Source organism: Azospirillum sp. UENF 111221 (assembly GCF_058780625.1).
The window spans coordinates 1466871-1519680 of sequence record NZ_JBSNCH010000005.1; the positions used below are offsets into that span (position 1 = coordinate 1466871).

Here is a 52810-nt window from a genome sequence, read left to right on the forward strand (position 1 = left end):
AGCCCTTTGTGCTTGCCGGTGGTCCAGACCTGCCGCTGGCGCAGGCGGTACTGGTTGGGGAAATCCATCGTGTAGACCCGCTTGACCTCCACGAGGTCGCCGAAGCGGGAGCGGATCGCCTTCACGGCATCATCGAACAGACCGGGCGGCACCGGGAATGACAGCGACTGACCCCCGATCAGCTGCACGTCGACCTTGCGGCTGTAGGGCAGCACGTTGCCGATGATGATCTCGGTGATGGTGGGGGACAGCGCCGCAGGGTTGAACTGTGCGGCGGGGACGAACCGGCCACCGGCGTCCCCGCGGGGCGATGAACTGTCCTTGATCCCGAAATAGAAGCCGTCCCGGTAGTGCGCCGTCTTGCCCGTGGCAGGGTTCAGCGGGGCGGAGGATCGGGGCGGCGAGCGGTTGATGAGGAACGACAGGGCGAAGGTGCAGACCGCGCCCATGATCGAGAACCGGTAGACGATCCGCCCGCCATCGGCTGGCCGAACTGCGGTCTCGGGCGCACCCTCGACCCCATCGACCCAGCGCCGATAGCGGCGGGTGGCCCGGCCGGCGGCGATCAGCCTGTCCCGCTCGGTGATGGCGATTTCCGCCAGCCGGCGGGATTGGGCCTCTGGAGAGAGCGCCCGATCCACGAAGACCCGGAGCCGGGCGTTGAAGGCTGCTGCTTTCGTCGCCATCGCTCACTCCGTCGTCGGCTTCTTGTTCGCCTCCTTCACCTTCTCCGCCCACCACTCGGCATAGACGCCGTCCATGGCGCGAAGCAGGCGGAGAAGGAGGGGGAGGTCGTGCCCGTGGTCGTCGGCATAGGCGCGGGCCACTGACCACGGGATGTTGCAGGGGCTGGGCGGCCCCATACCGCCGCCCCGCCATTGCCGGTCATCGGAGAGCGCGTGCCAGGCACGCCACGCCCACCGGCACCAGGGCAGGGGTTCGACCGCCTCGCCCTCGTCATCCAGGCGGGCGGCCACCATCTCGGCCGCGTCGGGGTCATCCTCCGCAAGGTCGGCCAGCAGATCGTTGCTGTCCGCCTTGCGGTTGAGATGGTCCCGTAGGGCCGCCGTCAGTTTCCCTCGGCTTCCTTTGCGTCGGCCTCGCGGTCGGCGGAGACCATGCCGGCGGCGGTGAAGGCCGCGGTGGCGAGTTCGGAGAAATCCGGATCGCGGATGGTGTCGCAGAACTCCTCGAAGGAGACCGGGTTGCCGTCGTCGTCCGTCATCTTGACGTCGAGCAGGCAATGTTTGATCAGGCATTCGATGTTGATCGAGCGCTTCATCGCCACCGGCAGCTTCTCCGTATCACCGCCGAAGCCCTTGGCGGCCTTGCGCTGCTTGGATGCCTGGGCGTCCTGATACTCGTCGGTGAAGCCGCGGGTGAGGATCTGCAGATCGAGATCGGGGTCGGGACGCTTCCAGGCGCCGGAGGTGAGGGCGGCGGTGGAGCGCTTCAGGGATGCGAGGTTTGCCACGGTCGAAAGTCCTTGATTGGTCGGTTGGTCGGAAATGCGCGATGGTTGGGCGGGCGCCGACCAAACGCCCGCCCGCGGCCCGCGCGTGCCGTCATGCCGCCGGCAGGGCCGGCAGCCTCTTTCCCGTGGTCGTCGGGGTCTCGTCAGATCAGCGGACGAACTCGAACCGGTTCACGATCAGCTGCGCCCCGGTCAGGCTGTCCTTCGAGCCGGACAGCTTCACCGGCAGCATGACGTCCGTGTTCTTGCCGCTGATGTTGGGGTCGCCTTCCTTCGGGGTCAGGCGCGGAGCCTCCCAGACCATCGCCTGGGTGCCCTTCTGGAGGCGGGCGTTGAGGCTGGTGGGCGTGCCGGCCAGCACCTTGGCGAGCAGGTCCGCGTTGCCGAAATGGGTGTCCAGATCGACCGACACATCGCAGGAGCCGTCCACCACATCGACCGGACCCATGGCGATGCTGTCGCCGTCAGCCGCCGCGTCGATGGTCCTCAGGTTGTTGTTGAGGGTGAACTTCACCCCCTTCGCCCAATTGGGCTTGCCGAGGGCCGCGCCGGCTTCACCGATCCGGCCGCAGTTGGCGCTGAACGCCATCACCGGATAGAGGTTGCTGTCCGGCTCGGCATCGGGCGTCGCGTCCAGACTGGTCGGGCTGACGATCCCCTTCATCCCGGTGAAGGAGATCGAACCGGTGGCCTTCTCCTTGGCCTGCCCGCCGAACTCCAGCGTGTTCACCCGCATACCGGTCTGGGCGATGTAGGATGGCGGCGTGTGATCCATGAAGCCGCGCTCCAGGGTCAGGCCGATCTGCTCCACGCCGTTGACCAGCACGTCCCCGAAAAACACCCGGATCGACTTCCCGGCACCGGTGTCTGCGCCCCATTGGCCCGGCAGGTTGTCCAGGGTCAGCTTGCGGGCAGCGATGCCGACCACGCGGGCAAAGCCGTTGGTGCCGGCGGTGGCGAAGCGGTTGCCGGCGGCGATGTCGCCGGGCTTCACCCACTGGCCGACCCGCAGGCCGAGCGTGGTGAAGTCCAGCCCACCGGCCTCGGAGGTCAGCCCGTCGGCCACGGCCTTGATGTCGTCGGCGGCGCCCTCGAACCCGACAACCTTCATGCGGGCGCCCGTGGCCGGGCTCGCCTCGTCCACCAGTCCGGCACCGACGAAGGCCGGGGCAGTCGCGCTGCCGGTCGTGACCTTGGCGAGCTTGTTGCGGTTGGCGGCGGGGCCGAACCCGCTGAAGTAGACCAGATGACCGGTGACGAAGGCGGCGGCATTCGCCACCGCAACAACCTGGGTCGAAGCGGTAACCGACTGGATCACGCTGCCGGCGGTGCCGTCGTTGTCACGGCTCGGAGTGTTGCTCCAGCGGCTGCCGAACGCCGACTCCATCTCGCTAGACAACAGGCAGCCGTCAGCCGGGTAGTGCCATTCGATGCCGAGTTGGCCGTCGTTGGTCTGGCCGACCAGCACCGAGTCGGAGTTCATCCGGTCGTCGCGGATGTCGTCGCTGTCGACGTAGACCGCCTTGTTCGACAGGCCGATGGACGTGACGCGCTGCTTGCGCATGCGCGGGGTGGTGGGGGTGGTGCCGTACGTCGTCTCGGCGACGCCGGTCAGGCGGACACGGTTGGAACTGGACATGGTGGCGGCTCCTTTCAGCCGGGCATGAAAAAAGCCGCTCGGGCGGTGCCGGCGGCGTGGTGATCGTCAGGGGTGGGGGGAGGTGGATCAGGCGGCGGGCGGCTCGGTCGCGTCGCCAGCGGGCGCCTTACCGCCCTTCTTCGCGGCGCTGGGCTCCGACTCCGCGGCGGCGGGCATGGCGATGTGGCCGAGGCGGACCCAATCGGCAAAGGTCAGCTGGCCGTCGATGTCGGCCTCGGTGACCGGCTGGCCGGCGGCGAATCGGCGGCTGAGGGTGGTGAAGGACTTGGCGACGATGGGGGTGGGGGTGGTCTCAGCCATGATGGCTATCCTCTCTTCCAGTCGATGACGATGTGCATGCCCCACCAGTTGCCGGTGTCGTCCTTGGCGCCGATGGGGTCGAAACGGATGTCCTGAAACTCGACGGTGCCGATGTCCTGCCCGCGGCACATTTCGGCGAAGGCGGTCAGCAACTCGCGGGTCAGCTCGGAGCCGGTGCCGACCGGCACGAAGACGAACAGCATCAGCGAGCCGGTTTCCTCCCACCGATCGGTGTCCGGGCTGCCAGTACCGATGCTGGCCTGCCCCCACAGGTCGCCGTCGATCAGCACCCGGCCCCAGGCGTTGACCACCGGCCTATTGGTGCTGGGGTCTATCGAGCCGTAGGGCTGCGGCGGCGTGATCGGCTCGTTGTCCCATTCCAGGGGGCAGTCGTGCGGCGCGACGTCCGGCCAATTGGCCTGGATGAAAGCGCGGATCGCGTTGAAGGCTTGGATCGTCGCCATGGGGTCAACCCTTCGCTTCCATCCACCAGCCGCCGATGCGCTCGCCGGGGGTGGAAACCGTCAACGTCTGACCGCCGCCGGTCCAGGCGCCGTTCGCGATGGTCGGCTTGATGATGACCAAATCGCCCTTCTGCGGCCCGCCGGCCGGGAAGGCGGTTTCCGCCAGGGCGTCGGCCGCGATGATGACCGAGAAGGTCCGTTGCGCGGCGCTGCCGTTCAGGGGGTCATTGCCGGTCTCCCGCCAGAACGCCTGGAGGATCACTTCGGTGAAGGCGGGTTGCAGGCGGCGCAGCACAACCGGCTTGCCACGCTTGCCGATCATGCGGGCTTCGCGGGAGCGGGCCATGGCCTCACCCCCCGGCGACATCGACAAAGCCGGCCGCATAGAGCGAGTCGAGCACATCAACCGGCAGGGCCGAACCGGAGGCCGCCATGCTGCCGACCCAATATTCCGTACGCCCGACGCCGTCGGTCTCTTCGGCCTTCACCGTGATATCCCGGCCCTTGGCCTCCCAGCGCAGCCGCACCAGCCGCTTCACGGCATCCTGCAGGACCGTTGGCATCTTATCGACCGCCCAGCCCGACACGATGGTGACGGCAATCTCTTCGCGCTCCCAGCAGCCAGCCCGGCCGCCCGAGACCAGCCGCGACAGCAGCCCGGATTTCGGCTGCCCTCGATAGAAAGCGCTGTCCAGGGCCTCCCCGCCGATGGCGACGGCGGTCACGCGGGCCGGGTAGCGCCAGGGAAGCTCCAGCACGTTCCCGTTCGGGGTTTCGTCAGCGCCGAAGGTGACAACCGCCACCTCCGCCACAAAGGTGGCCGGAGCATCGCCGGCATCGTCGCCAGCGATCCGGCATGCCTCCGCAACCCGGTCGGACGCGGACAGGGCTTCCGCCTCCAGCCAAGCGTCGGACAGGGTGTCGCCGGCATCGATGCCGAGTTCCGCCTTGAGGGCGTCAAGAGCGCACAGCCGACGGTCGGTTGCGGGGGAGGTGACGACGATGGTCGGCATAGATCACCCCTTGGTGGTGTAAGGAACGCCCCGCGACGTTGCCGCCGGCTTCGCCGGTCGCAGATCGCGCGTGATGCGCTGGGGCTGTTCGACGGGCGCCGGCTTCGCGACTTCGTCCCGCTCCGGTGCGCTCGCCATCACTGGGCGCTCTTGGCGACGCGGGGAGGGGTCACGGTGCGCCGCTGACCTTCAGTCACCTCGGGTTCGGGCTTCGCCTCAGCGGCGGGCTTATCGCCGGCGGGGGCGATACCGGAGGCCGCGTCCTCGCCGCCGGGCGCCGGGCCGATCGCCACCCCGGCGTCGGCGGCGCTCCGGTCGGCCGCCAGGATGCTCTCGGCGTGGAACACGAGATCGCCAATCGGCGTGGTCGGATCGACATCGATGCCGCGCTGCCGGAAGCCGGCCAGCAGGCTATCCAGCTGCTCCCCCAGGGTGGGCGGCCCGTCCTCGGCGCTGTCGAGCGGGGTGGAGGTGGCCGCCACAGCCACGCGCTTGGCGATGAATGAGGCCGCTTGAGCGGCGGGAAATGAGGCGGTTTCCCCTGCGAGATAGGGGGTGTGGTTCTTCAGGAAGCGCACGAGCATGGTGCATGGCGGGGCCTTTCGACCCCGCCCCTTCTGGTTCTGGTTGGGGACCGGATCAGACCAGCGTGCCGCTGACCGGGTTCTCGGTGGCGCCGGCCAGGATGTAGGTCACCCCGAACTCGCAGACGTCCGTGTTGGCCGCCGACAGGTTCGGCGTCACCTGAAGCCGGACATACCGGCCCGTGCCGCTCAGGTCGAAGTCCAGCTCCACCACACCGGTCACGGTTCCGCTGCCGCCCGGCCCGGTGCCAACCACGGTGGCCGGCAGCGCCGGGCCGTAATCGTCCGCACCGGTGCCGCTGCTGTCGCTGGCGTCCTGAAGGTTGGCGGCGAAGGTCAGCGTCGCGGCGGCGGCCAGCGTGGCGGTGTAGGTCACCACGGCCTTGAGCGACGCGAAGCCGCGGCGGTCGACCCAGGCGCAGTTGACCTCGATGTTGTCGCCGGCTCCACCGGCCGTCACGTCGACGCCGGCAACGCCGTGGCGGGCGGCGATCAGCGCCGCCGCATTCTGCATGGATGCGTGCATGGTGATATGCCTCCCGCTCGGGTTAGTAGCTGACGCCGGTGATGCAGGAGCCGGCTTCCGGCCGCTCCAGCTTGCAGTCGGCGTACAGCTCCATGTGGATGAGGATTTCGTTGGTCTGAGTCAGGAAGTAGCTCTTCCCGTCCGCGCCGATGTAGCCGCCCTCCAGCGACACGCGGACCTCAGCGTCCGAGCCATTGGCAACGATGATGCTCGGGCCGTTGAAGAACAGGATCTCCGTGTTGGCCCCGCCCAGGTTCACGGGAACCTGATTGGTCTCCATGATCGGATTGCGCAGCAGGGTGTTGTTGACGTCGATGCTCGGGTAGATCTTGTTCCCGTTCGGGTCGCGCAGGTCGGCCAGCTTCGCCACGGTGCGCGGCGCCATCACCCAATAGCCGCTGGTGACGATGATGTTCGCCTCCTTCGGCTTCGTCACCGCCTTGCGCAGGTCCGCCTCGATGGAGGCCGAGTCGGCTCCGCTGCTGGCGAACACATTTCCGGCGGCGATCTGCGAGCGCAGGCCGAGCGGCACATGCTCGGTCCCGCCGCCACGGAGGAAGCCGGAGTCCTCATTGACCGCCGTGCGCTCCTGCAACCGGCGAACGACATAGCTTTCGAGGTTGCGCACCGCCGCGCCGCCGTTGCGTGCCTGATCCAGCAACCGGCGGGAGATGACCGCCTCGATGGCAAGGCGCTTGGGGTCGAGGCGGATGTCGCCGAACTTGAACTCGCCCGGCGTCGGCGCGGTGTTTTCACCGGTCCACGAACCGTTCGGCGCCTGCGTCTCCTTGGGCAGGATCATGGTGCCCGGCACGTTCAGGACCTGGGGCGACATGCGGCGCACCACCGTCATGTTGTCCAGGCCACCGATGATCACCGAGGCAAAGTCCGGGAGGGACAGCGCGCCGCCGGCCGCATAGTTGCTGAGGTTCATCGAGCGCTGGATGACGGCGACGGTGTCCTCGCCATAGGCCTGCCCGAGCCACTTCTCCGCATTCAGCTCGCCGCCCGTGTGGCGGACCATGATGTCGGCGAGCATGCGGCGGATCGGCGCCATCTTGACCACCTCCTCGCTGCCCTTCACGGTGGCCGGCAGCGGGGCGAAGGTGCCCTCCGGAGCGCTACGCGGCGTGGCGCCGCCGGCCGCCATGGTTTCCATCGCCACCGCGCGCTCCAGTTCCTCGCCCAGTTCCTTCGCGACCTGATGGGCGTCCGTGTACGCCTTCTCGGCGTCGATCACGGCCTTGGTCGCAGTCTCCTTGCCGGCGGCGTCGGCCGTGCGGAGCGCACTCTTGGCCGTGGTGATCGCGGCGGACGCGGTCTTGGCGGTACCAACCGCCGCGGCGAGTGCCTGGCGGATTTCGGGGATCGTCTTCATGAAATGCTCCACGCAAAAGAGGCCGGGCGCGAGGTGCGGCCGGCCGGTCATCCGCCAGGAAAGCGGATTGGGTTCCCCTGCGGTTAGGCGAGGGTGAGTTCGAGGGTCTTCAGTTCCAGCATCCGGAGGTCGGCCGCTCTGGTCTCCAGATCGTCGTCCTCGGTCGCGACCTGCTGGATCACGCCGTCGATCAAGTCGCGGGCCTGGGTCAGGCTGGCCTCGTTGGTGCTGGACAGCACGCGCCCGGCTTTGACGGTGAGGCTGGGAATGGCCTTGCCGTGCAGGGCACCGATGATGTCCTTCACGGTCAGCGCCGGAGCATCCTTGGCGATGTCGTCGCCTTCCTGCTCGCCCAGCTCGGCCAGCAATTCCCCGACCTCTTCCTGGGTCATGGCGATCAGCACGGCGCCCAGCTGGCGCATCGCGTCGGCCAGCATGCCGGGAACGGCGCTGTCGTCACCTTCCCAATCCGCCTCGGCGGCGGAGCTACCCTGGATCCAGTTGAGGTCAGAGAGGGTGCTGGCGAGATGGCCGATGTGCCACAACCCCTTGGCGGTCAGCGGCGGCGCGGCCTTGGCTACAGCCCCCTCCACCGACCTCTCCGCCATGTTGGCGAGGCGGAGGATTTGCCCCTTCACCCCCTTCTGCGCCGTCTTGGCGATGGTGCGGAATTCGCTTGCCAGCTTCTGCGGCACGGCGGCGGCGGCGCGCAGCTTCGCCAGTTCAGCGGCATCGATCGATACCGTGCCAGACCGCTCCACCACCAGGGCGCCGCGGACTGCCGGGACAGACACGAAGGATAGCTCCGCCAGTTCGCAGGTCTCGTATTTGACCCCGCCGCCCAGGTTGCAGCCGTTGGTGTCGAACCGCGGGGGGTTGGCCGGGTCCAGCGCCGACAGGTTCTTGCCCATGAAGCCGATGGACACGGCATTGACAACCTTGTTCTTCACACGGTTGTAAATCAGATCGGCAAGCTCGTCCTCGCCGGCCGGCGGGAACTGGACCAGGGCAGTCAGCTTGCCGTCGGTGACGCCGATCTCGGCGCAGTGGGCAATCGGCCGGTCCGGGTCGTGCTGCCACAGCACCACCGGGTTGGAGCGATAGGCGACGAGGTCGATGCCGGACTGAACCACCATGTCGCCGGCGCGGTCCACGTCGGGGGCCGAACAGATGACGCGGACTTGCCGCAGGTCGGACAGAGTGGTGGCAACACCGCTCTGTGTTTTGCGCTGGATGTTCATTTCAGTTCCTCGTGTAGCAAACGTGCCGTAGTCCGAGCGCACACGAAAGCGCTGTCCGGCGACTTGTGCAGGCTGGCGAAAGCCCCTATAATTTTTCTTGAGACCGCTCGACGACCGGAAATCGCCGTGGCCGGCACGCGTCTCCTGAAAGCTTGCTTGCAGGGGTCTCGGTATGAGGGACGTGCGCCCCTCCGAGCGGTCTCAAAGACTTCCCGTCAGAACCCTGAATTTCTCTTTATTCCGCAGATGATGCGCATCGGTCAGCGTCGCGCTGTGCGGTCCCGGCGCGACGATCTTCTGTCGCTTCTGCCCGGACCGGGCAGGCATGGTTATGGGATTGTCGAATGGAACCCAGATCCTGGCCAGCCGTGTGTCTCCGGGCACATCCGCCACATAAACCAGTCCGTTGGCATAGATTGGACGTCCGCCTATATCGTTCCCGACAATCTGCGCCAGGACGGCTTTTGGAGAGCGCATAATAGCCGGCAGAGTGGCAATGACTGAGGCCGGTACCCGGTTCCGATCCTTATCGCGGTGTAGCGACAGCATATGATCGATATCCTTCGCGCTGACGTGCAGGCTGCGGCCATTCAGCTTGATACCGTGAGCTTTTGCTGCCTCGGACACCGCTGAGGATATCTCGCCGACTTTCCTCAGCGTCTGGCGAAAGCGGAGCTTTTGCCCGCGGTTTCGTCGGCCGGCAAGGGCAAGCACCCAAGCAGCGATCCGGTTATCCGAAGCGTGTGGGACACGGGAAAAACGCCCTTTGCTGTCGCGGACGTAGACCCGCTTCAGTCTCAACTTCCCTATAACTTTTCGGTCAAAAGGGGCGCGCGCCACCTCCAGAGCGCCCGAATCGTCGTCATTCTTATGTTTGGTCTGACCTCCGTCGCTGCTCCCCCCGGGCGGGGTGATGGAGACGACGACGCCGTGCTCGTCCACGTAGGCGGTGTTCAGCGGGCGAGCGAAGACGCGGCCGGCCGGGGTGGGGTTGTAACCCTCCTCGATGCGCCACTCGTTCGGCATCAGGGCGCCGGACTGGAACATGGTCCGCATGCCTTCCTGGCGGGTCTTGAAGTCGGCGCGCAGCAGGCGGCGGACATCGAACTCGACGTAGACGCCGTCCGGCAGGTTGAAGGCCCGCGCGAACTCGGCCTCAAACGCCTCCAGCATCGGCATGAGGGTCTGATCGTAGTAGGCGCGGGTCAGCGCCTCGACGTTGTTGTTCGTCATCCGATCCAGCATGCCGATCATGTGCAGCGGAACGCGGAAGCCGCGGGCGATCTCCTCGATCGTCAGCTTGCGCTGCTCCAGGAACTGCGCGTCAACCGAGGTCATGCCCAGCTGGTCGAACTCCATCCCCTCCTCGAGCACCACCGTCTTGCCGGCGTTGCCGGGTCCGCCGTGCCGGCCGTTCCAGCTTGCGCTCAGCCGGTCGGCCACATCCTTCGTGAGCACCTTCGGGTGCTTCAGGACGCCGCTTGGCTGGGCACCGTTCGCCATCAGCTTAGCCGACAGCTCCTCGCCCGCGATGGCAATGCCGATGGACTCGCGAAGCTGCGCCAGGGGCGACAGGCCGACGACGCCGTCGAACGTCATCCCGCGGACATGGAAGATGTCGTAATCCGGCACCATCAGCGGGACGTTGCGGAGCATGGCGTTCTCCAGCGTCGTCCGCCGGGAGATGGCGTAGAACAGGCGTCCGTCCATCGCCTCGTATATCGTGACGCTGCCCGGATGCACCGGCCACAGCCCGGTTGCGTTTCCGAACCGGTCCCGCAGGATCACGGCGATGGAGTTGCCCCGGAACCCCCAGGCCGAGAACAGCGCGAGCAACAGGCTGACCGGGGTCATGTGCCGGTTGGGGCGCCGCAGGATCGCGTGGAGCGGGTGGTCGGTTGCCGGCTCCCGCGAGCCGTCCGGCTTCTCCCGCCAGACCTGCGGCTTCAACTTCGCCCCATCCTCCGCGATCACCCGGACGCAGGAATAGACCGCGGAGACGCGCATCGCCGCCATGTCGGAAACCCGGACGCCGGAAGCCGCGGGCGCCCCGCCCATCAGCGACACAAAAAGGTCGGAAGGGTTCTGCGATGAGCCAAGCTCCTTCTGCACGGCAACGCTCTGTTGCCGGTCCCGCTTTCGCTTGCCCATGGGCACCTCAAATCGTCAGAAAGCCGCCAGAGCGTTCCGTGGAGTGGTAGACAGACGGCCCGTCGTCATCGGCGGGCGTCATCGAAACGCCGAGCGCGGAGATCAGGGCCACCGGCCCATCGATCTTCTTCGCGTCCTTTTCCTTGGTCGGATAGACGTTGTCCTTCTTGTCGGGCCGGGCCACGACGTTGGACATCATCCACTTCATGCCCGGGTCACCGGCATGCTGCAGCTTCCCGCCACGAATCAGGGCGTCGAGTTCCTTCATCGGCTCGGAGAAATTCAGCACCAGTGGCCGGTACTCAGTCACCGGCGCTTTCCTGGCCTGGAGCCGGGTTACCAGCATCGTGGCTTGGTGCGGATCGTAGGCGATGTTTTCCACCTGGAACCGCGCGCAGATGTCGAGGATGTCCTCCTCAATGACGCCATAGTCGATGATATTGCCGCCGGTAACGATCAGCCACCCTTCCGCATCCCACGCCTGATAGTGCTCGTTCTCCGGCAGGAGGACGGTGTCCTCTGGCAGGTAGTGGAATGTGAAGAGGCGGTATGGCTCGTCGTCGCTCTCCGGCAGGACCAGCACCTCCAGCGCTGCTATATCGACCTTGCTGGACAGGTCCAGCCCCAGCGCCACCCGGCGGCCGACGAAGTCCGCCAGCTTCAGCCCAGGCACCTCGCACCGGTCCCAGGCGGCCATATCGAAGTAGGCTGACCGGGCGTTCACCCACTTGTTTAGGTGCTTCGTCAGGAAGCGCCCGCGGTTGCGGGGGTTGTTGATCGCCTCGCGCTGCCGGGCGAGGAGGAATTCCTCGCTGACCGAAACCCCCATGTTGGGGTTGGCCTTGCGTAGCGCCTCGGCTGTGGTCCAGTCGTCGGCATCGTCGACGGTGTAGATGATCCCGAACAGCTCGTCGTCGTTCGCAACCTTTTCCAGCACCTTCCGCACGACGTCGCGCATGTCGTAGCAGGGGCCGGCGATGTTATCGCCTGCCGTGGTGATGACGATCGCCAGCGGTTGCTCGCGAGCGCCCATGCCCGTCACCATGGTGTCGAACTGATCGCTGGTCGCGTGCTCGTGATATTCGTCCGTGATGGAACAGGACGGTGAAGCGCCGTCGCCGGGCTTGCCGATGACGGGCTCGAACTTGCTGCTGTTCCCCAGGATCGAGATGTTCGAAGCGTTCACCTCCACCCCGAAATGCCGCTTCAGGTCGGGCCGGCCGTTCGCCATCTGTCGGGCCGGGCCGAACACCTCCCATGCCTGTTTTTCGGTTGTGGCGCCCGAGTAGACCTCCGCCCCGTGTTCGCCGTCGGCGCACAGCATGTAGAGACCGATGGCCGCCACCAGCGCAGACTTGCCATTCTTGCGCGGCACCTCGATGTAAACCAGCCGGAACCGGCGGAAGCCGTCGGCCTTGCGCACCCATCCGAAGACCATGCAGACGATGAAGCACTGCCAGGGCTCCAGGCGGAGCAGATGACCCTTCGGGTTCAGCGGATCCGGACGCGCCCACTTGCCCTTCGTGTGCGGCATCAACTCGATGAACTTGCACGCCTTCTCGGCCTTCACCGCATCGAAGCGATACGGCCAGTCCGCGGCGTTGTCGGCGCGCAGGTCGTTCCGGTGTCGTTGGCACGCCAGCTTTACCCATTTGCAGGCTGACACCGCGCCGGACAGCGCGTCGTCGATGTAGCGCTCGGCCAGTTCCACATGCGGGTGTGCGACCGGGCCGGGAGGCTTGCCGCCGGCCGCTCCACGGGGCCGACGGACGCCCGGCTGGTGTTGACGAGGCGCGCGGGGCATTACAGGTCCGCGAACGGGTTGCTGTCACCGGGCAGCTGACCAGCCACGCGGGTCCGATCCGCCGGCGTGAGGCCGAACTTCGCCAGCCACGCGGCGAACCGGCGGTCGGCATCGGCGATGTCGGCGATCTCCGGGCGGGCGCGACGCATCGGGCCGCTTTTGCCCATGGTCCAGTAATACCGCTCGCCGCCCTCGGCGAAGACCGTGCTGCCGCCCTCCGACTCTATCGTCAGCGGGCGGGACAGCGACTCACGCGCGGCCAGCAGATCGGCGTATGCCTCGCACAGCCCGACCATCGCCAAGCCGTCGGCTTCGGTCAGCACGCCCATCTTGTCGAGGAGCACCGAGACGGCGCCCCAGGTGGTCTTGGCCTTGTCGGTCAGGTGGGCCGGCGGCGACGGGATCGAACGCTCGGGCTTCGGTTCCCGCTTGTTGGTGCGGCACTTCTGCGCCGTGCCGGTGACCAGTTTCAGGTGCGTCGGCTTTGGGGGGCGTCCTGCCATTTTCAGCCTCCGAACCCTTTTGTTTCCATTTTGCACGCACAGGAATTTTACCACCCACCGGTAGACCCCCTCGGGCCTGCCAAGGATCGGCTCCCCCTACCCACCGCGCTTGCCGTGCCGACGATTATCGCAGGCAGGGCAAAGGGTTCGCAGGTTCGACAGAGCATCGGGCCCACCCTCGCGGCGGGGGGTGATGTGGTCGGCGATCAGGCGCCCGCCGACGCCGCGATCAGGCGTGGCGCAGTGTGGATCGGTGCAGCGGTGTCCGTCTCGCGCGAGGCAAGCCGCACGGAGCCGCTTCCATTCGGACGAGCCGTAGTAGGCGTTTTGGACCTGCGGACGCTTGCGCGGCGCAGGCTGCCAGCCGGGGGCGCGGAAGACCGGCGGGCGGGACGGCATCAGCCCTCCCTAAGCTTCGGGATGATCGCGACAAAGCCGTCCATGGCGCCGACAGCGATGTGACCGTCCGGGATGTCGCGCATCAGCGGACGGACGATGTCGGAGGCGCGAGCGTAGGCGGCAGCGACAGCGTTGATCTGGACGGCAGCGAGGGCGAGATGATCGGCCGGTGCGTCGAACATCAAGCGTGCTCCATCGTCTTGACCGACAGCCGGGCGATGATGTCGGCATTCTGTTCCACGATGCGCTCGACCTGTTCAGCCAGGGCGTTCGTGGCTTTGGCTTGCTCGTTCATTGCGTTGATGACGAGTTGGAACGTCTCGTTGCCGGGACCGGGTTGCGGCCGGCGGGTGATGATCCAGGCCAGCCCGATCAAGCCGATCATGATGACGGCGGCGACCTGGGCAGCCGGAGACAGGCCGGCAAGACGAACGATGGTTTCCCCGACATCGGGGATCGGCAGGTTTTCCATGTGCGGTGATCCCCGAAACGACGAAACCCGCCGCGGCAAAGACCGGGCGGGCGAAGAAAAGCGCACTCAGTACGCTTTTTCTGCTTGCGTTAGCGTACTCAGTACGCTATTCTTCTCTTGTCGGCGCGGTAGGGGGAGGACAGGCCTCCCCCCGCCGACTGGGAGACAGAGGATGCAGCGCTTGGAACGCCTCCTCAAACTCCTGGCCCTGATCCTCGGGATCATCAAGCTGGTGCTTGACATCCTGAGGGGCTAAGGGCGGGAGCGCGGGGCTGAGGTGACGCTCAGCCCCGTGTCCCCCCAAATGTAAGGCTGATCCCATGACCCCGCAAGACTTCCAACGCACCCGCAAGCATCTGAAGCTAAGCCAGCAGGGCTTGGCCGATGCGCTCGATATCAGCAAATCGTCCGTCGAGTTGTACGAGCGTGGCACCCGGCGCGATGACGGGCGACCGGTCGAGATCCCGAAGACTGTCAGGCTGGCCCTTGCCGCTCTGTGCCAAGGCATTGCCGATTTCGAGGGGCCGGAATGACAAAACCCGCCTCGGTGAGGGCCGGGCGGGCAAAGAAAAACGAACAGAGTTCGCTTTTCCTGTTGACTGGCGAACTCTGTTCGCCTATCTTGAACTTGTCGGACGGGATGGTCCCGAACGACGAACCGAAAGGAGGTGACGCGCAGTGAACATTCTGGAGTGGCTGAAGGGCCTCTTCCCGAAAGTCAGGTTCAAGATCAGGTTGACCGCCGAGATTGAACTGGACACCAGGGAGAAGGGCTAAGGGCCGAAGGGTGGGGCCGGGAAACCGGCTCCACCTACCAGATGGACGGAAGCGCGTCACCTCCTGGAGCGAGAGGTTAGCATGAACGGCGAAGAGTTCAAGACGTGGCGCAAGGGCCAGAACCTGACGCAGCAGGAAGCTGCTGATGCGCTCGGCGTCACCAAACGGAGCGTCCAACTCTGGGAAGCCGATGAACGTCCGATCAGCCGGACTGTGGCTCTCGCCTGTGCTGCGGTCCAGGCCGGATTGGCTCCTTTCGGCGAACCAGAATGACGAAACCCGCCGCGGTAAAGACCGGGCGGGCGCTTGAACCTGAACCGCCACGGCATCCGCCGTGGGCCGAGAAATCAGGTCCACTTGAGGACCGGTGTACGCCTATCGATTGCGTCCGTCAAGGACTATGCGGCAACCAGCTTGCGGGCAGGAACGTGCGCCACCGTCTCGCGGTCAAAGAGTTCTCAGAAGCACACGGCACCGCTCGCCCTCGTCAGCCTCGAACAGGCCGCTCATCCCGTCGAACAGCCCCTCTGCTACCCGGACCTGTTGGCCTGGAGCGAAGCCGGATCCGACCGCCACGGGCTTCGGGCAGAGGTCCACCACCCCGCCATCGGCCTGCATGCGCGCGCCGATGGCCGCCAGCACGGGAATGCCCACGGTGACGGGGCGGCGCTTGGCGTCCAGGGTCATGTGCTGGATGCCGGGCGCCCACCGGATGCTCCAGCCGTCTTGATCCGGTCCGACCCCGACGAACAGATACCTCCCGTACATCGGCCGCTCCACGGCCTTGCCGGCGACCAGCTCCCTGCACATCGGCAACAGGACCGCATAGCCACGCGCCTCAAGGGCCTTCCGAGCGATGTCCCGATACTGCACCTGCGGCTTGACCACCGCGACGTGCCAGCGCTTGCCGTGAAGGTCCGGAACATCAAGGCCCATGGGTCAAGCTCCAGCGGCAAAAAAGGGCGGGACGATGGGGAGACCGTAGCGCGCCTGAAACCAGAAATCAACAGGTGGTGGTAACACAACCGTCAATCATACCACCTATCGATTTGTCCTCCATCCGGCCCCTGTTCTGCGCTGTGTCCCGCTCCGTCCATCGTGGCCGCGCTGTTCACCGCGGCCACTCCGGTTGTGGTGTTTGGGGAAGGCCCTAAAGACCTGGGTGTGGAGCGTTGCAACGGAGCGGAACACCCCTTTAGGGGTGCAACCCACTGCAACGGTGCAACCCTTGAAAACCCTAGGCTTTTGAGCCCTGATTTTCGGCGTTGCAGTGAGATCGACTGCAACGGCACTGCAACATGACACTTCGTCCAGGGTTTCCAAGGGTTGCACCGTTGCAGTCGGGGGCTAAATGCAACGGTGCAACGCAGGTGCAGCATGCCGCGCGCTACCCGCCTGCTCGCCAGCGGCGAACCTCGATAGGCGAGCGATCCGTCCGCCCTGCGCGGTCCGCCCGGACCATCCATCCAGCTGCCGCCATGTCCTTCCCGGCGGGTAGCGCCACCGTGATGCGCTCCCGCGCCATGCGGTCCTTCACCTCCCAGCGGGCGCACAGGCTCGGGATCAGGTCGGCCAGCAGGCAGGCGTCACCGGGCATTTCGGCGACGATGTCGTCCCGGTCCTGGGCGATCTTCTCGGCCGCCTTGTCCTCCTGGCGCTCCTCGGCAGCCCGGCGTGCTGCGCCGATGTCGAACAGCACATGGACGCCCACGGTGTCCGGGCCGCCCGCCCCGGTCAGCAGGTCATCGTCCGCCAAGTCCTCGCCGTTGCCGAGCGACTGGCTCTCCAGCTTGTACCAGCGCGGCTCCCAGGACCGCGGGGCATAGTTGCCCTTGGCGGCGTCCAGGCGCACGAGGCGCGCGGCCTCGTCGTCCTGCAGGTTCAGCTCTTCGGCGGTGTCCTGGCTCATGGCGGACAGGGTGTATGCGACGCGCACCGCGCCGATGAAGGCGCTGGCACCGCGCGCTGCGTTCATGTCGCCGGCGCGGGCCTCGCTGTTGCCCGAGTGGTTCTTGACGGCGTGGTGGACCAGATCGAGGGCGCAGTCCGTGGCCTGGGCGATCTCGCGGAACACCCCCACCACCTTCTCGATTTCCTCGTTGGCGTTCTCGGCTACGCCGTCATGCGTCGAGACGAACGGGTCACATGCCCAGAACACGATCTTGTTCTCGCGGATGAAGGCCTCGATCTCCGCCGCTCCCTTATGCCGCCGGACGGTGCCGGAAGCGTCCTTGCCCGCCACAACGAGGCGCTGATCGGCGCCGCTGCTGTAGAACAGATGCGGGCGGACCTCATCGAACTCGATGCCGTGGCGCAGACACACGCCAGCGATGCGCCGCTCCAACTCGTCCAGCGGGTCTTCGTTGTTGTGGACCCAGGCGTTGCCTCGGACATGTACCGTCTCGCCCGTCAGGTCGCTGCGGCCGGTGATGACGGCCAGCGCCGACAGGATGGACATGGTCGACTTGGAGACACCGGGCGCGCCGATGCCACCGGTCACGGCACCGCGCAGGAACCGGGCGCCCAGCACCCACCGGCGGCGTGGGATGGCGGCGGGTGCGAAGCCGGCCGGCAGGGTGCGCGGGATCGGGGCGTACCGCTTGACCTCCTCGCCGCCGGCGGCGTCCGGCTCTTCCGGCAGATCGTCGAACTCGCCGGCGGCGACCGGGAATCCGCAGTCCTGGGCGACGTCGCGCACATAGCCCCACCCGACCTCGAACGGCGGCTTCATGCGCTCCCAGTCCGAGACGACTTCGACCGGGTCGTTGCCGGCGACGATCGCGTTGCCTTCCCAGCGGCCGGCCCACTCCTCCCAGACCTCCATGGCCCGATCAGGGTCATCGGCACCGGCGGCCTTGATGGCGCAGCCCATGCGCAGATAGTCCGTGCGGTTCGGGAACCGATCGTTGTCGTTCGGGATGGTGGCGACGGCGGCGGCCAGGGCGTCGAGGCTGGGCGCCAGCAGGTCGTTCTGCACGATGGCCGCCCGGTCCGTCACCTCATCCCCCGAGCCTTCCCATCGCAGATCCGTGCAGCCAACGCAATCGAGCAGGGTCTCCAGCTCCTCGGCGAAGGTGTCCATCTGCGCGTGGGTGATGGGGGCGAGGATGTCCGCGCCCAGATCGGCCGGGCTGACGTCCCAGCTGTAGGGCTTGCGCGTGACGGGGTGCGTCCCTTCGACGACATACTGCTGGCCGTGGCCCAGCAACTCGACAAGGTGGTCGCGTCCGTCCGGCCCCTTGAACCATAGCCGGCGGCGGGTCATCGGCGTCTGGCCTTCAGCCAGCCTGTAGACCAGCAGCAGCTTAGGCGCCCGGCCGGTGCGCGCGGGCGCGGGACCGAGATGCCGATCAGCTAGCCCCTGGATGAAGTCCCGGATCTCGCGGTCCGTGACGTCGATGTCGATGGCCGGGAATCGGGTAGCGCGAAGACCCAGGTTGGCGCCATGGCCTTCCCAGGTCAGCACCTCATCGGCGGTCGCCGTGTGCTTCATCCAATCGAAGCCGTACCAGCCGTGGCACCCATGCAAGCCGGGCACCTTGCCGCGGTCTTCCAGGCGCAGCTTGGTGCGCTCGGACAGCGGTGCGCCGGGCGGCACGACGGACACCAGATCCGTGAAGCCGGCGTCGAACCATGCGCGGAACGAAGTCATTGCGCCTCTCAGGACAGCATGTATTCGAGGGTGTCCCGCTCGAACCAGAAGAAGACGGGAGTGGGCTTGGGAAACTGGAAACCAAGGGCTTCCAGCCATTGCGTCTGTTCGGGGGTGAACCTGGGGAACTGGCGCAGAGCGCGGGCGCGCCGCCACTCTTCGACCAGCATGTTCCCCTTATCCAGGTTGCAGGCGCGGCAGGATGGCACGAGGTTGCTTGCGCTGTTCGAGCCTCCCCGGCTGCGCGGAACGATGTGATCGCGGCTGAAGCTGTGCGGCAGGTTCCGGCCCGGCTTGCCCAGGACGGCGCCGCAGTAGTGGCAACGGATGCCCGGATGCCACTGGAGATGAGCGGCATACAGGCGGGTCATGTTGGCTCAAGCTCCTCGACGCCCGAGAAGCAACCGCACCCCCCGAGGTCAAACCGGTCGAACTTCTCCCCGGCCTCGACCCGCTCGCGGAGATGGCGCAAGGTCATGGGCACGCGCTTGCCACCTCGCCGGTCAGTCAGAATCCCGACCGGCTTTCCGATAAGCCGGATGATCCGCTGCTCCTCGCGTTCGCAAAATGCGTAGAGGGACGGGATGGCCCGGAGCAGAAGAACGAAATGGCCGATGCCTGCTTTCACGCAAAAGCCGCCGCAGTTGTTATGCGCGAAGCCCTGCCCGTAGAGGACCGGAGGGGCGATGCCTGCGAGCGCAAGAAGCGCGAACATGGCGTCTTTCATGTAGAAGGGCGCATCGCACATGGGCGCTTCGTACCACCACCCTTCCAGCGCGCGGAGCCCGCTGAGCCGAACGTAACGGTGCTCCTCGGTCCAATCGATGCCCACCAGGACCAAGGTGTCCTCCGGCGCGCAATTGTCCCGAAGCCAGCGATCCGCCAGTTCCCGCTTCAGGATGCGGCTGCATGGATCGCGGCGGCTGTTGCCGAGAAAGCGCTCTTCCTCGAAGACCTGCCAAGGGCTCCGCCCGTCAGCCAGCCAGACCAGTTGCGGCAGGACGGCGCGCATCTCCGTCCGGAGCGCGGCGAGCGCCTGGGCGCGGGCGGCTGGATCCTCGTGGTATTCCGGGACCGTGCGCCACCAAGCCAGCAGGTCCGCCGGGGGCTGCTGGTCGAAGATGTTGCACGCACCTTCGATCAGGAAGCGGTACAGGTCGCCGCTCTCGCAAATCACGTCGGTGAACAGGAGCGTCAGGTCGGCGGCGCCATGCTCATCGGCATCGCGCCGAGCAGCCGCCCAACTCCCAACGCCACCGCTGAACATGGCGATGCGCTTCATTTCCGATACCGCTTTCCGCGCCAGCCGGCCGCCGCGACGGGAAGCCCCGCAGCCCAGGCCGGCAGGTCGCACATGATGTTCTGGAATTCGTCGACGGAGCCGTGCCCCTCCGGGGGCTCGGTCACCACTTCGTCATGGACGGTCAGCACCACGGGGTAGCCAGCGCGCTCGGCGCCCGCCATGCCGTTGGTCATGATGTCGCGGGCGGTGGCCTGGACGGCGTTCTCGGTCCACAGCCCACCGTAGCCCTTCTGCTTGCTCCACTTCCGGGTCTTGCTGTCCACGCCCCAGAAAGTCACCGCCTCCTTCATGGCCGGGCGGCGCACCAAAGCCCGCCGGCGCACCGGGTCGAATTCGATCAGCGCGTCGCCGTGATCCAGGATGGCCGTCGCTTCATCGGCGCATGGCTCCCATTTCTCGTCGTCCCAAGGCATCTCGGCCAATTCGGCCTTGGGCGAGGCGTAGGCCAGCGGTCGCCCGGACGGCAGGACCATCCACAGGAAGCCGCCTTTCACCCGGAAGGCGATGCGGCCACGCAGGCATTTGACCACCTCGCCCGGCCGACGCACGGCGTCCAGCGCCGCTTCCTCAAGATCGCGCCACATCTGCACGACGGCGGGGTGCGCCTCGCGCCATGCGCGCTTCAGCCGGTCGGCCTCTTCGTCCGGGACCTTCACGCCATAGTTGGCCGCCATGTTCTGGAAGGCCCCGACGCCGCCCTGGAAGCCCATGGACAGCTCCATGACCTTGCCGATCTGGCGCTTTTGGTCGTCCACCTCAGACGGGTCCAGGCTGAACGAGCGGGCGTAGGCCAGCACGTAGAGGTCCAGCCCCTTGCGCTCCGGCTTGCCGTCCGGGGTGGTGCCGATGATCGTGTCATAGTCGCGGAAGGCCTGGATCTTCCAGGTCTCGCCCGCGAACCATGCCGTCACCCGGCCCTCGATGTTCGAATAGTCGGCGGCGAGCAGGTCGTGCCCGTCGGCGGCGATCAGGCACGGGCGCAGCAGGGACGCGACGATGGCGAGCGGCGCGCCCAGCAGCATCGACACCAGCGCAGCGTCGGCACATTCCAGGATGAAGGCGATCACGTCGTCCTTGGCGGACGCGCGCGGGAAGTTCTGCGGCTGCACCAGCTTGCCCGCCCAGCGGCCGGTACCGGCCCCGTGATAGAGCAGCAGGCCGCGCACCCGCTCGTCCGCGCACACTGCGGCCAGCATGGCGGTCAGCTTGGCCGTGCTGGACTTCGCGGCCTCCTGGCGGATTTCCAGGGCACGGCGGACCACCTTCGGCGTGTCCGGATCGGCCAGCATCGCCCGCACGGCCGGCTTCGCGACGCTGTCCGCCTCGATGCCCTCGGCGGCCAGCCAAGCGGTCAGGTCCTTCGCCTTGGTGGCGGCGGCCACCCACCCGCGCGTGACCTCCTCCAACTCCTTGTTCAGCATGGCCTGGGCGTTGGTGGTCAACTCGCGCGCGGCGTTGACGAGCCCGATGTCCAGCTTGATGCCGCGGTCGTTGATCAGCTGGTCATGCAGGTAGACGGCGCGCTCCGCCGGCGACAGCTTGCGCAGACGGGCGCCAAGGGCGCGCTCGCCATCCACGTCCACCTTGCAGTAGGCGATCAGCCGCTCGATCTTCGCCGGCTCGTCCCACCAGCGCAGGCCGGGATGATCCTTCGTCGGCTTGCGCGGCCGGGCCATCTGCATCATCAGCCGATAGCCCTCCATGTCCTTCTGGACGGCCACGCCCATGACGCGGAGCGCCTCTTCCAGGGACCGGGGCACGGCCATGGCTGCTGCGAGAGCCGCCGTGCAGTGCCACTGCTCCAGGCGCGGGGCCGGCCAGCCATAGCGGCGGGCAAGCAGGTAGTTGACCACAACGCGCTCGAACTGCGCGTTGTGGGCGTGAACCTCCCAACCTTCATCGCAGGCCCGCACCCAGGCGTCCGGGACCGGCTGGCCGGGCGTCCAGACCTGCACCGGGGCTTCGTCGACGGCGAAGCAGGCGCACCAGACATCCGTCGTCGGGTCCTGGGCATAGCGGTAGACGCCCGCCTTCCGCAGGTCGACGGTGCTTTTTGTCTCGAAGTCCAAATGCAAAACTCTAGACATGGCGCCAATGCCTCCCTGTCCAGATGTTCCAAATCTGAGATGCGCAGCATCCGTGTAGAGCAGCCAGCACCTCGGCGTCGTAGTGTCGCCCGGTGTTGTTCCGCCTTATGTCTTTGATTTGAGAAATCTTCAGCTTTCTCCGGTCGTGCCGGCTTATGTCGACATTGTTCTCGGAGCGCGAAGCGTATCTCAAGTTAACCAGAGCGTTATCCCCCGCGTCTCCGTTTATGTGGAGAATGTCTTGCCCCGCGGGGCGCGGGCCGACGAAGGCTTCGAGCGCCAGCGAGTGGACGGTCCGAGTGTTACCCCGCCCCAGCACGACGCACAGGTGCCCGAGTGACCCGAGAGGGCCGGGGCGCAGCAACCGGCCGCGCATCGAGTGCTCGTGCAGATTCCCATTGCGTGAGATCTGCATGTACACGCGATCTCGCGAGCGCACGCGCCCGAGGTCGCTGACGTCGTACAGCCCTTCGAAGCCCGGCACCGGGCGCCAAGTTTCGCGGGTCGGCATCAGCGCCCCCTGTTGAAGAGGCGGCGCCAGCAGTAGGACCGGCCCAGGCTGATCGCGGTGTAGATCAGCGAGATCCCGGTGTTCTGCGCCGCCGTGAAAGAGGCGCCAAACAGCGGATAGACGAAAAGCCCCGCAACCCAGGACAGGGCGAAGCCCGACATGGTGTTCGCAGAGGCCTCCAGCAGCGACATGATGCGGGTTTGGCCGGTCATGACAGAAGGGCCTCCAGGTCGGCAGCGGCCTCAATCCGGGCGCGCAGGGCGGCGGCCAGACGGGCGAGGGTTTCAGTGGCTGCGACTTCACGCAGCTCGCCATGTTCGGGGTGGGAGGCGACGGCAAAGGGGCCGCTGCGGCTCATGCCGCTCCACAGGCTCCAGCCCTCGGGAAGCGGCTTGCCGGCCGTGCCAAGCGCCTCGGTGTATTGCGGCGGCAGCCAGACCGGTCCTTTTTTGGGCTGGCCTTCCGGGTGCATCGCCGAGCCGTAAAGCTCGAAGGCTCTGCGGCTGACTGAGTCGCCGTCGCCCAGCGCGTAGGCCACGGTGCGGCTGAGTTTCAGGGAGCCGGCCGGCGCGGTGCGCACGGCGGCCAGGGCGGCATCCAGGATCGTCATGACAGCAGCGCCTCCAGTTCGGCGTCGAGTTCGCCCAGGTTCTTCAGGGCTTGGCGGTAATAGCTTTCCTTCAGCTCGAACCCGATGCCGCGGCGCCCCATGTTCACGGCGCACCAGACCTCCGAGCCGATGCCGGCGAAGGGCGTCAGCACCGTGTCTCCGGAATTGCTCCACAGGTCGATGCAGCGCTCGATGACGTCGAGTTGCAGGGGCGAGATGTGCTGCTCGTCCTTCTCGTCCCGCCCGCCCCGGTATTGCAGGGTCCGGGTGGCCTTGATGTCCATCCAGACGGGCGAGGCGTAGCGCTGCCAGACCAGGATGGAGCGCCACTGTTCGAAGGGCCATTGCGCCTGCCCCTTGGCGGCGCGCACGGCGGCTTCCCGCTGGTAGGCGGCATAGCTCACGTCCAGCCCTTCGCCGATGTAGGCGTCGAACTGATCGGCAACCGGTTCCGGGTTGTCGCCGGGCTTGCGGAAGGTGACGACGTAATCGGCGAGGCCCTGGCCGCTGATCGTGCTGTCCTTGCAGACCTGCTTGTGCAGCAGGCGGATGGACTTCGTCCGTTGCTGGGCGGTGACCGGGTCCTTCCAGATGCAGACCTCGGAATGCATGATCCATCCGGCGGCCTGATAGGTGCGCACGACGTCGCCGCGGAAATCGCGCATGCCGATGAAGCCATCGCGGAACTTGGTGGTCGGCAGCTGCATAACGTGGACGCTGTGCAGCCGGCCGGGCACGGTGACGCGCAGCAACTCCCCGATCAGGAAGCCATAGTGCTGCCAGAACACCTCGCCCTCGCCGTTGCTGATGTCCCGGTCCGAGTTGCTGAACTTGTAGAGCCCTTCAAACGGGGGGCTATGCACCCCAAAATGGATGCTGTTGTCCGGGATGGCCCGGATCAGCTCGCAGGCGTCGCCGTGGTAGAGGGCATACCGATCGGTGACGTGCTGGTTGATGGCGTTGATCATCGCGCCGAGCCCCCCGCCGCGCGATGCCGCTGGACGGAGGGTCCAGACCGGTCGGTTTCGGGATGACACGCCAAGGTCGCGGAAATACGATCGCGCAAACCAACGCATAGGTTTGCCAGATGACCTTCGGGGATTTCGTTCGCGATCGAATTTACAACCGTCAGCGAGATATCCACGGCCCGTACCGTGGGCAGGAGCAAGGTGGTATCATCACACCCGCCGGACAGCCGGTGATCTTCGCAATCACCGGCGAAAGCGGAGTGCAGCACGGGTATGCGGACGGGTGGACAGAGGACCGCCAGATCTTCCGTTACTTCGGTGAAGGCCAAGTTGGGCCGATGCGATTCACAAAAGGCAACAAGGCGATCCGCGATCATCTCCGGAATGGGAAAGACCTGTTGCTCTTCGAGAAACAGCCCCGTGCCGGCGGATTGCGTTTCGTTGGACAGTTCTTTTGTGCCGGCGCTACTGAAGAGCAAGCCCCAGATCGCTTGCTCAATATGCGCACAGCGATCGTATTTCGGCTCGTCCCGATTGAAGCGTTCAACGACATTGAAGAAGTGGCCGATCAAGACGATCTTGATTTGGACCTTGAAGAACTGCGGCGGCGTGCATTCGCTGCGGCGGACACTGGCAATGCAGGTCCAATAGAAGGCGCTCCACGGCGCATCTACCAACGCAGCGCGGTTGTCAAACGGTACGTGCTGAGGCGAGCCGCCGGCGTATGCGAATGCTGTGGGCAGCCCGCGCCATTCCAGCGTAGAGGTGGCGGCCCATATTTGGAGCCGCATCACATTCGTCGGGTAAGCGATGGCGGGCCCGATGATCCGAGGCATATGGCTGGAATCTGTCCGACCTGCCATACGCATATTCATCACGGCGCCGGAGGCAAGGAGATGAACGACGCACTGGCCAGGCAGATCAGCCAAATCTATGCGGGACAAGCTCCGGCGCACCCGCGCAGGCAGCGACGTCAAAGGGCCATGGCCTAAGTCGGCCACCGAACGCATCGTCGGCAGCGCCGTGCCGGTAAAGGGCGAGGTCATCACGCAGCCTCATTGGTCAGCCAGTCCGGGAGCCGGAGCGGCAGGGTGGGGTTGTAGTCGCCCCGGTCGCGCGAGGTGGCACGCACGAGGTCGGAGGAGAGATTGGCCATGTGCGCCACCATCATCTCGGCCATCCGGTCGGCGGCGGCCTCCTTGCGCTGGAGGTTCTCCAGCACCGCGCCCTCGACGTCGGCGGCGACCAAGTTGACGGTGACCGGCCGGGTTTGGCCGAAACGCCAGAAGCGGCGGATGGCCTGATAGAGCTGCTCGAAGCTGTCGTTCAGCCCGACGAAGCCGGTATCGGCGCAGTGCTGCCAGTTCATGCCGAACCCACAGATCGACGGCTTGGTGATCAGCGTCCGGATCCGGCCTTCGCTGAAGTCGACCAGCTTGCGCTCCTTCACATCCTCGGGCTCACCACCCCGGATCTCGACGGCGCCGGGGATGGATGCCGCCAGGGCCGCGCTCTCGTCGTTCAGGTTGCACCACCATACGAAAGGCCGGTCGGTCGGGGTGATGGCGGCGGCGCGGGCAACGCGGGCCTCCAGCGTGCCGCGGCGGGCGGCCAGCCGCTCGCGCAGCGTCCGGGCCGGGGCGCCGCCGGTCTCCACCGCGTGGAGCAGCTGGTGCAGGGGCGGCAGCTTGTACGCCCCGTCGGGGTAACCCAGGTCGGACGGCTTGCGCAGCATGACGGCCCAAGAGCACATCCAGCGCCAGAACTCCGATTCGGCGTGGCCCTTGAGCCGCCATTTCGAAGTGTCGCCGCCGTCGTGAACGAAGAAGGTGGCGAGCATGGACGTGTAGCTCATCACGCCCAGGAACTCGGCATGGTTGCCCAGTTCCATGAAGTCGTTCGGGGCCGGCGTCGCCGAGGCGGCCAGCCGGTAGGGAATGCCCGCGCACGCCTCGATCAGCGCGTTCCGGAAGTAGCCGGAGAAGCTCTTGAGGATGCTGCTCTCGTCCAGCACCACGCCGCCGAAATAGCTCAGATCGAAGTGTTCGATCTTCTGGTAGTTCGTGACGCTTACGCCGGGCGCAACGTCGATCTGGTGCGCGACCTGCGCGGCCGGGATGCCGAACTTCTCGGCTTCGCGGACCATCTGCGCAGCCACGGCCAGCGGGGCGAACAGCAGGACGTCGCGCCCGGTGGCGCGGTGGACGGCGTGCGCCCAGGTCAGCTCCATGAGCGACTTGCCCAGGCCGGTGCCGGCGAACAGAGCGGCACGCCCGCGGCGGAGCGCCCACCGCACGATGTCGCGCTGGTGCGGGAACAGGCAGTCGGGCAGGTCCGGGATCTCGGTCAGGCCGGTCGGCGGGTCGATGATGGCCTTCCGGCGGAGGAATTCGGCATAGGCGTCCATCAAACGTCCGCCTCTTTGATCGTGTGGAGTTCGTCACCGGCCTCGCCGATCTCGGTCAGCGCGGCGGTGATCTCTTCGTTGAAGTCGGACATGCGGGCAGCCAGATCGTCGCGAAGCTCTTCCAGCCGCTTTACCGCGCGGTCGTGACGGTCGAGCGGGAGGGACATGTCCTTGGCGATCTTCGTCCGCGTGTCGGCTGCGGCGGCTTCCGCCTCGACGCGAAGTTCCTGCAACTCCTCGATCAACTGCTTGGCGGTCGGTTCGTCCAGACCGCCAACCAAGCCGGCTAGCAGCCACAGGTCCAGGAGGTCATTGTCTAGGGTCACAGCTCGTCCTCCGGGGCGGAGTGGTGGGCGTGCGTCGCGCCGCCGAGGGAGCGGCGCATAGGCGGCTGTTCGCGATGGCGGGCTGAGGTGCGCGCGGCGCAGTAGGCGCGGAGCGCGTCATCCAGCGCCGTGGGCGTTTCGGCTTGGCCGGTAAGGTGGCGGGCCGCGGCGTCACGCAGAGCGCCCAGCCCCTCGCCCAACGGGCAGCCGTCCAGCGCCTCAAGGGCGCGGCGCAGCCGGCCAGCCGCGGTGACCGGATCGGGGAAAGGCTTCCCGACATAGAGCCCAGCGGCCAACGCCAGTTCGCTCGCTGGGGACAAGGTGCGCGCCGCGGCCATCGCGCGCCTCAGGCCAGCAGTTCGTCGAGGAGGGCGTCCTCGTAGAGTTCCAGGATCGTGTCCTGTTCCTGGCGGTCCGCCTTGTCCATCTTGCGTCGGCGGATGACCATGCGAATGATCTTGGTGTCGAAGCCGGTGCCCTTCGCCTCCGCGTAGATTTCCTTGATGTCCTCCTGCAGGCCGCGCTTCTCTTCCTCAAGACGCTCGATGCGCTCGACGAAGGATTTCAGGCGGTCACGGGCGATGCCGCCGACGTCGCTGTTGTGTCCGATGCCGCTCATTGCGGGTCCTCACGGGTTATCGGGTGGCGCGGGCCGCCGGGGCGCAACGCACCCCGGCAGCGAGCCCAAATCAGGCGAGCAGGTCGTCGAGGTCGTCGCCGGTGGTGCCGCCGCTATCCACGGCGTCGAACTCGTCCTCGGCCGACGCACCGCCGCCCAGCCGGTCGCCGTCCGCGATCTTCTGGACATTGCCCAGCCCGAAGCTGAACCCCTTGTTGCCCTTGTTTTCGTAGAAATACGGGCGTTCCAGCGTCGCCCGGACGTAGCAGCCGGAGTAACAGTCCTCTTCGGTCAGGTCTTCCTTGCGGCGACCGATCACCTGCGGCTTGAACTTCGTCTTGACGTTCAGATAGATGCTGCCCGGCGCGTAGCCGGCAAACTTGGACGCCTTCTTGTCGCCCTTATTGAAGGGGTTCCGGTAGTCCGCCGGGTCCGCCCCTTTCTCTTTCGCCAGGGTGGCGTCCCGCACTTCCTTGTAGGCCAGGAGGATCGCCTTGAACTCGGGCGTCTGCTGCGCGGCCTCATCGAACACGAGCGTGCAGCCGAACATCATCTTGCCGGCGTCGTTGGCCTGGGCGGTGAACAGATCGGCCGCCCACAGCAGGCGGGCCTTGGGGGTGAGGAGACGCGACTTGGATTCGGCCATGTCTTTGGTCCTTTGGTCTCTTAGGGGTGGTGGTGGAAATCAGTCGGGGATGGCGTCGAACTCGGCCGCGGCGCCGGTGGCGCCAGCCAGCACCGGGCGCGGGTCCTCATCGCGCGCCAGCGTGGCGCCGGCGGGCAGGGTGACGGTCAGGCCCCAGAGCTTGGTCTTGGCTTCTTTGGCGAACCCCTTGACGCCCTGCTGCTTCAGCACGGCGCCAAGCACCTTCTCGGCCTGGGCGGGCGTGACGATCTTGCGGGGCGCATAGTCGTCATCGGCAACGCCCAGTTCGGACAGGACGATGGCGGCCTCGATGTCGTCGGCCCACTTCCGGCGACCGGTGCCCTGCACCAGCTTGTAGCCGGGCACCGCTGCGCCACTGTCGAGGAGGCGGAAGGCGTGTGCCCGAACCGCCTTGATCCACGTCTCGACGATCTCGGCACGGTCCAGCACATGGGCCAACTGCTCCGGGGTCAGCGTGGACGGATCCGGCGGCGTGAACACCTCGTCCGGAGCGGGCACCGGATCGAACTCGGCGACGGCGAGCGCACGGCTGTGCCGGTCCAGCTCGGGGCAGAGATGCGCGCCCGTGCAGAACTTGCAGTGGTCGCCGGCCGCGAGGCGCGGGGCCTCCACCGTCGTCTCGGTGGCGGCGGACATGAGGCTGTCCGACCAGTCCACCAGATCGAGCACGTCGATATCGTCCGACCGCACCGGGCCGGAGCGGTGGAACGCCCGCGGCTGGATGACGTAGAGGACGGCGCGGGACGGATACGCCCCTTCAGCCGCCATGGCCTCCAGCGCGCCAAGGGCGTAATAGCGGAGCTGCGGATTGCCCACGACGTCCACCGGCACGCCCTTGCCGTGCTTGTAATCGGCGACGTAGAGCCAGCCGAGCGCCGGCTTCCAGATCAGGATGTCGCAGGTGCCGAACATCGCCACGCCCGCCGCGGCCAGGGCCGGCCGGGTGTGCGCCAGTGGCGTCAGGTCGAACTTGCGTTCCAGGAAAAGGACGTCGCCGGGCTCCATCACCTGCTGCACCCAGTCGATGGCGACCTGAACGGCCTCCGCCATCTCCTCGTCCACCTCGAAGCCGTCCGGGAACGCCTCGCACTTACCGAACCGCCGGCCGATCATCTCGACGGCGTCGTGCTTGCCGGACAGACAGAGTTCCAGCGCTTCGTGTGCGGCGGTGCCCTCGGCGGCATACTGGCTTGTGGGATTGGGCAGATTGGCCGTCAGGGCGACGGATCCGGGGCACGCCATCCAGCGATAAGCCCCGGATGCGCCGAGCGACGCATGTGCGCGCTCGGCATGCACCACGGCGGTCATCAGATCGGCTTGCCCATGATGACGGCCATGCACTCGGAGAACTTCTCCGGCGCGATGGAACTGGAGTTCTGGGCGCCCAGGTGGTTCAGCAGGTTGCGGGTCGCCGCGCCGCCGGCCTTGGTCGCCCAGCCACGCAGGGCCGTGTTCACCTCGTCGCGGCTGTAGGTCTTCGTGAAGCAGACATCCCAGGGATTGGCGGGAGCGGCCGGGGTGGGCGCGGGGCCGTCGTCCAGCATCGCCAGCGGGTCTTCCTCTTCCGGAGCCGCGGGCGTCGGGACGGCCGGGGTGGCCGGGGTGGCGGTGGACGGGGCGGCCTGCTGGGCAGCGGCGGCGGCAGCCGCGTTGTCCGCCTCGATCTCGGCCTTCGTCCGGCGCTTCCGGCGGGTGGGCTCGCCCGCCTGACCGTCGGCGTCGTCGTCCACAGCGGCCGGCGCCGTCAGGGCCGTGGTGCCGCAGAGCGCGCCGTGCAGGGCGGTCAGGGTGGAGCGGAGCACCGGCACGTCTTCGGGGCCGTTGAGCGTCATCGTCAGCATGATTTTTGGTCTCGCCTTTGCGGTGGTGGGTGCAGGCCGGGGAGCGGCCTGCGGGGTGGAGAGCGCCCAGCGGATGCGCTGAAAGGCGCTCGGTTCGTCCCACGGGGCCGGTTCGTTCATCGGGTCGCCTCCGGTGGCGGCCAGCAGGTCGCACCAGAGGTCATCCAGGAGCCGAACCGCCGTGGTCCGGAATTCGGGAGGCTGTGCGAACAGCCAGGGCTGTTTCGTGACGATCGGTGCCCAGCGGTCGAGCGGCGCGGCGCGCAACTCGTCCAGAAGGGCCATCAGGTTCCGGCCGGCCGGGTCGGCTTGCAGCTCGGCGAGTTCACGCGCCCGGTGCTCTTTGGCGATCCGGGCGAGCGCGCGGTCGTCGCGCCGCTGCTTGTCCAGGCGGGCCTTGTTGTTCATGCCAGCATCGCCTCCAGATCAGCGTCCGGGTCGATGGGCGACTGGCCGGACAGGAAGCGCAGCCCCCAGAGGCCAAGCAGTGCGGACTCTGCCCGGCCGTCGTGCTTCTTCAGGGGCCAATTGCCCGCATAGGCCGGGAGCAGTTCGGATGCCCTGGCGCGGGCTGCGGTCTTGTCCGCCGGGACGCGGAGCGCCCGCTTCCATTCGTTCGGCCGAACCAGGGTGACTGGGATGTGCAGCCCAGCCAGGACGCCTCGGATGCCGCCATAGCAGGTGCCGAACTTGAAGGCTCCAACCGCGCCGTCCGACGGCATCGGGCCGACCTCCTCCAGCACGGCGTCGACCGCCTCGCAGGGATCGGGCAGCAGCAGCTCGCGCAGCCCGGCGTAATCCAGTTCGCGGCGGACGGTGCGCGCCTTGCCCTTGCCGACCGGGCGTTCGACCGTCGGCATGTCGAAGATGCGCAAATCGACGATCAGGCCGCCCCGGTGGCGCAGCTTGGTCACGGCGCCGTCCAGGCCCGGATCGATGGTGAAGAGAAGGGACATGGCGGCTACCAGCCCAGCGCGACGCCGATGCCGAGCAGCACGACGTACAGAAGGAGCAGGAGGAAAAACTCGGCCATTGGCGTCGGGCTCCCGGAGGGGCGCCGCGCGATATCGGAGAGCGGCTTGCCGGCGGGGTAGCCCAGTTGCGCCGGGTGTCCGCAACGCCTTAAGGCCCCACCCATCGCTGGGTAAGGGGCTGGGAATAGGTGCCGCCGGGCTTTGGGGGCCGCCCGGCGGCGAGAGGTCTGGGAGGAAACGCCACACGCCCGGATGGATGGAGGGCGCGGGCCTCGGACGCGGGCTGGCCGCGAAACTCAGGTGGCGCGGGAAAGCTGATTGGCGCGGTGACAGAGCCACAACTCGCCCGAGCGGGCGCTCAGGTAGTGCTGACCCATCGCCTCCATCGCCAAGGCGCCGGCTACGTCAGAGGTGACACTGTGGCGCGTCAGGCAGTAGTCCCGCTCGTCGGTGATGGAGGCGATCAGCCGGCCGGGCTGGGTGTCGGGCTCGATGCGCAGGGTTGCGGCACCCATGGGACGGAGGATGTGGTCGTCCATGGCGGATCAGTCCTCCTCCGGCTCGGGGAAGCACGCGAGCGGGTCGAGGTCCATGTCGCCGTATAGCCACTCGAAGGCGTTGGAAATCGCAGCGGCTTGGAGGCTTCCGTCGCCGCCAGCGTCGAACAGCGCGGAGCAGCGGTTCAGCAGGTCGTCAATCTCGGCATCGGAACGGGCAACGGTTCGGGGCATGTGGGCAAACCTCTGGCGTTCGCGCCAGATCGGCCGGCGCATAGGTTGGTGTTCGAATTGTCGGGAGCAAAAGGGATGGCGCTTACAGTGCCGCTTGGTCCGCCGGGCTGGGCGGGCGCCCACGCTTGCGGGATGGCTTCGGCGGCCCCGGGGAGCCGTGGGCGTTGACCTCCATGGTGCAGCCGTAGAAGTCGTTCGGCGTGACGAGACCTCCGGTCTCCTTCACGATCCTGGCCATCACGTCAGGCTGAGGGATGCGCTTACCGCGCCTGTACCGGTTGACCGCTGCCTGGGTCGCACCGATTAAGGCCGCGAAGGACGTTTCCGTGTGCCGAGCGAGGGCTAACCATTGGTCCAGCGTCATAACGAATTGGATTACACCAATTCAGAATATACCGGCAAGCGTAATGTGCAAACCGATGTGGACTTTCTAATACCAGGACGGTATCGTTCAAGCATGAGCACATTGCGCGAATTGCGGCAGGCCGCCGGGTTGAGCCAAGAGAAGCTGGCAGAACTGGCCGGGACCTCGCAGCCGCAGATCAACAAGCTGGAAGCCGGTCAGCGGAAGATGACCGTCGACTGGGCCGTGAAACTCGCGAAGCCGCTGGGCGTCGAGCCCACGGTGCTCTTAGGGCTGGACCTCTTAGAGCCCCCTTTACCGGGATCAGAGCTCAAGAGCGCTGGAGGCGCCCTGCGGAATGCAGGCGCCATGCAGCCTACCCCCATGGTCCTTCCCAACAACCCGCACGAAAGCATGCCCGTTCGCGCTGCTGCGCGCGGCGGTGTCGATCAGGAGATGTTCCTGGAGGACGGCCCCATCGACTGGGTGAAGAAGCCGGATTACCTGAAGAACGCCCGCGATCCGTACGGCATGTATGTGGTCGGCGAATCGATGATGCCCCGTTTCCGGCCGGCTCAAATCCTCCACATCAACCCCTACAAGCCCCCGGCCTGCGGTGCCGGCGTCATCGTCGTGAAGCGGAACCAAGCCATACTGATCAAGGAGTTCGTCCGGCGGTCGCCAGAGGGCGTGGTCCTGCGGGAGTACCAACCGGAGGCACGCGAGTTCACCGTGGCCGAGGAAGACCTCGACACCGTCCATACCGTCGTCGGGCTGCAGGAGCCATAATCCATACCGGATTGGATTTAGAAAGCTCTGGACTGAAAACACCACCTCGGCATAGCGTCTCCCTGCGGTTGGGCATCAAGCCCGCCGGTCAACCGGGGAGGCGCTCTTTGTTTGGACAGGCCAAAACGCAAAAACCCGCCGGCCGGATGGCGGGCGGGGTTATTAAGAATGCGGGGGCAGTGCTTAGTGAGTTGCGCTCAGGCCTTTTTAGGCGTGCGGGGGTAAGCCTGAGCCAAGGTCCACATATGCAAAGCCATGTTACCGGCTTCGATTTCGCGATAATGCGCGGAGTAGAGCATCCCGGAGCGGAGGCGAGGCTCAACCTTGGCGTTATCAATTTTTGCAATCAACATCGCGCAAATCAACCCGAAGTCCGCATTCACCAAAAGGCCGCGCTTTTGAGCGTCAGGCGGCAAATGCCCCAGGGGACCGATTTGAATAGGCTTGATTTTGCTCAGCCATTTCAGGGAATAGCTGGCAATCTTGAACCGATCCGCTCGCTCCATGCCGTGAAATGTCTTGAGGCGGCGGATATCGAGAAAATAGCTTTCTACACAATTTCCCAGCAACACAGCGCTCATCGTGGCACTGTCGATGCCGAATTTCTTGAGGCGCGAATTATACCCCTCGAAGGCGTCCGAAAAGAACGCGCAACGACGAGCCGTCCGCTCCAGCTCCTCAGCGTCGTTGTTGGGAACGCTGAGATCATCTTCTCCATCCGGAATCGCAATCACTTTTTCGCGGCACCGATATTGGAGATAACAGCGGTGTTGGCGTCGAAAGCGGCATCCAGACCGTCCATGAAGTCAGCGAGGGCATCGTCCTCGTTGAACGGTACGTCGTCGTTCGGAAGCGTCCAACGAGAAACGTCTCGCAGGCCCTTGCCGGAGAGGAGGGCCTTGAACTCGTCGACCTTGGCTTGGTCCATTGGGGCGTGCCAGACAGAGTTGTTGGTGCGCGCATTCACTGCGGGCTTGCTCCGCCTTGTACGACAAATAAGTTCGACACGTCAATTGACCTGTCATCCTAGGCATACCGTGTCGCACTTAAAACCGAATGGAATGCGATGCATCAGGCGCATGGGATATCGGAGCGGTTGTTCCAGACCCGCTTATTGCGCCGATGGCCGACGTAGCTTCACGCCATCGTCCTCGATGAATTCAATACCGGCGGCGACCAGTGCAGCCTCAACTGCTGCAACTTTTTGTGCGCTTTGCCCCGGTATTCCATTTTCCATCTGCATACGCTGAACCGTGGCCCAACTGACGCCGGACTTCTCAGCCAACTGCTTAAGGTTCCAACCCAGCAGTCCGCATGCACCTCGGATTTGACGACCCGTGATCATGGAACGGGGTATGAGGGCGAGCGATGCTACCGGGCAAACGGGAATTGTTATCTGCATAGCCTTCCTGATATTGAATATAGCAAATCTCGTGATAGCATGCGCTTCTGCAACATCATAATCAAGGAGTAGCCTGCCATGGCTGCCGCCCTCTCTCTGACACCTACGGACATCAAGCCCTTCGCCAACGATGAGCTCCGCATCTTGGACCTTCGAGTCGCGGAGCGGCTGGGAATGGCTCAACTGAGATCGGTGCGAACGCTCATCGCCGCCAATCGCAATGAGCTAGAGATGCACGGCGAGATTTTGATGTCGGCGGCAACAAAATCATTGGTTGCGCCATCGCGTGGCCGGCCCGGTAAGGAGTACTGGCTCAACGAGGGTCAGGTGCTGGTCATCTGCATGCTGTCCCGGACGCCCCAGGCCGCACAGGTCCGCAAGGAGGTGATCGAGGTCTTCATGGCCTACCGGCGCGGCCTGCTGACCGGCGAGATTGCCCAGGCCGCCAACGACGCCGCCCACCACGACCAGCCGCCCGGCCTCTCGGTGGACCTACCGGAGAAGGCGCGTCAGGTCTGGGCCTATCTGGAGCCCCGGCTGTCGGCCGAGTCGTGGACGCCGATTGCGCTGTCGGATGTCGCCACCGGCAGCGGTGTCCGCTACTCGACCATCAGCACCGTCGTGAACGCCCTGGTCGACCGCAAGCTGCTCTGGCGCCGGAAGGGGCCGCACCAGAAGGCCCCAAACGAATACCGGCTCCGCGTCGAGGGATCGACCAGGGACGCGCCGAAGATCGCCGCCGCACCGCCGGCCGGGCTGGTGGGCCTGCGCGAGGGCTATGCCGTCGTCCAGGGCCAGCTGATCGACATGACGCCGCCCTGCTACCGGAAGGGCGAACAGGTGGCCGTGCGGCTCCTGAACGGCACGCTCGCTCTCCACACCCTGCTGGAGGATGCGCCGATCCATCACTTCGTCCGGTACCACCGGCTCGGCTGGGTGGGCTTCGTCGGGCTGGGCATCGGGCACGACGGCCACATGACGACCGAGCACGCCATGATCATCGGCCGGGTCGTCGGGCAGGCACTCTCGCCGCCGGTCGACGCCGGTTGACACTACCCACCTTGTCCCATGCCGGCACTGGAAACCGGCACGACACCCACCCGGAGGATCGGTACCAGCATGGTCGCGCGACTCGATGACATGGCCGCCCTGCCCTTCTGGCCGCGCTTCCTCAGCCGTGAGCAGGCTGCCGCCTACCTCGGGGTGTCGACGACCACCTTCGACGAGGAGGTGAACGCCGGCATCTGGCCACCGGGCGTCCGACGCGGCGCCCGGGAAGGCCGGATCACCTGGGATCGGGTTGCAATCGACCGGGCTGTTGACTCCGGTCCCTTCGCGTCGAAGATGCAGGAAGCGGAGGACGACGATTATGACCGGCGGCGCGAAGCCCACGAAGCCAAAAGGCATAAACAGCGTCAGGCGCACGCTCGCTGACGGCTCCGTCCGCGTCTACCACTACGACCGCGCGACCAACCAGAAGCTGGAGGGAGAGCCCGGCACCGCCGAGTTCGAGGCCAGCCTCCGCCGAGCGCGCCGCGCCGGCCGGCCGCGCCGCGCGAAGGCCAAGAAGCCCGAGTCCGCTTGGAAGGTCATTGGCCACGCCTACCAGCAGAGCCCCGAATACCTCGCCCTGGTGCCGAAGACGCGCCAGGACCGCGACCGCATGATCGGCGAGATCATCGACCGGTTCGAGTTCCAGACCCTGACCGACCTCAGCCGTCGGCGCGTGCGGGAGGACTTCTACCGCTGGCGCGATGAGCTGGCCGCCACACCGGCGAAGGCCGACAAGATCACCGGGCTCATGTCGCTGATGCTCCAGTTCGCCTACGACCGCGGCATGGTCGATGTGAACCACGCATCCCGCATCAAGCGCCTGACCAGCCACGGCACCCGCAAGGACATCATCCTGACCGGCGAGCAGGAGGCCGCCCTCCTGGCCGCCGCCCCGCCCCATCTGGCGCGGGCGATGCGGTTCGCCCTGCTGACCGCGGTGCGTCAGCGGGACATGTGCAGCATCCGGCGCGACCACTACCGCGACGGCTGGCTGCACGTCATCCCGACGAAGACACGGAAGACGACCGGCGCCCAGGTCTGGATCCCGGTGTTCGCCCTGCCCCCGCTCCAGGAGCTGATGGACGAGCTGCTCGACCTGCCCGACTGTGGCGGTGCGCTGCTGCCCTGGGACGGCGAGCGGGGATACCGGGCGCTGGAGCCCGGCAACGTCGATTACCAATGGCGCAAGCTGCGCGACGCGGTCCTGGGCGAGGATGTGGACCTGCACTGGCACGACCTGCGCGGCACGGCGATCACGCGGCTCTATGAGGCCGGCTGCACCGATGCCGAGGTGTCCTCGATCTCCGGGCATGCAGGCCGGTCAGAGACCAGCCTGCGCGATTATCAGGCCCGGACGAGGAAGCTGGCGCTGGGAGCGTTTGGGAAGCTGGCGCGGGCCGTTGATGAGCCAGGGGATCAGAATGTGATCACTTTGGCGAGGTAGGTCAACTGCGGAACTATACCACAATTCCAATGGTGGCAAGTGCAAACGCAATAATTAGATAAATCAAACCAACCCATTGCGCTGTCTCACGATATGCCTTTGTTGCTTCTTTCAGTGGCCGACGAGCCAACGCATTGAAATCTCTGCTAGAGAGAACTGCGTGAATACGACGATGCCAAGATGCACGCATGCGAGACTGCAAACGCAGGAACCGGCGGTTTGTTTTCAAGCTCAATAATAAGCTGACGATCATCCAGATCGCCATTGCCAAGACAACATAGCGAGTCCCTGACAGAGCCTTGCCATCGCCTGCTAATGCAAGCATACGAACGGAAAGTGCTCCAATCGCTAATGCAAGGTCACGGAACAATGCTGCAGTTAAGCCCTGGGTTCTCTCGACAACCTTTGCGGTCTCTTCATTGAGCGCTTTTCTAAGGTCACCAAGAGCCTTGAGTGTTTCAGCTGTTTTTTCATGGAGATGGGCTTTGTAATCAGCCTTTGCACCATCAAGTGCAACGCCGAGAACACGAGGGAGTCCCTCTTCCCAGGATGGATCGTCGGCCGGCCACTCGGTGGCCAGTCGCTTAACCAACAGTGTGTGCCTGACCTCTGCTTCGCGAGGAACATCACAAACCCATCGGACTGCATCTGTTAAAGCCGCGTGGATAGAATGCGGCTTGATTGCTTTTGCATTGAAACGCAGCGTCCGCTTTCGAGGGCCAGCCAACGTGACCTTACATTCGCTTCCGTCAGGCCAAATCTCGGCAGCGGGCAGAGCGATGAGGGCATTTGCTGACGCATCCATCCACGCTTCGAATATTCGTGAGCCTGCTTCTGGCTTATGAGCCAGAAGCCAAAAATCGATAAGAGGTGGCAGAGAATTTCCCGTCAAATCGCGAACGATTTTCCTCGGATCAATCTCTGTTGCGCTTGTAGCGCCAACAGGGATACCGAGCTCATTCGCCTCTTCATCCCAAGGCTGCACATCACAGGATAATGAACGGAATGGCGAAAATTCTTCTGCAATCAGTATCCGCCTTGCACCCCGCATAACATCCGGAGATGTAAGGCCGTTACAAAACCCTTCGAACGTAAAAAATCTAATAAGACTCCCAATTCCTTTGGATACCCGTATGCGGACTTCTTGTCCTAGTATTAATTCCTCAGATGAATTTGCAACGTCGAAATCTTCGTTTATCCCATCCTTTACGGTCAACAGAACATTATACTTGGCAGCATCCGCTGCCAAGCTCACCAGTTCCTGCAGTTGGTCTAAAGCCGTGAGGCGACCGCTAGCGACAAGCGCTTCCGCTGTCTCGTTTAAGGTTCCGCTCTCGGCTGCTAGGCGCTTAACGGCGGATGCGAGTTTTATCGTCCAGGTCATCGTCGAGCAAAAAGCCGTCCGTTTCGATTACAATCTGCTTCCGACCTCCTGGCGCATCGGTAAACCGAACGACGCCAGACTCCACGTCCTCTAGCTTATAGACCACCATCACGCCCTCAGTCGTCTCCTTAATGCGCCTAGCTCCAACAGGGAGATTGGCGGTGTCAAAGCGGATAGGCTCATCACGGATTTTGGCCGCCTTAAGCGCAGAAGAGAACTTTTCATGAACTTTTGAGTCTTCGTCAAGGGCGCCGAACACCGCATGCACGAGTTCTGCTCGTTGCTCAGGATTGTAACCCCCCATGCGCTCTAGGGCTTGGCGTGCACGTCCGCGAAGCTGGCTACGGACCTCCCTCGGAAGTTCATCCGCACATGCGCGCCCCGTATTCATGATGGCATCAAAAAGCCGCTTCGTCATATCTGCATGGGTCATCTCGCGCCGCGCATCCAAGAAATCGCGGAAGCGGTCAGTTAGATCCCCATGATGCCCGCTACGGTCAGTGCAAAGAAGCTGGCCGCCTTCTTCTTCAATCTTGATAACGGCCGACTTTTGCATTGCAGCACGCTCTTGGACGAACGTATTCATCAGATCCTGAAGCACAGCATGCTTCCTACCCGCACGAACTTCTGTACGGTAAGCGATGACACGTGTGTCATCAAACTTCAAAACTGCAGCGAAGCGATCATCACCACGCCGAAACAGAAAAAACATGACGGCCCCAGGCGAGAGCCTCTTATCGATCAGGTACAGCTCTTGGAAACGCGCTGCCAATACATGAGAAACTGGAACAAACCTATCAGCTGAATCCAGAGCCTCCTTCACCTTGTCACGCATCGTTGATGCGACTTTGAAGCGGTAAGCCGCTCCTCGAAAGGCCGACTTCAATCGTTCAGCGAAAAAATCTTCATACGGAGTCACGTCGACGATTTCTTCGAGCAAATCCGCCGCAGCTAGCTGAGCCCCGACAATATGGAAGATCATTCGCTCAATAATAATGGTATCAGTATCGACAACGTCAGCGACCGACATAGCAACTCCGCAACAAGATTAGACGGCGGAGAATATGGATAATCCTTTTCGGTATAGAGATCTAGCACCTCGAGTTTCGCATACTATAGTATGCGCTTCGCGGCTTTGATTTGTGATCTTCAATGGTCACATAGCGCTGAGAAGGATCGCTGCAAACTGTTGCAAAACGGCTGAAAAACGCAGAAAAATCAATGTCATCGACTTTCAGTGGCAGAGCCGGACGGTGCCGCTCAGCGTCAGGCCGGAATGCGGCAGCCACAGCGTGCCGAGCCAGCGCTTGGCCTGGGTGCCGCGCCAGGGCAGCTCGTCGGAGCCGACATAGTCGGCGCTGGCGAACTCCTCGATCCCCAGCAGCTGGCTCCACTGCTTCCAGCCGACGACGGCATAGCGCTGGCCGTCGTCCGGCACGTCGGCCTCGCCCATCATCTCGAAGGCCGTCAGGATCTTGGCCTTGGTCAGCCCGTCGGTGGCGCTGCCGGCATAGTTGACGGACCTGTTCAGCTCGGCGATCAGCAGCTCGTCGGTCTTGCGGCCCAACGCATAGGCGCCGGCATTGGCGATGATCTGCCGCTCGTCGATGTTGGTCTTCAGCTCGTCCAGCCGGTCGACCCAGTCGCCGGCATAGAAGTCGTACAGCGCGCACTCCACCGGCGTGTGGTCCAGGTTCATCACCGGAACCGCGCCGTGGCGCGACTTGGTGGCGGCGGCACCCTTGCCGACCTTCTGGAAGACGGTGGAGGCGCCCTGCACATTGTTCTTGCCGCGCACGGTGTTGCGCAGCTTGGAACCCATGCGCTGGTAAGCCTCATGGACCTCGCGCTCGAACTGCTTGACGAATGCCTGGGCGATGCTGGTCGACATGGGTATGGTTTCCTTTCGCGTTCCTGCGGATCCCGCGGGGAGCAAGGCGGGGGGAACGTTCCGCCATCCGGTTGTCGGGGGTGCGTGCAGGACGCAGCGCCGGCCGCGGGCGAAACGCGAAAACAAAAAGGGCCGGCCGGACATTGGGAGTGTCCGGCCGGCCCTTTTCGGACCGAAGCGAGGGGGGAGCTTTGGTGCTGTCGGGCGCGATGTCCGGGGGCGGACCCGTCGCCTTGACAGGTTTGGTTTTAGGACTTTATGCGGAGACGATCAAGGACTATTTTCATAAAACGTCCACTGAGGCGATCTTGCCGCCCGGACCCTCAATGCCGAACCGGTCCCGCCACCCAATGGCTGACGATGGTCTCCGCCTGGGCCGGCGGAATCTCCGGATGGTGGTAGCGGTAGACGGTCACCGCCGCCTCCAGCGCATAGCGCTCCGGCTGGCCGCAGCGGCACAGGCCGGAGTAGCAGCGCTGTACCGCATTCCGGCAGGCGATGGCCTCGGCGACGGGCTGGTCGGCCTCGGGGAAACGGGGATCGGTCATGGACGCTCCTCCTCATCCCGGGCGCCGTCGGCCGCGTCGTCCAGCGGCACCCCGTAGATTTCAAGCCGGTGGCCGACGATCTTGTAGCCAAGCTCGTGGGCGATCCGCTCCTTCATCGCCTCCAGCTCCGGGCTGGCGAATTCGATGATCCGGCCGGTGCGGGTGTCGATCAGGTGATGGTGGTGGTCCGCCGTCGCCTCTTCATAGCGTGCGCGGCCGTCGCCCAGGTCGACGCGCTCGATCACCTGCGCATCCTCCAGCAGCCGCATGGTGCGGTAGACGGTAGCGATGGAGATGCGCGGGTCGATCTGCACGGCGCGGCGATGCACCTCCTCGACGTCGGGGTGGTCGTCCGCCTCCGACAACACCTGCGAAATGACACGACGCTGGCCGGTCATCTTCAGGCCCTTTTCCATGCACAACGCTTCCAGACGCGACGTCATAACCCCAACCCTGGTCTTTGCTTGCCGATGCCCCCATCATACTGAAAACCGTTCGCAATCCCAGAGCGGTTTCGCAGCGGCGTGAAGTCGTCCCCCTTGCCGGCCGTCCAAACGCGCCGGCCGGGGGCGCCGGCCAACAGGCCAACACTCAAGACGGAGGACCCACCAGAATGCCCCGCACCCTGTCCCTGACCCCGGCCCTGCTGTTCGCCGGCCTGTCGCTGGCCGCCGCTCCGGCGCTCGCCCAGCAATCCGCCACCGCCGCCACCCCTGCTCCCGCCGCCCAGGCCGCCGTCGCCGACGCGCAGGGCAAGCCGCTGGGCACCGTCACCTTCACCAAATTCCCGCACGGCATCCTGGTGCATGGCCAGCTGGAAGGGTTGCCGCCGGGCTGGCACGGCATCCACATCCACGAAAACGGTGCCTGCACCCCCGATTTCAAGGCGGCCGGCGGCCATTTCGCCGCCCAGGGCGCCAAGCACGGGCTGGAGGCCGAGCACATGCATTACGGCGAGCTGCCCAACATCTGGGCCAACGAGGCCGGCAAGGCCGGGTTCGAGGCGATCACCCACATGGTCACCCTGACCGACGGCGCCGACGGCCTGTTCAAGCAGGGCGGCACCTCGATCGTCGTTCATGCCCAGCCCGACGATTACCTCAGCCAACCGGCTGGCAATTCCGGCGACCGCATCGCCTGCGGCGTGATCAAGAAGCCGTAAGCCTCCGCGCGAAGCCACGGGGCGCGACCGTATGCCGCAAGAGAGCGGAGCCGGTCCGCGCCCCTTTCCTGCCGCCAAGCCTCCGCTTGTCCGGGCGAACCGGCACGGCGCACCCCTGCCGCGCGCCGAGTTTGCTTGCCAAATCAAGCCATCGGCCCTATCTGTCCGGGGTCGGACGGCGCCCGGCGCCGCGCAGGACTTGCGCGCGCCCGATCGCCCGCCGCCCGACGGCTCCGCGCCAACCCGCCGCGGAGCGCGCAAGCCCGGCCGCTCCCTCCTGGCGCGGCCCCCATTCTGGTGACCAGGACCATCACTTCCATGACCGAATTTTCCGGCCTCGGCCTGATCGAGCCTCTTCTGCGCGCCGTCGCCGAGGAAGGCTACTCCACGGCCACGCCGATCCAGGCCGGCGCCATCCCGCTGCTGCTGGCCGGCCGCGACGTGCTCGGCCTCGCCCAGACCGGCACCGGCAAGACCGCCGCCTTCACGCTGCCGATCCTGCAGCGGCTGTTCCAGAACAAGAAGCGCGTGGCCGCCAAGTCGCCCCGCGTGCTGATCCTGACCCCGACGCGCGAACTGGCGCTGCAGATCGGCGACAGCTTCACCACCTACGGCCGCCATCTGCCGATCCGCCGCACCGTCATCCATGGCGGCGTCGGCCAGAGCCCGCAGGTCTCCGCCATCGCCCGCGGCGTCGAGGTGCTGATCGCCACCCCCGGCCGCCTGCTCGACCTGATGGCGCAGAACCACGTCAACCTCGGCACCATCGAGTTCTTCGTCCTCGACGAGGCCGACCGCATGCTCGACATGGGCTTCATCCGCGACGTGCGGAAGGTGGTCGCGGTGCTGCCGAAGGACAGGCAGACCCTGCTGTTCTCCGCCACCATGCCCGACGCGGTGGTGGATCTCGCCAACAGCATCCTGACCGATGCCGAGCGCATCGAGGTGACGCCGCAGTCGACCACGGTGGAGCGCATCAACCAGCGCGTCCTGTTCGTCGACCGTGCCGACAAGCGCCGCCTGCTGGCCGACCTGCTGGAGGATTCGGCGATGGCCCGCACCATCGTCTTCGCCCGCACCAAGCATGGCGCCGACCGCATCGCCGACCACCTGAAGAAGGCCGGCATCACCGCCGACGCCATCCATGGCGACAAGTCGCAGTCGGCCCGCGTCCGCGCGCTGGAGAGCTTCCGCAACGGCGAGCTGCGGGCGCTGGTGGCGACCGACATCGCCGCACGCGGCATCGACATCGACGGCATCAGCCACGTCATCAACTTCGACCTGCCGAACGAGCCGGAAAGCTACGTCCACCGCATCGGCCGGACCGCGCGCGCCGGCACCGACGGCAGTGCAGTGTCCTTCTGCGACCATGAAGAGGTCGGCTATCTGAAGGACATCGAGAAGACGATCCGCCAGCCGATCCCGGCCGACACCACCCATCCCTACCATGCGGTGGAGGTGGCGCAGATCCACGCCTCGTCCAAGCCGCCGCCCCGCCCCAAGGCGCCGGGCAGCAACCGCAACCAGAACAACCGCAACCAGCAGCAGGCCCGTCCCGCCGCGCCGAAGGCGGCACCCAAGGCTGTCCAGCAGCCCGCCAAGGCGCCGCAGAAGGCCGGAAAGCCGGCCGGCGCCCCGCGTCCGGACGCCGCCCGCAACGACCAGAACCGCCACGACCGCCGCCCGGCCCCGCACGCCGTGTCGCATGGCAACAGCCATGGCAACGGCAGCGGCAAGCAGGCGCCGCGCGCGGCCGGCACTCCCGGCGGCAACACCCCGATGCGGCGCAAGCCCAACGCCGCCTGACCGCGGATTGTCATCAAGGAAAAGGCCCCGTCTCTCGCCGAGACGGGGCCTTTTTCTATCCGGTCCTCATCAAGACCGGCCGGCGCTCAGCCCTGGGCTTCGGCGGCGTGTGCCGCCTGCACCGCCGGACGGGCGGCGACGCGTTCGGCGAAGGCCGTCAGGTTCGGGAAGGGCGACAGGTCGAACTTGATGCGCGGCAGCCAGCTCAGCACCGTGTAGGCATAGGCGTCGGCAACGGTAAAGCTGTCGCCGGTCAGGTAGGCTTTGCCCGCAAGCTGCTGGTCCAGCACCGCCAGCTTGCCGCTCAGGACCTTGGTGGCGAATTGGCGATGGGTGTCGGACACCACGTCGTTCAGCATCGGGAACAGCGGGACGACGCCCTTGTGCAGTTCCGACCCGATGAAGTTCAGCAGTTCCTGCACGCGGTAGCGCTCCATCGTGCCGACCGCGGGGATCAGGCCGCTGGCCGGCGCCTTGTCGGCGATGTACTGCACGATCACCGCACCCTCGGTCAGGATGCCGCCCTCATCGAGCGCCAGGGTCGGCACCTGCCCCTTCGGGTTCACCGCGCGGAAATCGCTGCCGTCGGCCAGCGTCTTGGTCACGAGATCGACCTTGACCAGCTCGAAGGGCAGCCCGGCCTCGCACAGGACGATGTGCGGCGACAGCGAGCAGGCACCCGGCTTGTAATAGAGCTTCATGTCTCCGGAACCCCGTTTGAGTGGTGATGGTTGGAACGAAAGGCGTAGCGCAGTCCACCAGCGGCCGCCAGCCCCGTCCCAACCGGTTCCGGCTCTTTCACGCCGCCCGGATTGAAATGGCAAGCGATGCCACCTCGCTCTGAAGCTGGGCTGCACTGCGGCGCACCACATCGAGGCGCCGCTCCATCGCCTCGGCCGCGGAGCCGGAGCCGTCGGCCACCGCGCGCACCCCCTCGACCGTGGCCGCCAGACCGCGGGCTTCCTGCGCCGAGGTCTGGATCTGGCCGATGATTGATTGGGCGGCGATGCCCTGCTGCTCGACGGCGCCGGCGATGCCGAGCGTCACCTCGTTCATGCTGCCGATGGTGTCGACGATCTCCCCGATAGCCCGGGCGGTTCGCCTGGACGAGGCCTGGATATCCGCCACCTGCCGGGCGATGTCGTCGGTCGCCCGCGCGGTCTGGCTCGCCAGCTGCTTGACCTCCCCCGCCACGACGGCGAAGCCCTTGCCGGCTTCCCCCGCCCGCGCCGCTTCGATGGTGGCGTTCAGCGCCAGCAGATTGGTCTGGCCGGCGATGTCGCCGATCAGCCGGGTGATGTCCTCCACCTGGGCGGCGGTGTTTTCCAGCAACGACACGATGGTCCGCGTCGCCTCCGCCTGCCGGCTAGCGGTGGAGACGATGCCGGTGGCGCGGTCGAGCTGCCCGCGGATGATGCCGGTCGATCCGGCAAGCTGATCCGCCGCCAGTGTCATGTCATGCACCCGCTCCACCGCCCCGCCGATGGAGCGCAGGGCGTCCGCCAGCTGGACACGCGTGCTGCCGATGGTGGAGGCGACGGCCTGGGAATCGCCGCTCAGTGCATCGGATGCCGTGAGGATTCTGTCCCGCAGAGGCGCCGATCACCGCCTGGAGCTTGCCGGCCACCTCGCTCAGGGCACGCCGGCGCTCATCGCCTGCCCGGTCTTCCGACGCCCGCTGTTCGGCAGCCAGCAGTTCGGCGCGGCGGCGGGCCTCCTCGGCGGTGTCCAGCGTCGCCTCCAGCCTGTTCAGCAGCCCCTGCCCTTTCCAGGCGACCGTGACCAGGACCGCCACCTCGATCAGCACCGCGACCGCGTGGTAGAGCACCCGCAACAGGTTCCCGCCCTCCGGCAGCAGGGCATAGGGCAGGGCGAAGTTCAGGACCAGATGATGCGCGGCCACGGCCAGCGTCGCCATCACCAGCGCGCCGACGTCGATGAAGGCGATCAGCGCCGCCAGATTGGCGAAGAACAGGAAATGCAGATCGACCTGCCAGGGCTGGCCCTGCCCCACCGCGACGACCAGGGCGCTCTGCAGCATCAGCGCGACTGCCGACAGGCTGCGTCGCGAGGCGCCGTTGCCGGAGAACCGGCCGAGCGTGGCAGCGGCCGCGACCAACAGCGCCAGCACCGGAACGACCCAGCCGCGGCCCATCGACCAGGAGAATGCGGCCAGGATCGGCACATAGCTCCACAGATAGGCGAGCATCGCCCGCTCACTGGCGGAGCGCAGTCGGTCGAGATTGTTCATGGAAGACCTCAGGGTCATGACGGCAGACGGCGCAGGTCCGCGCATCCAGCGAGAATCGGATCGAGCAGCAGCCAGGCGCCATGCAGATGCAGGGAGACGGCGAAGTCCGGGTCGGCCGACCTCGCGACGACGATGTTTGCGAAGGGGCCGCCACGCAGCGGAACACCACCGGCCGCCAGCACATGGTCCATCGCTTCGGCAAGCGTCGTACCGGGCGCGAACACTGCGGCGACCGGTTCTGCCGGATCCCCGGCACCGGACGCGGCCACCGGCAGAGCGGCTGCGCCCGCCAGAAGCAGGAGGAAGGCTGGAACGTGGAAACGGATCATCGGCGGCAACCACCCATCGGCATGCGAACGGACAAGCTCATAGCCACCGTTACGCAAAGCCCGCGCGCCTGGATCTCGGAGTCCGCCTAAAAGGAGATCAGCAGCAAGTTGGATACGACAAGTGGACAAAGCCTATGACGGCAACAAAATCCACTTCATGCAGCCGGAATGCTCAATCGAGCATATCGACCCAACCAGAAGACATCAGCTGAATGTCTTCGGCCTTCTCACATCACCATCACCTGAACCGGGTGATATTCTGTCGCAGCCGCAGTTTGTTCCTTATTTTGTCTCCCGGGAAAGCGACAGAAAGTACCATCCTCCCGGCAAAGAACCACAGCCGGGGGGCCACCCGGCTGTTCGGACAGCATCAGACAGCCTGCGCCGCCAGCTTCCGTGCCTGGCGGTCGATGAACCACCAGGCCCCGCGCGAGGCCATGCTGCAAAGCCGGGTGTGCGGCTTCAACCCGCAGGCCTTGAACAGCATGGCGATGGCGCGGTCGACATGCTTGCGGCGATAGCGGCCGAACGCCCGGCGCTTGTAGGCGGCGTTGTAGAGCTTGTGCTCGTAGACGGCGTCGGCCGGCGCGTTGGCCGCGTAATAGGCATAGGCCAGCTCGTCGTCCTCCGACTCACCGATGCGCGACAGCGCCACCTTCAGCCGCTGGACCTTGTTCAGCCCTTCGCGGTCCAGATACTTCTTGGCGTAGGTGTAGAAGATCTTGTAGTGGCGCAGTTCGTCGGCGGCGATGTTGCGGCAGATCTCCTTCAGCACCGGCTCGTCGGTCGAATCGCCGATGGCGGCGTAGTAGGAGCTGGTGCCGGTCTCCACCATGCAGCGGGCGATCATCTCGCCGGTACGCGAGCCGCGGACCGAGGCGTCGAGGTCGATCGGCACGCGATAGCCGGCGCGGAAGCGCTCGACCGCCGCCCGGAAGTCGAAGGTCGGGTCGACCAGCTCGGCCCAGCGCCCAAGCGCCTCGCCATGCTGGACCTCCTCCACCGCCCAGCCGCGGGCGGTCTCCTGAAATTCCGGATCGTCGTTGAAGACGTTGCACAGATAGGCGGTGTAGTCGTCGGCGTTGAATTCCACCAGGGCCGCCGCCTTGATCAGGGGAACCAGATCGGGGTCGATCTTCCCGGCATCGAAGCGGTCCCAGGGAAGCTCGTCGATCCGCCAATGCGCACGCGCCATGTTCCGCTCTACCGCCTCGTTTTGGGCCGCATCTCCGCGGCCGGGTCATATCGGGAAAGGGTTCTCTGGTGCCTGTGTCCCCACCTGCCCATCGGGTGCGGCAGGGTTCACGGTTCAGGCCTTGGAATGTAGTCGGTCTTCACCGCGATGCAACCGAGTCGCAACGCAAACGGGCGGCCTGGAGACCCAAGCCGCCCGTTCGACCGAAGAGATATACGCCGTTTGCCAGGCATGCCGGGCCGACGGCCGCTGCCACTCAGTGAGCGGAGCCCTGGCTCAGCGCGTCCAGCTTGGCCCGCGCGACGGCCAGCTTGGACTCCGTGGCGGCCCGCTCGGCGTCGGACTTGCTGTCGTCCAGATCCTCGGACAGGTCCTTGATCTGCTTCTCGACCGCGGCGCGGTCCAGGTCGGTCAGCGCAACCGCTTCCTCGGCCAGGACGGTGCAGCGGGCCTCGGTGACCTCGGCGAAGCCGCCGGCGACGAAGACGCGGTCGACGATGCGGTCGCCTTCATAGACGTCGATGACACCCGGACGCACGGTCGAGATCATCGGCGAATGACCGGCGAGCACGCCGAAATCGCCTTCCGAACCCGGCACCACGACCATGTCCACGGGCTGCGACTTCAGCAGCTTTTCCGGCGAGACCAGCTCGAATTCGACTTTATCGGCCATGGGTTTCCTGGTGCCTCTTCATAGGAACCCCCTCCCCCGCTGACGGGGGGAGGGGGTGTGCTGATGTCGATTTCCGTCCGGCTTCCTCAAGAATGATCGAGCCGGGCCGGAATGCCGCGATCCCTTGTGGGGATCAGGCGGCGGCCAGCTTCTTGGCCTTGGCGATCGCCTCGTCGATGGTGCCGACCATGTAGAAGGCGGCCTCCGGCAGGTGATCGTAGTCGCCGTTCACGATGCCCTTGAAGCCCTTGATGGTCTCCTCGAGCGGGACCAGCACGCCCGGGGTGCCGGTGAACACCTCGGCGACGTGGAACGGCTGCGACAGGAAGCGCTGGATCTTGCGGGCGCGGGCCACGACCAGCTTGTCCTCTTCCGACAGCTCGTCCATGCCCAGGATGGCGATGATGTCCTGCAGCGACTTGTAGGTCTGCAGAACCTTCTGCACCGAACGGGCGACGCCGTAGTGCTCCTCACCGACGACGCGCGGGTCGAGGATGCGGCTGGTCGAGTTCGAGCGGGTCCACGGCCGGGAAGATGGCCATTTCGGCGATCGAGCGCGACAGCACCGTGGTGGCGTCCAGGTGGGCGAAGGAGGCGGCCGGGGCCGGGTCGGTCAGATCGTCGGCGGGCACGTAAATGGCCTGCACCGAGGTGATCGAGCCCTTCTTGGTCGAGGTGATGCGCTCCTGCAGGGCGCCCATGTCGGTGCCCAGCGTCGGCTGGTAGCCCACCGCCGACGGGATGCGGCCCAGCAGAGCCGACACTTCCGAACCGGCCTGCGTGAAGCGGAAGATGTTGTCCACGAAGAACAGCACGTCCTGGCCTTCCTCGTCGCGGAAGTACTCCGCGAGGGTCAGGCCGCTCAGCGCGACGCGGGCGCGGGCACCCGGCGGCTCGTTCATCTGACCGTACACCAAGGCCACCTTGGAGCCCGGGCCGTCGAGCTTGATGACGCCCGACTCGATCATCTCGTGGTAGAGGTCGTTGCCCTCGCGGGTACGCTCACCCACGCCGGCGAACACCGACACACCGCCGTGCGCCTTGGCGACGTTGTTGATCAGCTCCATGATCGTCACGGTCTTGCCGACGCCGGCGCCGCCGAACAGGCCGATCTTGCCGCCCTTGGCGTAGGGAGCCAGCAGGTCGATGACCTTGATGCCGGTGATCAGCACTTCGGCGTCCGTCGACTGGTCGACGAAGTCCGGGGCCTGACGGTGGATCGGCAGCGAGCGGGCGGCGTTGACCGCACCGCGCTCGTCGATCGGCTCGCCGATGACGTTGATGATGCGGCCCAGCGTCTCCGGGCCGACCGGCACGGCGATGGGAGCGCCGGTGTCGGTCACCTCGGCGCCGCGCACCAGACCGTCGGTGCTGTCCATGGCGATGGTGCGGACCGTGCTCTCACCCAAGTGCTGCGCCACTTCCAGAACGAGGGTCTTGCCGTCGTTCTGGGTGTGCAGGGCGTTCAGGATCGCCGGCAGGTCGCCGTTGAACTGCACGTCCACGACGGCGCCCGTGACCTGCGTGATCTTGCCGACAGAATTGGTGGTGGCCATGGAGTAAAGCTCCCTAGGAACTCGGTAAGTGTCGGTATGCCGTCGCCGGCGCAAATGGGCTTGGCCCTACGTGTCGGATGCTGCCGTTACAGGGCTTCGGCACCGGAGATGATCTCGATCAGCTCCTTGGTGATGTAGGCCTGGCGCGTCCGATTGTAGGTGATCGTCAGCTTGTTGATCATGTCGCCGGCGTTGCGCGTCGCGTTGTCCATCGCGGTCATCCGGGCGCCCTGCTCGGACGCGGCGCTCTCCAGGAGGGCGCGGTAGATCTGGATGGACAGGTTGCGCGGCAGCAGTTCGGCGAGGATCTGCTCCTCGTCCGGCTCGAACTCATAGAGCGGCTTCACCTCGTCGGTGGCCGCGACCGCCTCGCCGGGGACGGCGAACGGAATGAGCTGCTGAACCGTGACGATCTGGGAGATCGCCGACTTGAACTTGTTGAAGACGACCGAGCAGACGTCGAACTCGCCGGCGTCGAACATCGCCAGCACCTTCGTCGCCACCATGTCGGCGTCGCTGAAGCCGAGCCGGCGGCGGCCGACATCCTCGTAGCTCTCGACGATCAGCGAGGCGAACTCGCGGCGCAGCTGGTCGCGGCCCTTGCGGCCGACGGTCAGCACCTTGACGGTCTTGCCCTCGCCCTGCAGGCGCGTGATCTGGCGCTTGGCCTCGCGGACGATGGAGCCGTTGAAGGCGCCGCACAGACCACGGTCTGAGCTGATGACGACCAGCAGATGCACCTTGTCGGCGCCCGTCCCGGTCATCAGCTTCGGCCCGTTGCCGCTGTCCTGCACGTTGGCGGCCAGGGACGACAGCATCCGGCCCATACGCTCCGCGTAGGGACCGCTGGCTTCCGCCTGCTCCTGGGCGCGGCGCAGCTTGGAAGCCGCAACCATCTTCATGGCCGAGGTGATCTTGCGCGTCGACTGGACGCTCGCGATCCGGTTCTTTAGGTCCTTGAGGTTAGGCATGCCGGCCCTTCAATTCCGCTCGAGGTCGTTCCGTGACCGTCTCTTCAAGACGGTGGGGGGCGGTTTCCCGCCCCCGCGCGCGGTCGGTCAGGCGAAGACCTTGGCGAAGCCGTCGAGGAAAGCCTTCAGCTTCTCTTCGGTCGCCGAGGTGATCTGCTTGTCGGTGCGGATCGCCGCCAGGATATCGGCGCCCTTGGCGCGGATTTCCGACAGGAACTTGGCCTCGAAGCGGTTGACGTCCTCGACCTTGATGGCGTCCAGGTAGCCCTTCACGCCGGCGAAGATCGACACGACCTGCTCTTCAACCGGCAGCGGCTGGAACTGGCCCTGCTTCAGCAGCTCGGTCAGACGGGCGCCACGGGCCAGCAGGCGCTGGGTCGAGGCGTCGAGGTCCGAGGCGAACTGGGCGAAGGCGGCCATCTCGCGGTACTGCGCGAGTTCCATCTTGATGGTGCCGGCGACCTGCTTCATCGCCTTGATCTGGGCGGCGGAGCCGACGCGGCTCACCGACAGACCGACGTTGATGGCGGGGCGGATGCCCTTGTAGAACAGGCCGGTTTCCAGGAAGATCTGACCGTCGGTGATCGAAATCACGTTGGTCGGAATGTAGGCGGACACGTCGCCGGCCTGGGTTTCGATGACCGGCAGGGCGGTCAGCGAGCCGTTGCCATGGGCGTCGCCCATCTTGGCGGCGCGCTCCAGCAGGCGGCTGTGGAGGTAGAACACGTCGCCCGGATAGGCTTCGCGGCCCGGCGGACGGCGGAGCAGCAGCGACATCTGGCGGTAGGCGACGGCCTGCTTGGACAGATCGTCGTACACGATCAGGGCGTGCATGCCGTTGTCGCGGAAATACTCGCCCATCGTGCAGCCGGTGTACGGCGCCAGGAACTGCAGCGGAGCCGGCTCCGACGCGGTGGCGGCGACGACGATGGAGTATTCCATGGCGCCGGCGTCTTCCAGGGTCTTGACGATCTGGGCGACGGTGGAGCGCTTCTGGCCGACGGCGACGTAGATGCAGTAGAGCTTCTTGCTCTCGTCGTCGCCCTGGTTGATCGGCTTCTGGTTCAGGAAGGTGTCGATGACGACGGCGGTCTTGCCGGTCTGACGGTCACCGATGATCAGCTCGCGCTGGCCGCGCCCGATCGGAACCAGGCTGTCGACGGCCTTCAGGCCGGTCTGCATCGGCTCGTGCACCGACTTGCGCGGGATGATGCCGGGGGCCTTCACTTCCACGCGGGTGCGGGTGACGTCGACCAGCGGGCCCTTGCCGTCGATCGGGTTGCCCAGGCCGTCCACGACGCGGCCCAGCAGGCCACGGCCGACCGGAACGTCGACGATGGTGCCGGTGCGCTTGACGGTGTCGCCTTCCTTGATGCCGCGGTCGTCGCCGAAGATCACGATACCGACATTGTCGGTCTCGAGGTTCAGCGCCATGCCCTGCAGGCCACCCGGGAACTCGACCATTTCGCCGGCGCGGACGTTGTCCAGGCCGTGCACGCGGGCGACGCCGTCACCCACCGACAGGACCTGACCAACCTCGGCGACATCCGCCTCGGTCCCGAAATTCGCGATCTGCTGCTTGAGGATCGCAGAGATTTCTGCGGCGCGGATATCCATCAGACTGATCCCCCTGAGGCCTTCATGGCGAGTTGCAATTTGTTCAGCTTCGTTCGCACCGAGGTATCGACCATGCGCGAGCCGAACTTAACGATCATGCCGCCGATCAACTCCGGATCGACGGAGGTGTTCACCAGCACCTTGGAACCGATGGACGCCTTGAGCGCGTCGATGACGGCGTTGCGCTGGGCATCGCTCAGCGGCTGGGCCGAGGTGACCTGCGCCGTGACCTCGCCGCGGCGCCGGGCCAGTTCGGCCAGGAAGCCTTCGATCATGCCGTCGATCGAGAACAGGCGGCGGTTGGCCGCCACCAGCCCGATGAAGCGCTTGGTCAGATCGGACACGCCGGCGCTGTCCAGGACAGCGGCCATGGCCTTGCCCTGATCGGCGCGGCTGATGACGGGGCTGCGGACGAGGCGACGGAGGTCAGCGCTCTCGGCCAGGATCTGCTTCAGCGTGGTCAGATCGCTCGCGACCGTGTCCAACGCCTGGTTTTCGTCCGCAAGCTCGAACAGCGCGATGGAGTAACGCGCGGCGAGTTCGGATACGCCTGTTCCTTCGGATGCCACCTGATCCCTCGAATTGAGTTCGGTAGACGGTGAATTCGGCGGCCTTATAGGGTGTCAACCCGAGGCACAAACACCCCGGCCGCGAAAGCGAGCGGTCCAATATCACAGGAATCGCGCCCACGCAACGGGGTCTGGACAATTTGGCTGCGGCGTTTTGAGCAACTGCGGAATCATTGGTCGCAACTGCGTTCGCCGAGGACTCGAGTCGAGCTCGACTGGTCATACCGGCTGTGACTTCGATGTGGCCCTATTGCCTGTTTAATTCAAGGTTAACCAATCTGATCCACGGTCGGCCGGAACCGCGCGGGTGGGCGATCCGACCTTGGTTTCCCGTCATTTTGCCCCGCCGCAGCCGCTCCAGGCGACCAGGGACCTTATCCGCGAT

Annotated in this window: 65 protein-coding genes and 2 pseudogenes (2 of these 67 only partly in view); 11 read left to right on the plus strand and 56 right to left on the minus strand. The window is 65.8% G+C overall.

Translation table 11 applies throughout. The features are described from left to right. Together ACWPN3_RS21455 and ACWPN3_RS21460 are read right to left on the minus strand one after the other, a co-directional pair. A protein-coding gene (locus ACWPN3_RS21455; RefSeq protein ID WP_492241094.1) for a hypothetical protein crosses the window boundary here: on the minus strand, positions 1–686 show its 5' portion. The gene continues 64 nt to the left of window position 1, outside the view; 686 of the gene's 750 nt are visible here — the first part of the coding sequence; the start codon lies at positions 684–686; its stop codon lies off the left edge, out of view. Positions 687–689: 3 nt separating this feature from the next. Then, positions 690–863, minus strand: coding sequence for a hypothetical protein (locus tag ACWPN3_RS21460; protein WP_492241095.1), 174 nt, complete (start codon positions 861–863; stop codon positions 690–692). A gap of 36 nt (positions 864–899) precedes the next feature. Between ACWPN3_RS21460 and ACWPN3_RS21465 the strand changes: the two genes are divergently transcribed. Further along, positions 900–1061, plus strand: coding sequence for a hypothetical protein (locus ACWPN3_RS21465; RefSeq protein WP_492241096.1), 162 nt, complete (start codon positions 900–902; stop codon positions 1059–1061). Positions 1062–1069: 8 nt separating this feature from the next. Here the strand turns inward: ACWPN3_RS21465 and ACWPN3_RS21470 are convergent, their stop codons facing one another. The 16 genes from ACWPN3_RS21470 to ACWPN3_RS21545 form a co-directional block, all read right to left on the minus strand. Next, positions 1070–1474: a hypothetical protein gene (locus ACWPN3_RS21470; RefSeq protein WP_492241097.1), complete on the minus strand. Its 405-nt coding sequence runs from the start codon at positions 1472–1474 to the stop codon at positions 1070–1072. Positions 1475–1622: 148 nt separating this feature from the next. Then, entirely contained in the window at positions 1623–3113 is a 1491-nt protein-coding gene (locus ACWPN3_RS21475) for a phage tail tube protein (protein ID WP_492241098.1), read from the minus strand. An 87-nt stretch (positions 3114–3200) separates the two neighbouring features. Then, positions 3201–3434, minus strand: a complete 234-nt coding sequence (locus ACWPN3_RS21480; protein WP_492241099.1) for a hypothetical protein — start codon at positions 3432–3434, stop codon at positions 3201–3203. A 5-nt stretch (positions 3435–3439) separates the two neighbouring features. Next, on the minus strand, positions 3440–3898 hold the full coding sequence (locus tag ACWPN3_RS21485; protein ID WP_492241100.1) for a hypothetical protein: 459 nt from the start codon (positions 3896–3898) through the stop codon (positions 3440–3442). Between the two features lie 4 nt (positions 3899–3902). Further along, complete coding sequence (locus ACWPN3_RS21490; protein WP_492241101.1) at positions 3903–4244, minus strand: hypothetical protein; 342 nt, start codon at positions 4242–4244, stop codon at positions 3903–3905. A gap of 4 nt (positions 4245–4248) precedes the next feature. Then, positions 4249–4911, minus strand: a complete 663-nt coding sequence (locus tag ACWPN3_RS21495) for a hypothetical protein (RefSeq protein ID WP_492241102.1) — start codon at positions 4909–4911, stop codon at positions 4249–4251. 137 nt (positions 4912–5048) lie between these two features. Next, positions 5049–5495: a hypothetical protein gene (locus tag ACWPN3_RS21500; RefSeq protein ID WP_492241103.1), complete on the minus strand. Its 447-nt coding sequence runs from the start codon at positions 5493–5495 to the stop codon at positions 5049–5051. A gap of 55 nt (positions 5496–5550) precedes the next feature. Then, on the minus strand, positions 5551–6021 hold the full coding sequence (locus ACWPN3_RS21505) for a hypothetical protein (protein ID WP_492241104.1): 471 nt from the start codon (positions 6019–6021) through the stop codon (positions 5551–5553). Positions 6022–6043: 22 nt separating this feature from the next. Next, positions 6044–7399, minus strand: a complete 1356-nt coding sequence (locus tag ACWPN3_RS21510) for a phage major capsid protein (RefSeq protein ID WP_492241105.1) — start codon at positions 7397–7399, stop codon at positions 6044–6046. Between the two features lie 83 nt (positions 7400–7482). After that, the gene (locus ACWPN3_RS21515) at positions 7483–8640 is read right to left on the minus strand and encodes an HK97 family phage prohead protease (RefSeq protein WP_492241106.1); all 1158 of its coding nucleotides are present in this window, start codon (positions 8638–8640) and stop codon (positions 7483–7485) included. Positions 8641–8841: 201 nt separating this feature from the next. Then, positions 8842–10791 (minus strand): phage portal protein, encoded by a 1950-nt coding sequence (locus ACWPN3_RS21520; protein ID WP_492261732.1) that lies wholly within the window; start codon positions 10789–10791, stop codon positions 8842–8844. A 7-nt stretch (positions 10792–10798) separates the two neighbouring features. Next, positions 10799–12502, minus strand: a complete 1704-nt coding sequence (locus ACWPN3_RS21525) for a terminase large subunit (protein WP_492241108.1) — start codon at positions 12500–12502, stop codon at positions 10799–10801. A 92-nt stretch (positions 12503–12594) separates the two neighbouring features. After that, positions 12595–13098: a P27 family phage terminase small subunit gene (locus ACWPN3_RS21530; RefSeq protein WP_492241109.1), complete on the minus strand. Its 504-nt coding sequence runs from the start codon at positions 13096–13098 to the stop codon at positions 12595–12597. 96 nt (positions 13099–13194) lie between these two features. Next, positions 13195–13497, minus strand: coding sequence for an HNH endonuclease (locus ACWPN3_RS21535; RefSeq protein WP_492241110.1), 303 nt, complete (start codon positions 13495–13497; stop codon positions 13195–13197). Continuing rightward, positions 13497–13679 carry a hypothetical protein gene (locus tag ACWPN3_RS21540; RefSeq protein ID WP_492241111.1) on the minus strand — a complete coding sequence of 61 codons (183 nt, stop codon included), beginning with the start codon at positions 13677–13679 and terminating at the stop codon, positions 13497–13499. The genes ACWPN3_RS21535 and ACWPN3_RS21540 overlap by 1 nt, the downstream gene beginning before the upstream one ends. Beyond that, positions 13679–13969 carry a hypothetical protein gene (locus tag ACWPN3_RS21545; RefSeq protein ID WP_492241112.1) on the minus strand — a complete coding sequence of 97 codons (291 nt, stop codon included), beginning with the start codon at positions 13967–13969 and terminating at the stop codon, positions 13679–13681. The genes ACWPN3_RS21540 and ACWPN3_RS21545 overlap by 1 nt, the downstream gene beginning before the upstream one ends. 320 nt (positions 13970–14289) lie before the next feature. Between ACWPN3_RS21545 and ACWPN3_RS21550 the strand changes: the two genes are divergently transcribed. Both ACWPN3_RS21550 and ACWPN3_RS21555 read left to right on the plus strand, forming a co-directional pair. Then, on the plus strand, positions 14290–14502 hold the full coding sequence (locus tag ACWPN3_RS21550) for a helix-turn-helix domain-containing protein (protein ID WP_492241113.1): 213 nt from the start codon (positions 14290–14292) through the stop codon (positions 14500–14502). A 325-nt stretch (positions 14503–14827) separates the two neighbouring features. Next, complete coding sequence (locus ACWPN3_RS21555) at positions 14828–15019, plus strand: helix-turn-helix domain-containing protein (protein ID WP_492241114.1); 192 nt, start codon at positions 14828–14830, stop codon at positions 15017–15019. Positions 15020–15193: 174 nt separating this feature from the next. On the opposite strand, the gene nusG is transcribed toward ACWPN3_RS21555, so the two are convergent. From nusG to ACWPN3_RS21600, 9 genes are all read right to left on the minus strand, one after another. Beyond that, entirely contained in the window at positions 15194–15682 is a 489-nt protein-coding gene (gene nusG, locus ACWPN3_RS21560) for a transcription termination/antitermination protein NusG (protein WP_492261733.1), read from the minus strand. 451 nt (positions 15683–16133) lie between these two features. Continuing rightward, positions 16134–18398, minus strand: coding sequence for an AAA family ATPase (locus ACWPN3_RS21565; RefSeq protein ID WP_492261734.1), 2265 nt, complete (start codon positions 18396–18398; stop codon positions 16134–16136). Between the two features lie 8 nt (positions 18399–18406). After that, positions 18407–18769 carry an HNH endonuclease gene (locus tag ACWPN3_RS21570; protein WP_492241117.1) on the minus strand — a complete coding sequence of 121 codons (363 nt, stop codon included), beginning with the start codon at positions 18767–18769 and terminating at the stop codon, positions 18407–18409. Further along, on the minus strand, positions 18766–19680 hold the full coding sequence (locus ACWPN3_RS21575; protein WP_492241118.1) for a hypothetical protein: 915 nt from the start codon (positions 19678–19680) through the stop codon (positions 18766–18768). Before ACWPN3_RS21575 ends, ACWPN3_RS21570 begins: the two co-directional genes overlap by 4 nt. Then, complete coding sequence (locus ACWPN3_RS21580; RefSeq protein WP_492241119.1) at positions 19677–21788, minus strand: DNA polymerase; 2112 nt, start codon at positions 21786–21788, stop codon at positions 19677–19679. The genes ACWPN3_RS21575 and ACWPN3_RS21580 overlap by 4 nt, the downstream gene beginning before the upstream one ends. Then, complete coding sequence (locus ACWPN3_RS21585; RefSeq protein ID WP_492241120.1) at positions 21781–22299, minus strand: NUMOD4 motif-containing HNH endonuclease; 519 nt, start codon at positions 22297–22299, stop codon at positions 21781–21783. Before ACWPN3_RS21585 ends, ACWPN3_RS21580 begins: the two co-directional genes overlap by 8 nt. Continuing rightward, positions 22299–22511 carry a DUF7220 family protein gene (locus ACWPN3_RS21590; protein WP_492241121.1) on the minus strand — a complete coding sequence of 71 codons (213 nt, stop codon included), beginning with the start codon at positions 22509–22511 and terminating at the stop codon, positions 22299–22301. The genes ACWPN3_RS21585 and ACWPN3_RS21590 overlap by 1 nt, the downstream gene beginning before the upstream one ends. Beyond that, the gene (locus tag ACWPN3_RS21595; protein WP_492241122.1) at positions 22508–22909 is read right to left on the minus strand and encodes a hypothetical protein; all 402 of its coding nucleotides are present in this window, start codon (positions 22907–22909) and stop codon (positions 22508–22510) included. The genes ACWPN3_RS21590 and ACWPN3_RS21595 overlap by 4 nt, the downstream gene beginning before the upstream one ends. After that, positions 22906–23877, minus strand: a complete 972-nt coding sequence (locus ACWPN3_RS21600; protein ID WP_492241123.1) for a DNA-methyltransferase — start codon at positions 23875–23877, stop codon at positions 22906–22908. The genes ACWPN3_RS21595 and ACWPN3_RS21600 overlap by 4 nt, the downstream gene beginning before the upstream one ends. Before the next feature lie 119 nt (positions 23878–23996). Here ACWPN3_RS21600 and ACWPN3_RS21605 point away from each other — a divergent pair, with 119 nt between their 5' ends. Next, positions 23997–24869 carry an HNH endonuclease gene (locus ACWPN3_RS21605; protein ID WP_492241124.1) on the plus strand — a complete coding sequence of 291 codons (873 nt, stop codon included), beginning with the start codon at positions 23997–23999 and terminating at the stop codon, positions 24867–24869. A gap of 53 nt (positions 24870–24922) precedes the next feature. On the opposite strand, the gene ACWPN3_RS21610 is transcribed toward ACWPN3_RS21605, so the two are convergent. The 11 genes from ACWPN3_RS21610 to ACWPN3_RS21660 form a co-directional block, all read right to left on the minus strand. Further along, positions 24923–26284, minus strand: coding sequence for a hypothetical protein (locus tag ACWPN3_RS21610; protein ID WP_492241125.1), 1362 nt, complete (start codon positions 26282–26284; stop codon positions 24923–24925). After that, positions 26284–26610 carry a hypothetical protein gene (locus ACWPN3_RS21615; protein ID WP_492241126.1) on the minus strand — a complete coding sequence of 109 codons (327 nt, stop codon included), beginning with the start codon at positions 26608–26610 and terminating at the stop codon, positions 26284–26286. Before ACWPN3_RS21615 ends, ACWPN3_RS21610 begins: the two co-directional genes overlap by 1 nt. Further along, on the minus strand, positions 26607–26930 hold the full coding sequence (locus ACWPN3_RS21620; RefSeq protein ID WP_492241127.1) for a hypothetical protein: 324 nt from the start codon (positions 26928–26930) through the stop codon (positions 26607–26609). Before ACWPN3_RS21620 ends, ACWPN3_RS21615 begins: the two co-directional genes overlap by 4 nt. Positions 26931–26956: 26 nt before the next feature. Then, complete coding sequence (locus ACWPN3_RS21625) at positions 26957–27229, minus strand: DUF2312 domain-containing protein (protein ID WP_492241128.1); 273 nt, start codon at positions 27227–27229, stop codon at positions 26957–26959. Positions 27230–27299: 70 nt separating this feature from the next. Continuing rightward, positions 27300–27875 (minus strand): ssDNA-binding protein, encoded by a 576-nt coding sequence (locus ACWPN3_RS21630; RefSeq protein ID WP_492241129.1) that lies wholly within the window; start codon positions 27873–27875, stop codon positions 27300–27302. A 39-nt stretch (positions 27876–27914) separates the two neighbouring features. Continuing rightward, positions 27915–29204: a DUF2800 domain-containing protein gene (locus tag ACWPN3_RS21635; RefSeq protein ID WP_492241130.1), complete on the minus strand. Its 1290-nt coding sequence runs from the start codon at positions 29202–29204 to the stop codon at positions 27915–27917. After that, the gene (locus ACWPN3_RS21640; RefSeq protein WP_492241131.1) at positions 29204–30145 is read right to left on the minus strand and encodes a hypothetical protein; all 942 of its coding nucleotides are present in this window, start codon (positions 30143–30145) and stop codon (positions 29204–29206) included. The genes ACWPN3_RS21635 and ACWPN3_RS21640 overlap by 1 nt, the downstream gene beginning before the upstream one ends. After that, positions 30142–30693, minus strand: a complete 552-nt coding sequence (locus ACWPN3_RS21645) for a hypothetical protein (RefSeq protein ID WP_492241132.1) — start codon at positions 30691–30693, stop codon at positions 30142–30144. Before ACWPN3_RS21645 ends, ACWPN3_RS21640 begins: the two co-directional genes overlap by 4 nt. A gap of 314 nt (positions 30694–31007) precedes the next feature. Then, positions 31008–31250 carry a hypothetical protein gene (locus tag ACWPN3_RS21650; protein ID WP_492241133.1) on the minus strand — a complete coding sequence of 81 codons (243 nt, stop codon included), beginning with the start codon at positions 31248–31250 and terminating at the stop codon, positions 31008–31010. A gap of 6 nt (positions 31251–31256) precedes the next feature. Continuing rightward, positions 31257–31442, minus strand: a complete 186-nt coding sequence (locus tag ACWPN3_RS21655) for a hypothetical protein (RefSeq protein ID WP_492241134.1) — start codon at positions 31440–31442, stop codon at positions 31257–31259. 82 nt (positions 31443–31524) lie between these two features. Next, positions 31525–31668, minus strand: a complete 144-nt coding sequence (locus ACWPN3_RS21660; RefSeq protein WP_492261735.1) for a hypothetical protein — start codon at positions 31666–31668, stop codon at positions 31525–31527. Positions 31669–31899: 231 nt separating this feature from the next. Here ACWPN3_RS21660 and ACWPN3_RS21665 point away from each other — a divergent pair, with 231 nt between their 5' ends. Beyond that, entirely contained in the window at positions 31900–32574 is a 675-nt protein-coding gene (locus ACWPN3_RS21665; RefSeq protein ID WP_492241135.1) for an XRE family transcriptional regulator, read from the plus strand. Positions 32575–32771: 197 nt separating this feature from the next. Here the strand turns inward: ACWPN3_RS21665 and ACWPN3_RS21670 are convergent, their stop codons facing one another. The 3 genes from ACWPN3_RS21670 to ACWPN3_RS21680 all read right to left on the minus strand — a co-directional run bounded on the left by ACWPN3_RS21670 (position 32772) and on the right by ACWPN3_RS21680 (position 33859). Further along, the gene (locus tag ACWPN3_RS21670; protein WP_492241136.1) at positions 32772–33308 is read right to left on the minus strand and encodes a hypothetical protein; all 537 of its coding nucleotides are present in this window, start codon (positions 33306–33308) and stop codon (positions 32772–32774) included. After that, the gene (locus ACWPN3_RS21675) at positions 33305–33541 is read right to left on the minus strand and encodes a hypothetical protein (protein WP_492241137.1); all 237 of its coding nucleotides are present in this window, start codon (positions 33539–33541) and stop codon (positions 33305–33307) included. Before ACWPN3_RS21675 ends, ACWPN3_RS21670 begins: the two co-directional genes overlap by 4 nt. 144 nt (positions 33542–33685) lie before the next feature. Continuing rightward, a complete protein-coding gene (locus ACWPN3_RS21680; RefSeq protein WP_492241138.1) occupies positions 33686–33859 on the minus strand; it encodes a hypothetical protein in 174 nt (57 codons plus the stop codon). A gap of 444 nt (positions 33860–34303) precedes the next feature. Between ACWPN3_RS21680 and ACWPN3_RS21685 the strand changes: the two genes are divergently transcribed. The 3 genes from ACWPN3_RS21685 to ACWPN3_RS21695 all read left to right on the plus strand — a co-directional run bounded on the left by ACWPN3_RS21685 (position 34304) and on the right by ACWPN3_RS21695 (position 36473). Then, complete coding sequence (locus ACWPN3_RS21685; RefSeq protein ID WP_492241139.1) at positions 34304–35026, plus strand: hypothetical protein; 723 nt, start codon at positions 34304–34306, stop codon at positions 35024–35026. A 69-nt stretch (positions 35027–35095) separates the two neighbouring features. Further along, entirely contained in the window at positions 35096–35410 is a 315-nt protein-coding gene (locus ACWPN3_RS21690) for a helix-turn-helix transcriptional regulator (RefSeq protein ID WP_085090270.1), read from the plus strand. After that, positions 35346–36473: a tyrosine-type recombinase/integrase gene (locus tag ACWPN3_RS21695; protein ID WP_492241140.1), complete on the plus strand. Its 1128-nt coding sequence runs from the start codon at positions 35346–35348 to the stop codon at positions 36471–36473. The genes ACWPN3_RS21690 and ACWPN3_RS21695 overlap by 65 nt, the downstream gene beginning before the upstream one ends. Positions 36474–36486: 13 nt before the next feature. On the opposite strand, the gene ACWPN3_RS21700 is transcribed toward ACWPN3_RS21695, so the two are convergent. The 5 genes and pseudogenes from ACWPN3_RS21700 to ACWPN3_RS21720 form a co-directional block, all read right to left on the minus strand. After that, entirely contained in the window at positions 36487–37857 is a 1371-nt protein-coding gene (locus tag ACWPN3_RS21700; protein ID WP_492241141.1) for a hypothetical protein, read from the minus strand. Continuing rightward, positions 37823–38887: a nucleoid-associated protein gene (locus ACWPN3_RS21705; protein WP_492241142.1), complete on the minus strand. Its 1065-nt coding sequence runs from the start codon at positions 38885–38887 to the stop codon at positions 37823–37825. Before ACWPN3_RS21705 ends, ACWPN3_RS21700 begins: the two co-directional genes overlap by 35 nt. 207 nt (positions 38888–39094) lie before the next feature. Further along, a pseudogene (locus ACWPN3_RS21710) lies at positions 39095–39748 on the minus strand (phage capsid protein); the annotation flags it as partial. A gap of 323 nt (positions 39749–40071) precedes the next feature. After that, positions 40072–40296, minus strand: a complete 225-nt coding sequence (locus ACWPN3_RS21715) for a hypothetical protein (RefSeq protein WP_492241143.1) — start codon at positions 40294–40296, stop codon at positions 40072–40074. After that, positions 40293–40739, minus strand: a complete 447-nt coding sequence (locus ACWPN3_RS21720) for a Fur family transcriptional regulator (RefSeq protein ID WP_376957359.1) — start codon at positions 40737–40739, stop codon at positions 40293–40295. The genes ACWPN3_RS21715 and ACWPN3_RS21720 overlap by 4 nt, the downstream gene beginning before the upstream one ends. Positions 40740–40909: 170 nt before the next feature. Between ACWPN3_RS21720 and ACWPN3_RS21725 the strand changes: the two genes are divergently transcribed. Both ACWPN3_RS21725 and ACWPN3_RS21730 read left to right on the plus strand, forming a co-directional pair. Beyond that, positions 40910–41458, plus strand: a complete 549-nt coding sequence (locus ACWPN3_RS21725) for a superoxide dismutase family protein (protein ID WP_492241144.1) — start codon at positions 40910–40912, stop codon at positions 41456–41458. A 318-nt stretch (positions 41459–41776) separates the two neighbouring features. Then, entirely contained in the window at positions 41777–43264 is a 1488-nt protein-coding gene (locus ACWPN3_RS21730; RefSeq protein ID WP_109445444.1) for a DEAD/DEAH box helicase, read from the plus strand. Positions 43265–43350: 86 nt separating this feature from the next. On the opposite strand, the gene gstA is transcribed toward ACWPN3_RS21730, so the two are convergent. The 10 genes and pseudogenes from gstA to ACWPN3_RS21780 all read right to left on the minus strand — a co-directional run bounded on the left by gstA (position 43351) and on the right by ACWPN3_RS21780 (position 52425). Continuing rightward, complete coding sequence (gene gstA / locus ACWPN3_RS21735; RefSeq protein WP_109445443.1) at positions 43351–43965, minus strand: glutathione transferase GstA; 615 nt, start codon at positions 43963–43965, stop codon at positions 43351–43353. A 97-nt stretch (positions 43966–44062) separates the two neighbouring features. After that, positions 44063–44719, minus strand: coding sequence for a methyl-accepting chemotaxis protein (locus tag ACWPN3_RS21740; RefSeq protein ID WP_492261736.1), 657 nt, complete (start codon positions 44717–44719; stop codon positions 44063–44065). Between the two features lies 1 nt (position 44720). Further along, on the minus strand, positions 44721–45515 hold the full coding sequence (locus ACWPN3_RS21745) for a hypothetical protein (protein WP_492261737.1): 795 nt from the start codon (positions 45513–45515) through the stop codon (positions 44721–44723). A 14-nt stretch (positions 45516–45529) separates the two neighbouring features. Next, a complete protein-coding gene (locus ACWPN3_RS21750; protein WP_109445441.1) occupies positions 45530–45844 on the minus strand; it encodes a hypothetical protein in 315 nt (104 codons plus the stop codon). A 370-nt stretch (positions 45845–46214) separates the two neighbouring features. After that, positions 46215–47039, minus strand: coding sequence for an acyl-ACP desaturase (locus ACWPN3_RS21755; RefSeq protein ID WP_109445440.1), 825 nt, complete (start codon positions 47037–47039; stop codon positions 46215–46217). Between the two features lie 256 nt (positions 47040–47295). After that, positions 47296–47712: a F0F1 ATP synthase subunit epsilon gene (locus ACWPN3_RS21760; protein ID WP_492241146.1), complete on the minus strand. Its 417-nt coding sequence runs from the start codon at positions 47710–47712 to the stop codon at positions 47296–47298. A gap of 133 nt (positions 47713–47845) precedes the next feature. Beyond that, positions 47846–49268, minus strand: a pseudogene (gene atpD / locus ACWPN3_RS21765) (F0F1 ATP synthase subunit beta). 86 nt (positions 49269–49354) lie between these two features. Further along, the gene (locus tag ACWPN3_RS21770; RefSeq protein ID WP_109048035.1) at positions 49355–50239 is read right to left on the minus strand and encodes a F0F1 ATP synthase subunit gamma; all 885 of its coding nucleotides are present in this window, start codon (positions 50237–50239) and stop codon (positions 49355–49357) included. A gap of 87 nt (positions 50240–50326) precedes the next feature. Beyond that, a complete protein-coding gene (gene atpA, locus ACWPN3_RS21775; protein WP_098739059.1) occupies positions 50327–51856 on the minus strand; it encodes a F0F1 ATP synthase subunit alpha in 1530 nt (509 codons plus the stop codon). Continuing rightward, the gene (locus ACWPN3_RS21780; RefSeq protein ID WP_098739058.1) at positions 51856–52425 is read right to left on the minus strand and encodes a F0F1 ATP synthase subunit delta; all 570 of its coding nucleotides are present in this window, start codon (positions 52423–52425) and stop codon (positions 51856–51858) included. Before ACWPN3_RS21780 ends, atpA begins: the two co-directional genes overlap by 1 nt. Before the next feature lie 383 nt (positions 52426–52808). Between ACWPN3_RS21780 and ACWPN3_RS21785 the strand changes: the two genes are divergently transcribed. Continuing rightward, positions 52809–52810: a 2-nt sliver of a hypothetical protein gene (locus ACWPN3_RS21785; protein ID WP_109445438.1), read on the plus strand. Its footprint extends 394 nt past the window's final position; a 2-nt sliver of its 396-nt coding sequence is all that appears in the window; its start codon straddles the right edge of the window (only 2 of its three bases are visible, at positions 52809–52810); its stop codon lies beyond the right edge, outside the window.

Bases quoted from the DNA above. Each gene is read 5' to 3' on its own strand.
- ACWPN3_RS21480 (WP_492241099.1), bottom strand. From the start codon at position 3,434: ATGGCTGAGACCACCCCCACCCCCATCGTCGCCAAGTCCTTCACCACC.
- ACWPN3_RS21500 (WP_492241103.1), bottom strand. From the start codon at position 5,495: ATGCTCGTGCGCTTCCTGAAGAACCACACCCCCTATCTCGCAGGGGAA.
- ACWPN3_RS21610 (WP_492241125.1), bottom strand. From the start codon at position 26,284: ATGGACGCCTATGCCGAATTCCTCCGCCGGAAGGCCATCATCGACCCG.
- ACWPN3_RS21545 (WP_492241112.1), bottom strand. From the start codon at position 13,969: ATGGAAAACCTGCCGATCCCCGATGTCGGGGAAACCATCGTTCGTCTT.
- ACWPN3_RS21600 (WP_492241123.1), bottom strand. From the start codon at position 23,877: ATGATCAACGCCATCAACCAGCACGTCACCGATCGGTATGCCCTCTAC.
- ACWPN3_RS21530 (WP_492241109.1), bottom strand. From the start codon at position 13,098: ATGGCAGGACGCCCCCCAAAGCCGACGCACCTGAAACTGGTCACCGGC.
- ACWPN3_RS21645 (WP_492241132.1), bottom strand. From the start codon at position 30,693: ATGTCCCTTCTCTTCACCATCGATCCGGGCCTGGACGGCGCCGTGACC.
- ACWPN3_RS21585 (WP_492241120.1), bottom strand. From the start codon at position 22,299: ATGCCGACCCGCGAAACTTGGCGCCCGGTGCCGGGCTTCGAAGGGCTG.
- ACWPN3_RS21540 (WP_492241111.1), bottom strand. From the start codon at position 13,679: ATGTTCGACGCACCGGCCGATCATCTCGCCCTCGCTGCCGTCCAGATC.
- ACWPN3_RS21515 (WP_492241106.1), bottom strand. From the start codon at position 8,640: ATGAACATCCAGCGCAAAACACAGAGCGGTGTTGCCACCACTCTGTCC.
- ACWPN3_RS21490 (WP_492241101.1), bottom strand. From the start codon at position 4,244: ATGGCCCGCTCCCGCGAAGCCCGCATGATCGGCAAGCGTGGCAAGCCG.
- ACWPN3_RS21460 (WP_492241095.1), bottom strand. From the start codon at position 863: ATGGGGCCGCCCAGCCCCTGCAACATCCCGTGGTCAGTGGCCCGCGCC.
- ACWPN3_RS21650 (WP_492241133.1), bottom strand. From the start codon at position 31,250: ATGGACGACCACATCCTCCGTCCCATGGGTGCCGCAACCCTGCGCATC.
- ACWPN3_RS21475 (WP_492241098.1), bottom strand. From the start codon at position 3,113: ATGTCCAGTTCCAACCGTGTCCGCCTGACCGGCGTCGCCGAGACGACG.
- ACWPN3_RS21695 (WP_492241140.1), top strand. From the start codon at position 35,346: ATGACCGGCGGCGCGAAGCCCACGAAGCCAAAAGGCATAAACAGCGTC.
- ACWPN3_RS21580 (WP_492241119.1), bottom strand. From the start codon at position 21,788: ATGTCTAGAGTTTTGCATTTGGACTTCGAGACAAAAAGCACCGTCGAC.
- ACWPN3_RS21720 (WP_376957359.1), bottom strand. From the start codon at position 40,739: ATGACGTCGCGTCTGGAAGCGTTGTGCATGGAAAAGGGCCTGAAGATG.
- atpA (WP_098739059.1), bottom strand. From the start codon at position 51,856: ATGGATATCCGCGCCGCAGAAATCTCTGCGATCCTCAAGCAGCAGATC.
- ACWPN3_RS21550 (WP_492241113.1), top strand. From the start codon at position 14,290: ATGACCCCGCAAGACTTCCAACGCACCCGCAAGCATCTGAAGCTAAGC.
- ACWPN3_RS21665 (WP_492241135.1), top strand. From the start codon at position 31,900: ATGAGCACATTGCGCGAATTGCGGCAGGCCGCCGGGTTGAGCCAAGAG.
- ACWPN3_RS21605 (WP_492241124.1), top strand. From the start codon at position 23,997: ATGACCTTCGGGGATTTCGTTCGCGATCGAATTTACAACCGTCAGCGA.
- ACWPN3_RS21705 (WP_492241142.1), bottom strand. From the start codon at position 38,887: ATGTCGGTCGCTGACGTTGTCGATACTGATACCATTATTATTGAGCGA.
- ACWPN3_RS21690 (WP_085090270.1), top strand. From the start codon at position 35,096: ATGGTCGCGCGACTCGATGACATGGCCGCCCTGCCCTTCTGGCCGCGC.
- ACWPN3_RS21770 (WP_109048035.1), bottom strand. From the start codon at position 50,239: ATGCCTAACCTCAAGGACCTAAAGAACCGGATCGCGAGCGTCCAGTCG.
- ACWPN3_RS21520 (WP_492261732.1), bottom strand. From the start codon at position 10,791: ATGGGCAAGCGAAAGCGGGACCGGCAACAGAGCGTTGCCGTGCAGAAG.
- ACWPN3_RS21625 (WP_492241128.1), bottom strand. From the start codon at position 27,229: ATGAGCGGCATCGGACACAACAGCGACGTCGGCGGCATCGCCCGTGAC.
- ACWPN3_RS21495 (WP_492241102.1), bottom strand. From the start codon at position 4,911: ATGCCGACCATCGTCGTCACCTCCCCCGCAACCGACCGTCGGCTGTGC.
- ACWPN3_RS21700 (WP_492241141.1), bottom strand. From the start codon at position 37,857: ATGACCTGGACGATAAAACTCGCATCCGCCGTTAAGCGCCTAGCAGCC.
- ACWPN3_RS21535 (WP_492241110.1), bottom strand. From the start codon at position 13,497: ATGCCGTCCCGCCCGCCGGTCTTCCGCGCCCCCGGCTGGCAGCCTGCG.
- ACWPN3_RS21555 (WP_492241114.1), top strand. From the start codon at position 14,828: ATGAACGGCGAAGAGTTCAAGACGTGGCGCAAGGGCCAGAACCTGACG.
- ACWPN3_RS21755 (WP_109445440.1), bottom strand. From the start codon at position 47,039: ATGGCGCGTGCGCATTGGCGGATCGACGAGCTTCCCTGGGACCGCTTC.
- ACWPN3_RS21575 (WP_492241118.1), bottom strand. From the start codon at position 19,680: ATGAAGCGCATCGCCATGTTCAGCGGTGGCGTTGGGAGTTGGGCGGCT.
- ACWPN3_RS21485 (WP_492241100.1), bottom strand. From the start codon at position 3,898: ATGGCGACGATCCAAGCCTTCAACGCGATCCGCGCTTTCATCCAGGCC.
- gstA (WP_109445443.1), bottom strand. From the start codon at position 43,965: ATGAAGCTCTATTACAAGCCGGGTGCCTGCTCGCTGTCGCCGCACATC.
- ACWPN3_RS21595 (WP_492241122.1), bottom strand. From the start codon at position 22,909: ATGACGATCCTGGATGCCGCCCTGGCCGCCGTGCGCACCGCGCCGGCC.
- ACWPN3_RS21760 (WP_492241146.1), bottom strand. From the start codon at position 47,712: ATGGCCGATAAAGTCGAATTCGAGCTGGTCTCGCCGGAAAAGCTGCTG.
- ACWPN3_RS21715 (WP_492241143.1), bottom strand. From the start codon at position 40,296: ATGACCGATCCCCGTTTCCCCGAGGCCGACCAGCCCGTCGCCGAGGCC.
- ACWPN3_RS21505 (WP_492241104.1), bottom strand. From the start codon at position 6,021: ATGCACGCATCCATGCAGAATGCGGCGGCGCTGATCGCCGCCCGCCAC.
- ACWPN3_RS21565 (WP_492261734.1), bottom strand. From the start codon at position 18,398: ATGACTTCGTTCCGCGCATGGTTCGACGCCGGCTTCACGGATCTGGTG.
- ACWPN3_RS21570 (WP_492241117.1), bottom strand. From the start codon at position 18,769: ATGACCCGCCTGTATGCCGCTCATCTCCAGTGGCATCCGGGCATCCGT.
- ACWPN3_RS21510 (WP_492241105.1), bottom strand. From the start codon at position 7,399: ATGAAGACGATCCCCGAAATCCGCCAGGCACTCGCCGCGGCGGTTGGT.
- ACWPN3_RS21740 (WP_492261736.1), bottom strand. From the start codon at position 44,719: ATGACACTGGCGGCGGATCAGCTTGCCGGATCGACCGGCATCATCCGC.
- nusG (WP_492261733.1), bottom strand. From the start codon at position 15,682: ATGGGCCTTGATGTTCCGGACCTTCACGGCAAGCGCTGGCACGTCGCG.
- ACWPN3_RS21630 (WP_492241129.1), bottom strand. From the start codon at position 27,875: ATGGCCGAATCCAAGTCGCGTCTCCTCACCCCCAAGGCCCGCCTGCTG.
- ACWPN3_RS21750 (WP_109445441.1), bottom strand. From the start codon at position 45,844: ATGATCCGTTTCCACGTTCCAGCCTTCCTCCTGCTTCTGGCGGGCGCA.
- ACWPN3_RS21640 (WP_492241131.1), bottom strand. From the start codon at position 30,145: ATGAACAACAAGGCCCGCCTGGACAAGCAGCGGCGCGACGACCGCGCG.
- ACWPN3_RS21590 (WP_492241121.1), bottom strand. From the start codon at position 22,511: ATGACCGGCCAAACCCGCATCATGTCGCTGCTGGAGGCCTCTGCGAAC.
- ACWPN3_RS21655 (WP_492241134.1), bottom strand. From the start codon at position 31,442: ATGCCCCGAACCGTTGCCCGTTCCGATGCCGAGATTGACGACCTGCTG.
- ACWPN3_RS21635 (WP_492241130.1), bottom strand. From the start codon at position 29,204: ATGACCGCCGTGGTGCATGCCGAGCGCGCACATGCGTCGCTCGGCGCA.
- ACWPN3_RS21725 (WP_492241144.1), top strand. From the start codon at position 40,910: ATGCCCCGCACCCTGTCCCTGACCCCGGCCCTGCTGTTCGCCGGCCTG.
- ACWPN3_RS21730 (WP_109445444.1), top strand. From the start codon at position 41,777: ATGACCGAATTTTCCGGCCTCGGCCTGATCGAGCCTCTTCTGCGCGCC.
- ACWPN3_RS21745 (WP_492261737.1), bottom strand. From the start codon at position 45,515: ATGAACAATCTCGACCGACTGCGCTCCGCCAGTGAGCGGGCGATGCTC.